The organism is Sporosarcina sp. E16_3 (genome assembly GCF_017347125.1).
In the GTDB taxonomy this organism is placed as follows: Bacteria; Bacillota; Bacilli; order Bacillales_A; family Planococcaceae; genus Sporosarcina.
This window is the reverse complement of sequence record NZ_JADPRX010000004.1, coordinates 57,672-115,342: the sequence shown is the minus strand read 5'-3', so window position 1 is coordinate 115,342 and position 57,671 is coordinate 57,672. Positions and strand designations below refer to the sequence as shown.

General features: G+C 42.5%; 61 protein-coding genes and 1 other annotated feature (2 of these 62 cut by a window edge). Of the genes, 54 read left to right on the top strand and 7 right to left on the bottom strand.

The window, feature by feature from the left end:
• From ctaD to I2483_RS05215, 5 genes are all read left to right on the top strand, one after another.
• Positions 1-340 carry the end of a cytochrome c oxidase subunit I gene (gene ctaD / locus I2483_RS05235; RefSeq protein WP_186669489.1) on the top strand. Its footprint begins 1,535 nt before the window's first position, so 340 of the gene's 1,875 nt are visible here — the last part of the coding sequence; the start codon falls outside the window, past its left edge; the stop codon is at positions 338-340.
• The gene (locus I2483_RS05230) at positions 340-966 is read left to right on the top strand and encodes a cytochrome c oxidase subunit 3 (RefSeq protein WP_186669491.1); all 627 of its coding nucleotides are present in this window, start codon (positions 340-342) and stop codon (positions 964-966) included. Before ctaD ends, I2483_RS05230 begins: the two co-directional genes overlap by 1 nt.
• A gap of 1 nt (position 967) precedes the next feature.
• The gene (locus tag I2483_RS05225) at positions 968-1,315 is read left to right on the top strand and encodes a cytochrome C oxidase subunit IV family protein (protein ID WP_207174210.1); all 348 of its coding nucleotides are present in this window, start codon (positions 968-970) and stop codon (positions 1,313-1,315) included.
• Positions 1,316-1,455: 140 nt separating this feature from the next.
• Positions 1,456-2,379, top strand: a complete 924-nt coding sequence (ctaG, locus tag I2483_RS05220; RefSeq protein WP_207174209.1) for a cytochrome c oxidase assembly factor CtaG — start codon at positions 1,456-1,458, stop codon at positions 2,377-2,379.
• A gap of 43 nt (positions 2,380-2,422) precedes the next feature.
• The gene (locus I2483_RS05215; RefSeq protein WP_207174208.1) at positions 2,423-2,884 is read left to right on the top strand and encodes a DUF420 domain-containing protein; all 462 of its coding nucleotides are present in this window, start codon (positions 2,423-2,425) and stop codon (positions 2,882-2,884) included.
• A 710-nt stretch (positions 2,885-3,594) separates the two neighbouring features.
• Here I2483_RS05215 and ytvI read toward each other — a convergent pair.
• Together ytvI and I2483_RS05205 are read right to left on the bottom strand one after the other, a co-directional pair.
• Positions 3,595-4,653, bottom strand: coding sequence for a sporulation integral membrane protein YtvI (gene ytvI, locus I2483_RS05210; RefSeq protein WP_255550273.1), 1,059 nt, complete (start codon positions 4,651-4,653; stop codon positions 3,595-3,597).
• Positions 4,654-4,799: 146 nt separating this feature from the next.
• A complete protein-coding gene (locus I2483_RS05205; protein WP_186669499.1) occupies positions 4,800-5,165 on the bottom strand; it encodes a YugN family protein in 366 nt (121 codons plus the stop codon).
• Between the two features lie 234 nt (positions 5,166-5,399).
• Here I2483_RS05205 and I2483_RS05200 point away from each other — a divergent pair, with 234 nt between their 5' ends.
• Positions 5,400-6,470: a CAP domain-containing protein gene (locus tag I2483_RS05200; protein WP_207174207.1), complete on the top strand. Its 1,071-nt coding sequence runs from the start codon at positions 5,400-5,402 to the stop codon at positions 6,468-6,470.
• Positions 6,471-6,483: 13 nt separating this feature from the next.
• On the opposite strand, the gene I2483_RS05195 is transcribed toward I2483_RS05200, so the two are convergent.
• Entirely contained in the window at positions 6,484-7,215 is a 732-nt protein-coding gene (locus I2483_RS05195; protein ID WP_207174206.1) for an amino acid kinase family protein, read from the bottom strand.
• Between the two features lie 110 nt (positions 7,216-7,325).
• Here I2483_RS05195 and I2483_RS05190 point away from each other — a divergent pair, with 110 nt between their 5' ends.
• Together I2483_RS05190 and I2483_RS05185 are read left to right on the top strand one after the other, a co-directional pair.
• Positions 7,326-8,765 (top strand): UDP-N-acetylmuramoyl-L-alanyl-D-glutamate--2,6-diaminopimelate ligase, encoded by a 1,440-nt coding sequence (locus I2483_RS05190; protein ID WP_207174205.1) that lies wholly within the window; start codon positions 7,326-7,328, stop codon positions 8,763-8,765.
• A 57-nt stretch (positions 8,766-8,822) separates the two neighbouring features.
• Positions 8,823-9,263 (top strand): YlbF/YmcA family competence regulator, encoded by a 441-nt coding sequence (locus I2483_RS05185; protein WP_255485306.1) that lies wholly within the window; start codon positions 8,823-8,825, stop codon positions 9,261-9,263.
• Positions 9,264-9,449: 186 nt separating this feature from the next.
• Here I2483_RS05185 and I2483_RS05180 read toward each other — a convergent pair whose 3' ends face one another.
• Entirely contained in the window at positions 9,450-10,361 is a 912-nt protein-coding gene (locus I2483_RS05180; protein ID WP_207174204.1) for a glycerophosphodiester phosphodiesterase family protein, read from the bottom strand.
• A 484-nt stretch (positions 10,362-10,845) separates the two neighbouring features.
• Here I2483_RS05180 and I2483_RS05175 point away from each other — a divergent pair, with 484 nt between their 5' ends.
• Positions 10,846-11,118, top strand: a complete 273-nt coding sequence (locus I2483_RS05175; protein WP_067211526.1) for a YlbG family protein — start codon at positions 10,846-10,848, stop codon at positions 11,116-11,118.
• A gap of 3 nt (positions 11,119-11,121) precedes the next feature.
• Here I2483_RS05175 and I2483_RS05170 read toward each other — a convergent pair whose 3' ends face one another.
• Positions 11,122-11,517: a DUF7147 family protein gene (locus tag I2483_RS05170; protein WP_207174203.1), complete on the bottom strand. Its 396-nt coding sequence runs from the start codon at positions 11,515-11,517 to the stop codon at positions 11,122-11,124.
• 95 nt (positions 11,518-11,612) lie between these two features.
• Here I2483_RS05170 and I2483_RS05165 point away from each other — a divergent pair, with 95 nt between their 5' ends.
• From I2483_RS05165 to coaD, 3 genes are read left to right on the top strand one after another with little or no spacing between them, the layout of a single operon-like run.
• The gene (locus tag I2483_RS05165; RefSeq protein ID WP_207174202.1) at positions 11,613-13,052 is read left to right on the top strand and encodes a hypothetical protein; all 1,440 of its coding nucleotides are present in this window, start codon (positions 11,613-11,615) and stop codon (positions 13,050-13,052) included.
• Entirely contained in the window at positions 13,049-13,597 is a 549-nt protein-coding gene (rsmD, locus tag I2483_RS05160) for a 16S rRNA (guanine(966)-N(2))-methyltransferase RsmD (protein ID WP_207174201.1), read from the top strand. The genes I2483_RS05165 and rsmD overlap by 4 nt, the downstream gene beginning before the upstream one ends.
• A gap of 10 nt (positions 13,598-13,607) precedes the next feature.
• On the top strand, positions 13,608-14,093 hold the full coding sequence (coaD, locus tag I2483_RS05155; protein ID WP_207174200.1) for a pantetheine-phosphate adenylyltransferase: 486 nt from the start codon (positions 13,608-13,610) through the stop codon (positions 14,091-14,093).
• 49 nt (positions 14,094-14,142) lie between these two features.
• Here the strand turns inward: coaD and I2483_RS05150 are convergent, their stop codons facing one another.
• Entirely contained in the window at positions 14,143-15,063 is a 921-nt protein-coding gene (locus I2483_RS05150; protein WP_207174199.1) for a hypothetical protein, read from the bottom strand.
• Positions 15,064-15,192: 129 nt separating this feature from the next.
• On the opposite strand from I2483_RS05150, the gene I2483_RS05145 reads away from it, so the two are divergent.
• Positions 15,193-16,239 carry a SepM family pheromone-processing serine protease gene (locus I2483_RS05145; RefSeq protein WP_207174198.1) on the top strand — a complete coding sequence of 349 codons (1,047 nt, stop codon included), beginning with the start codon at positions 15,193-15,195 and terminating at the stop codon, positions 16,237-16,239.
• Between the two features lie 156 nt (positions 16,240-16,395).
• Here I2483_RS05145 and I2483_RS05140 read toward each other — a convergent pair whose 3' ends face one another.
• Positions 16,396-17,625, bottom strand: a complete 1,230-nt coding sequence (locus tag I2483_RS05140; RefSeq protein ID WP_346267698.1) for a nucleotidyltransferase — start codon at positions 17,623-17,625, stop codon at positions 16,396-16,398.
• Between the two features lie 117 nt (positions 17,626-17,742).
• Here I2483_RS05140 and I2483_RS05135 point away from each other — a divergent pair, with 117 nt between their 5' ends.
• The 41 genes from I2483_RS05135 to I2483_RS04935 all read left to right on the top strand — a co-directional run.
• Complete coding sequence (locus I2483_RS05135; protein ID WP_186669529.1) at positions 17,743-18,276, top strand: YceD family protein; 534 nt, start codon at positions 17,743-17,745, stop codon at positions 18,274-18,276.
• A gap of 23 nt (positions 18,277-18,299) precedes the next feature.
• Positions 18,300-18,473 (top strand): 50S ribosomal protein L32, encoded by a 174-nt coding sequence (rpmF, locus tag I2483_RS05130; RefSeq protein WP_149580379.1) that lies wholly within the window; start codon positions 18,300-18,302, stop codon positions 18,471-18,473.
• A gap of 407 nt (positions 18,474-18,880) precedes the next feature.
• On the top strand, positions 18,881-19,639 hold the full coding sequence (locus tag I2483_RS05125; RefSeq protein ID WP_207174196.1) for an enoyl-CoA hydratase/isomerase family protein: 759 nt from the start codon (positions 18,881-18,883) through the stop codon (positions 19,637-19,639).
• A 192-nt stretch (positions 19,640-19,831) separates the two neighbouring features.
• On the top strand, positions 19,832-21,193 hold the full coding sequence (locus I2483_RS05120) for an acetyl-CoA carboxylase biotin carboxylase subunit (RefSeq protein WP_207174195.1): 1,362 nt from the start codon (positions 19,832-19,834) through the stop codon (positions 21,191-21,193).
• A complete protein-coding gene (locus tag I2483_RS05115) occupies positions 21,190-21,405 on the top strand; it encodes a biotin/lipoyl-containing protein (RefSeq protein WP_207174194.1) in 216 nt (71 codons plus the stop codon). Before I2483_RS05120 ends, I2483_RS05115 begins: the two co-directional genes overlap by 4 nt.
• Before the next feature lie 193 nt (positions 21,406-21,598).
• The gene (locus tag I2483_RS05110) at positions 21,599-23,149 is read left to right on the top strand and encodes an acyl-CoA carboxylase subunit beta (protein WP_207174193.1); all 1,551 of its coding nucleotides are present in this window, start codon (positions 21,599-21,601) and stop codon (positions 23,147-23,149) included.
• Between the two features lie 313 nt (positions 23,150-23,462).
• Positions 23,463-24,362 carry a 2-dehydropantoate 2-reductase gene (locus I2483_RS05105; RefSeq protein ID WP_207174192.1) on the top strand — a complete coding sequence of 300 codons (900 nt, stop codon included), beginning with the start codon at positions 23,463-23,465 and terminating at the stop codon, positions 24,360-24,362.
• On the top strand, positions 24,362-24,751 hold the full coding sequence (locus tag I2483_RS05100; protein WP_186671324.1) for a DUF3397 family protein: 390 nt from the start codon (positions 24,362-24,364) through the stop codon (positions 24,749-24,751). Before I2483_RS05105 ends, I2483_RS05100 begins: the two co-directional genes overlap by 1 nt.
• A gap of 95 nt (positions 24,752-24,846) precedes the next feature.
• Complete coding sequence (gene bshC, locus I2483_RS05095; protein ID WP_207174191.1) at positions 24,847-26,463, top strand: bacillithiol biosynthesis cysteine-adding enzyme BshC; 1,617 nt, start codon at positions 24,847-24,849, stop codon at positions 26,461-26,463.
• A gap of 192 nt (positions 26,464-26,655) precedes the next feature.
• Positions 26,656-27,087, top strand: a complete 432-nt coding sequence (mraZ, locus tag I2483_RS05090) for a division/cell wall cluster transcriptional repressor MraZ (RefSeq protein ID WP_207174190.1) — start codon at positions 26,656-26,658, stop codon at positions 27,085-27,087.
• 32 nt (positions 27,088-27,119) lie between these two features.
• The gene (rsmH, locus tag I2483_RS05085; protein ID WP_207174253.1) at positions 27,120-28,052 is read left to right on the top strand and encodes a 16S rRNA (cytosine(1402)-N(4))-methyltransferase RsmH; all 933 of its coding nucleotides are present in this window, start codon (positions 27,120-27,122) and stop codon (positions 28,050-28,052) included.
• Between the two features lie 16 nt (positions 28,053-28,068).
• On the top strand, positions 28,069-28,440 hold the full coding sequence (gene ftsL, locus I2483_RS05080; protein WP_207174189.1) for a cell division protein FtsL: 372 nt from the start codon (positions 28,069-28,071) through the stop codon (positions 28,438-28,440).
• Complete coding sequence (locus I2483_RS05075; RefSeq protein WP_255550271.1) at positions 28,437-30,638, top strand: penicillin-binding protein; 2,202 nt, start codon at positions 28,437-28,439, stop codon at positions 30,636-30,638. Before ftsL ends, I2483_RS05075 begins: the two co-directional genes overlap by 4 nt.
• A 57-nt stretch (positions 30,639-30,695) precedes the next feature.
• Positions 30,696-32,609 carry a penicillin-binding transpeptidase domain-containing protein gene (locus tag I2483_RS05070; RefSeq protein WP_481886316.1) on the top strand — a complete coding sequence of 638 codons (1,914 nt, stop codon included), beginning with the start codon at positions 30,696-30,698 and terminating at the stop codon, positions 32,607-32,609.
• Between the two features lie 70 nt (positions 32,610-32,679).
• Positions 32,680-33,651 (top strand): phospho-N-acetylmuramoyl-pentapeptide-transferase, encoded by a 972-nt coding sequence (gene mraY, locus I2483_RS05065; RefSeq protein ID WP_207174188.1) that lies wholly within the window; start codon positions 32,680-32,682, stop codon positions 33,649-33,651.
• Positions 33,652-35,001, top strand: a complete 1,350-nt coding sequence (gene murD, locus I2483_RS05060; protein WP_207174187.1) for a UDP-N-acetylmuramoyl-L-alanine--D-glutamate ligase — start codon at positions 33,652-33,654, stop codon at positions 34,999-35,001.
• A gap of 342 nt (positions 35,002-35,343) precedes the next feature.
• Positions 35,344-36,435: a putative lipid II flippase FtsW gene (ftsW, locus tag I2483_RS05055; protein WP_207174186.1), complete on the top strand. Its 1,092-nt coding sequence runs from the start codon at positions 35,344-35,346 to the stop codon at positions 36,433-36,435.
• A gap of 15 nt (positions 36,436-36,450) precedes the next feature.
• Positions 36,451-37,242 (top strand): cell division protein FtsQ/DivIB, encoded by a 792-nt coding sequence (locus I2483_RS05050; RefSeq protein WP_207174185.1) that lies wholly within the window; start codon positions 36,451-36,453, stop codon positions 37,240-37,242.
• The gene (locus I2483_RS05045; protein WP_207174184.1) at positions 37,223-37,945 is read left to right on the top strand and encodes a DUF881 domain-containing protein; all 723 of its coding nucleotides are present in this window, start codon (positions 37,223-37,225) and stop codon (positions 37,943-37,945) included. The genes I2483_RS05050 and I2483_RS05045 overlap by 20 nt, the downstream gene beginning before the upstream one ends.
• 24 nt (positions 37,946-37,969) lie before the next feature.
• Entirely contained in the window at positions 37,970-38,689 is a 720-nt protein-coding gene (locus I2483_RS05040; RefSeq protein ID WP_207174183.1) for a DUF881 domain-containing protein, read from the top strand.
• 3 nt (positions 38,690-38,692) lie between these two features.
• Positions 38,693-39,061 (top strand): small basic family protein, encoded by a 369-nt coding sequence (locus tag I2483_RS05035; RefSeq protein ID WP_186671313.1) that lies wholly within the window; start codon positions 38,693-38,695, stop codon positions 39,059-39,061.
• 97 nt (positions 39,062-39,158) lie between these two features.
• Positions 39,159-40,442, top strand: coding sequence for a cell division protein FtsA (gene ftsA, locus I2483_RS05030; RefSeq protein WP_207174182.1), 1,284 nt, complete (start codon positions 39,159-39,161; stop codon positions 40,440-40,442).
• 41 nt (positions 40,443-40,483) lie between these two features.
• Positions 40,484-41,659 carry a cell division protein FtsZ gene (gene ftsZ / locus I2483_RS05025; RefSeq protein ID WP_186671311.1) on the top strand — a complete coding sequence of 392 codons (1,176 nt, stop codon included), beginning with the start codon at positions 40,484-40,486 and terminating at the stop codon, positions 41,657-41,659.
• A gap of 274 nt (positions 41,660-41,933) precedes the next feature.
• Positions 41,934-42,788: a sigma-E processing peptidase SpoIIGA gene (locus I2483_RS05020; protein WP_207174181.1), complete on the top strand. Its 855-nt coding sequence runs from the start codon at positions 41,934-41,936 to the stop codon at positions 42,786-42,788.
• On the top strand, positions 42,778-43,488 hold the full coding sequence (gene sigE / locus I2483_RS05015) for an RNA polymerase sporulation sigma factor SigE (RefSeq protein ID WP_186671308.1): 711 nt from the start codon (positions 42,778-42,780) through the stop codon (positions 43,486-43,488). The genes I2483_RS05020 and sigE overlap by 11 nt, the downstream gene beginning before the upstream one ends.
• Positions 43,489-43,582: 94 nt before the next feature.
• Entirely contained in the window at positions 43,583-44,362 is a 780-nt protein-coding gene (sigG, locus tag I2483_RS05010) for an RNA polymerase sporulation sigma factor SigG (RefSeq protein WP_186671307.1), read from the top strand.
• Between the two features lie 82 nt (positions 44,363-44,444).
• Positions 44,445-44,690 carry a PRC-barrel domain-containing protein gene (locus I2483_RS05005; protein ID WP_067211451.1) on the top strand — a complete coding sequence of 82 codons (246 nt, stop codon included), beginning with the start codon at positions 44,445-44,447 and terminating at the stop codon, positions 44,688-44,690.
• Positions 44,691-44,759: 69 nt separating this feature from the next.
• Positions 44,760-45,452: a YggS family pyridoxal phosphate-dependent enzyme gene (locus I2483_RS05000; protein WP_207174180.1), complete on the top strand. Its 693-nt coding sequence runs from the start codon at positions 44,760-44,762 to the stop codon at positions 45,450-45,452.
• Complete coding sequence (locus I2483_RS04995) at positions 45,449-45,898, top strand: cell division protein SepF (RefSeq protein ID WP_186671305.1); 450 nt, start codon at positions 45,449-45,451, stop codon at positions 45,896-45,898. Before I2483_RS05000 ends, I2483_RS04995 begins: the two co-directional genes overlap by 4 nt.
• Before the next feature lie 26 nt (positions 45,899-45,924).
• Positions 45,925-46,200, top strand: coding sequence for a YggT family protein (locus tag I2483_RS04990; protein ID WP_207174179.1), 276 nt, complete (start codon positions 45,925-45,927; stop codon positions 46,198-46,200).
• 54 nt (positions 46,201-46,254) lie between these two features.
• Positions 46,255-47,031 carry a YlmH family RNA-binding protein gene (locus tag I2483_RS04985; RefSeq protein WP_207174178.1) on the top strand — a complete coding sequence of 259 codons (777 nt, stop codon included), beginning with the start codon at positions 46,255-46,257 and terminating at the stop codon, positions 47,029-47,031.
• Positions 47,032-47,121: 90 nt separating this feature from the next.
• Complete coding sequence (locus tag I2483_RS04980; protein WP_186671302.1) at positions 47,122-47,631, top strand: DivIVA domain-containing protein; 510 nt, start codon at positions 47,122-47,124, stop codon at positions 47,629-47,631.
• Positions 47,632-47,683: 52 nt separating this feature from the next.
• Positions 47,684-47,901: a binding site (T-box leader), on the top strand.
• 158 nt (positions 47,902-48,059) lie between these two features.
• Positions 48,060-50,822 (top strand): isoleucine--tRNA ligase, encoded by a 2,763-nt coding sequence (gene ileS, locus I2483_RS04975; protein WP_207174177.1) that lies wholly within the window; start codon positions 48,060-48,062, stop codon positions 50,820-50,822.
• 148 nt (positions 50,823-50,970) lie between these two features.
• Positions 50,971-51,444, top strand: a complete 474-nt coding sequence (gene lspA, locus I2483_RS04970) for a signal peptidase II (RefSeq protein ID WP_207174176.1) — start codon at positions 50,971-50,973, stop codon at positions 51,442-51,444.
• Positions 51,445-51,446: 2 nt separating this feature from the next.
• The gene (locus I2483_RS04965) at positions 51,447-52,388 is read left to right on the top strand and encodes an RluA family pseudouridine synthase (RefSeq protein ID WP_207174175.1); all 942 of its coding nucleotides are present in this window, start codon (positions 51,447-51,449) and stop codon (positions 52,386-52,388) included.
• Between the two features lie 247 nt (positions 52,389-52,635).
• Positions 52,636-53,178 (top strand): bifunctional pyr operon transcriptional regulator/uracil phosphoribosyltransferase PyrR, encoded by a 543-nt coding sequence (gene pyrR, locus I2483_RS04960; RefSeq protein ID WP_207174174.1) that lies wholly within the window; start codon positions 52,636-52,638, stop codon positions 53,176-53,178.
• A gap of 61 nt (positions 53,179-53,239) precedes the next feature.
• Entirely contained in the window at positions 53,240-54,526 is a 1,287-nt protein-coding gene (locus I2483_RS04955) for a uracil-xanthine permease family protein (RefSeq protein ID WP_207174173.1), read from the top strand.
• A 207-nt stretch (positions 54,527-54,733) separates the two neighbouring features.
• Positions 54,734-54,877: a hypothetical protein gene (locus I2483_RS04950; RefSeq protein WP_207174172.1), complete on the top strand. Its 144-nt coding sequence runs from the start codon at positions 54,734-54,736 to the stop codon at positions 54,875-54,877.
• 16 nt (positions 54,878-54,893) lie between these two features.
• Positions 54,894-55,772: an aspartate carbamoyltransferase catalytic subunit gene (locus I2483_RS04945; protein WP_207174171.1), complete on the top strand. Its 879-nt coding sequence runs from the start codon at positions 54,894-54,896 to the stop codon at positions 55,770-55,772.
• 1 nt (position 55,773) lies between these two features.
• Positions 55,774-57,051 carry a dihydroorotase gene (locus I2483_RS04940; protein WP_207174170.1) on the top strand — a complete coding sequence of 426 codons (1,278 nt, stop codon included), beginning with the start codon at positions 55,774-55,776 and terminating at the stop codon, positions 57,049-57,051.
• A protein-coding gene (locus tag I2483_RS04935; RefSeq protein WP_207174247.1) for a carbamoyl phosphate synthase small subunit crosses the window boundary here: on the top strand, positions 57,051-57,671 show its 5' portion. The gene runs 480 nt beyond the window's last position; only the first 621 of its 1,101 coding nucleotides appear in the window; it begins with the start codon at positions 57,051-57,053; the stop codon falls past the right edge of the window. The genes I2483_RS04940 and I2483_RS04935 overlap by 1 nt, the downstream gene beginning before the upstream one ends.

The following is a 57,671-nucleotide window of genomic DNA, read 5'->3' as shown; positions in this document are numbered from 1 at the left end:
CTATAACTTCGCACAGACACCACTTGTACGTGGTCTTGATACAGTGTACATCGAAAAAATGGAAGGTAATCTGTCGGGAATTACTCCGGCTGAACCTGTTCAAGATATTCATATGCCGAATGGTTCATTCATTCCATTCATGTTGAGCTTAGGTCTGTTCATTGCAGGATTTGGTGCAATGTTCCGCACTGAAGAACCATGGGGAATGGCAGTTCTTATTATTGGTCTTGTCTGGACTTTCGCTGCTATGGCAATGCGCTCATTGAAAGACGATCTTGGCTTCTATGTTAAGAAAGAAGACATCTTAAAAGATATGAAACGTAAAGGGGGACAAAAATAATGGATTTGAATAAAAAATTCACCCCTGAGACGTGGCCTGATCATCCGGAAAAAGCAACGTTAGAGGCAAAGAATAAATTTGTTGGATTCTGGCTGTTCCTAGGCGGAGAGACAATCTTGTTCGCAACGCTTTTTGCGACCTATCTTGCTTTAAAGAACAAAGGACCAAGTGGATTTAAGTTTTCAACACAAGAACTTTTTGAATTACCGCTTGTCTTCGTCATGACGTTGCTTTTATTAACATCATCTTTGACGAGTGTATATGCGATGTATCATTTGAAAAACTACAATTTCAAGAAAATGCAGCTATGGCTTGCCATTACTGCATTCCTTGGACTTGGTTTCCTTGCGCTTGAAGTGTATGAGTTTGTACACTATATACACTTAGGCTTCACGTACGACAACAGTGCATTCAGTTCTGCATTCTACACGCTTGTTGGGACGCACGGTTTCCACGTAGCAATCGGACTTGTCTGGATTACGCTACTCATCTTCCGTAACTCAAAGCGCGGCCTGAACTTGTATAACGCACCAAAGTACTACACATTCTCGTTATACTGGCACTTCATCGACGTTGTTTGGGTATTCATCTTCACTGTAGTCTACTTGATGGGAGTGATAGGTTAATATGGCGGACGTTCAAGTTTATAAAAAGTCACCAGCTGAATTTAACTTAGGGCAAAGACGCGCACGTAAGTCAATGCGCGGTCAGATTATGATGTTTTCGCTTATGATTTTCTTAACGATTATGTCGTTCTCGATGGTTATGGCTTATCAAGCTGACGTAATTGGATTTTCTAAATACTTGATTATCCCAACGCTAATGCTTTTTGCAGCCGTACAAGTTGGCCTACAATTGTATTACTTCATGCACATGAATGAAAAAGGGCATGGTATTCCACAAATGTTCATGTATACGGGAGCTATTCTTGCATTCACTGTTGTATTAACATTTACAACAATTATTTGGTGGTAATAGTAATAGTCGAAAAAGCCTATGGAAGATTTATTTCTCCATAGGCTTTTTCTTTTTTATCAATTGTCATCGTTCGTACATTGAGTTACACCGCTTTTAGTTTTATAATAAAGAAAGACTTTAAAAAGGGAGCGATGGCAATGCCTTTAAGTATATTTGGATTTCGAGCTTTGTGGAGTCCGTGGTTCTTACTAATTATCATACTTGGTATGGCTTTATATTTATTATTGACGATTAAAATGCGTCATCGATTTCAAGATACACATCCCGTTACTAAAAACCAAGTAATCTTATTCATGTCCGGAATGGTTCTGCTTTATGTTGTCAAAGGTTCACCAGTAGACTTGCTTGGTCATATTTTATTTTCAGTTCACATGGTGCAAATGGCGGTTCTATTGCTAATGTGTGCTCCATTGATCATGATGGGTATCCCTAACTGGATGTGGAAAAAGGTTTTTGATATTAAGATTCTTGACCGTATAATCACTTTCTTTACTAAACCGATTCTTAGCCTATTGGTATTCTGTGGTATGTTTTCCGTTTACCATATTCCACTTATTTTAGATAATGTGAAATTAAGTGCTCCATTGCATACGATTTTTACACTAACGTTATTTGTTGCAGCAGTGTTTTTCTGGTGGCCAATCATTAATACGTTGAAGGGGCAACCGAAGCTTCATGGCTTGAAAAAAATCGGCTATATTATATTAAGTGCAATTTTAATCACACCTGCGTGTTCCCTTATCATTTTTGTCGATGTACCTGTATATGAAACATACAAGTCTGGAGAAGCATGGTTACAGGCGATGGCACTTTGTGTACCGGCAAGTACACTTTCAGGATTGGCGGGCTTAGGCATTTCAGGTCCTGAATTATTTACCAATATGCCTACATTAGTTGATCAGCAACTAGGCGGAATTATCATGAAAGTTTTACAAGAAATCATTTATGTTGGTGTCCTTGGTAGTATTTTTATTAAATGGTATAGAGAAGAACAGGAAAATGCAGAAGAAATTACTGCTAACGCATTATTAGAACGTCAAAAAATGACATTGTATAGATAATAAGCTAAATACAGAGACGTTTTACCATCAGGGGGAATAATGAATGGATCTGCCCTTACTACCTACAATTAGTACATTTTTTATTATTCTTTCAGCTATACTAGTTGCAATAGGATGGTACTTAATCCACAAAAAGAAAATAGAAGCGCATAAGAAAACGATGCTGGCAGCCGCAGTAGCAGCAATTCTTTTTTTAATCATTTATGTGTCGAGAACTATATTGGTCGGTAACACGTCGTTTGGTGGACCGGATAATTTGAAAATCTATTATACGGTTTTCCTTATTTTTCATATAGTGCTTGCAACATCGGGTGCCGTATTTGGTGCTGTGACGATTAATGCGGGGCTGAAGAATAATTTGGTCAGGCATCGGAAGCTTGGTCCAATCACGAGTGTCATTTGGTTCTTCTCAGCAATAACAGGTCTTGCTGTTTATTTACTTCTTTATGTTTTTTATAAGGGTGGAGAAGTAACGTCAATGTTTAAAGCGATTATTGGTTTCTAACAATAAAAAACGCTCTCACATTTGTGAAAGCGTTTTTTGTCACGTCTGTTGATTTACTGAAAATAACCAGTACACAAACTGGGTGCTACATGTATAGTTGCATTTGGATTGAATGACTTCTACACATTTCTCCCGGTAATCGTATAGTGGTCCTTCATCCTTCGCGCTCTAAATGCATACGTACACGAAGTGCATTTGGAGCTTTTTGGGACGAAAGAAAAGCTGGCTTCTTACCTGGAGAAAAGCCGCCAAAGATGCAATTTTGGCGGCTGAAACTTTCTATATAGTTTTTTCTTTTTTTATTAAAGAAGTGTCACTTTCTATAAGGCATCATATGATTAGATGCATAAACTTTGCTGAAAGTAAGCAAGAAGCACATTATACAACGTGAAAGAGTGCCCGGAATTGCATCTTCGGGCACATACACTCTCAATAGAAAGTCATCTACTCTTTTCTTCCCAAACAACTGCATTTTTCACTTGAATAGTGTAGGAACGCGACAGGCAACTATTCGCAACAGGATTACTGAAAAAAGTGTGGCTAGAAGTGACGGAGTCACTTCTAGCCACACTAGGACCCCTCAGTAAATCTGTCATGAATAGTTTGCCGAAAGCAGAGCGGAAATATACCGGTGAAAATGGAGGTATTCAAGCCCTCCTCACTAGTGTTTTATGCAAGTAAATGGTTAATCAACAGACGTTTTTTTTGGTTTAAATCCTAAAATTTAACTTGATGATTCCGGCTTCACGGGCTGTAGTAAAGAGGATGACAACTAATGGTCCGATAAAAAATCCAAGGAAGCCAAATAGCTTGAGTCCTATAAACATGGCGATTAGTGTTGGGAGCGGTGATAAGCCAATTTGAGATCCCATCACTTTAGGTTCTACGGTTCGTCGTATAATCAGTAAGACAGCTGCTAGAATGGCCAATTGCGTCCCTGTTGCGACATCTCCAATGATTAACATATAAAGTGACCAGGGGGCTAAAATGATTATTGATCCCAAAATAGGAATAACGTCAATAATCCAAATGACAAGCGACATGACAATTGCATATTTAGGTATGATCAGTAAAAGACCGACAAAAGTGACCGCTAGGATGATTAAACTGACAAGTAGTTGCGCTTTCAAGAATCCGAAAATAACAGAATTGAGCCGTGTAATCATAAATCGAACTTTTTCTGCAGTTGACGTTGTTAAGTGTCTAAATAGCATTTTTTTTAATTCAGGCAATTCAAGCATAAATAAAAATAATGCAATGATGAAGACGATAAAACTGACAAGGAAGTTTGGAATTTCTGTCATAAGGGACATAATCTTTTCATAGCTTAGTAAATTAAGGATAGATTCACGAATGGATTCAAATACATTTCTAAATTCCTTTTGAACACCAATGACAATTTCTTCGGGCATTCCGGAAGTATATTGTAGAAGCTTACTTTGACTGGAAATCCACACACCTGACAATGAATTAAAATAGCCGGGTGCTGCTTGTGTAAGGTCAATAATTTTCCCAATCAATTGTGTAACTGTGAAATAAAGTAGGGACGTAATAATTGCTAGGATGAAAATAAAAACGGAGATAACTGATACTTTGCGATTCCATTTGAATTTCTTTTCAGTAAGCTTTACCAAGGGATCAATGATTAGCGCGGTAAGCAGCGCTAAAATGATTGGCAATGAAACGGGCAAGATAAAAACACTAGCCAAGATGATGAATATTAAAGTTAATGTTATAATTAAATTACGTTTTGTGAGCCATTTGGACAATGGGCATTCCTCCATATTTATTCGCTGTTTCAATTATAACCAACTGATCGCTGATTGAGTAGTAAAGCATGGCAGATGTTTTTTTTACTGCTAAAAGACTATAAAAAAACTGACGAACATTGAGTTCGCCAGTCTTCAGTAAAAAATTATTTTTTAAGGTTATAAGGTTCTAGTGCTGCACTTACTGCTTTCAATGTTGCCGCACAGTCCTTCAGTAAGCTTTCTGGGAAATGTTCCCCTTCGCCATACTCAACGCCGTGCGGATAATAATGCTTGCCGACAACCGGCTTTTTAAGGATCATAGTCGCATTGCGTGTATCAACATCGCCATCAGTTGTATAACTGAATACACGCAAATAATATGTACCTTCTTTAATCATATATTTCTTATCAAATGTTGCCCGTTCGTAGTCCCATTGACCTGCGCGGACAAGGTCGTGTTTTAACATAATTTCATCAAGTATTGATAAGTCGGTAACAATATTTTCAATTCCTGTATCTTCAATATACATAGTTTATATCCTCCTTATATATCGTCGAGCCAATTCCCTATACCTATTTATAATAGAACAAATCATCATCAGTTGCAATGACAACATTGTGTCAAGAAACATATGATTTAATAAATAAGACAAACCTCAACAATTTTAACAGTTTGACGAAGTATAATGAAAGAGGATATCTGTTATTAGTATTAACCCTAAAAGAACTGACTAAACTATATACTCAAGAAAGTAGGTCGAAAAATGAAAGCACTTTGGAAAATAATATTTCTACTCATCATCGTCCTATTGGTATTTTATATTATGGATGATCGAGTTAAAGAAAATAAACCGCTTGAGTCGCCTGTGAAACATGGGGCGGCCATCCCAGTGCCTGGAACTGGAGATGGATTACCTATACCGCAAGCTGCACGGCCAGAATCTGGCATATCCCTGCTTGTTGGTAAGAGTGTAGACAGTCTATTTGAACAGCTGGGTAAGCCAGACCGTATTGAGCCGTCGACCTATGGTTACGATTGGTGGATATATAATGAAGATCAGGAGTTAATGGTGGGCGTATGGGATGGGAAAGTGAACCAAGTTTATACTGCAGATTTACCCTCAAATATTGACCCTTTTGAGATTGGGCAGGATGTGCAAGACATCTATCGATTTACGATTGTTGAGTCAGAAGTGGCTGTACAAATCGGAGAAAGTATCTATACATTTACATTGAACAGTGATGACGTGAATAACAGGTTGCTTATTGAATATGAGAATGTCTATGCACAACTTTATATCGATGGTGTGGATGGGAAATTGGAAGCGATACGTTTCATTGACCCAATTACACTAATTCTACACCAACCCTATGACATGTCTTATATGGGTGAAATCGTCAGTGCTGAACGCCCATCGTCATCAATGCAGATGGAAGTGAACCGGGCAATGGAACGTCAAATTTTTGGGTTAACGAACCTTTATCGAAAAAATCATGAATTGAATGAACTTTTAAGCGATTACGATCTTGCTGTTGTGGCGCGAAAACATAGTGAAGATATGGCGCTTGAAAATTACTTTTCCCATGAATCCCCAGTGACCGGAAATCTTGCGGATAGGCTAAAAGAGGCGGGAATTGAACATCGTAAAGCACGTGAAAATATTGCATTCAACTATGTGGATGCAATAGAGGCGGTCCATGGTTGGCTTAATTCTCCCGCACACCGTGAAGTCCTGCTTCAAAAGGATGTCACACATCTTGGGACAGGTGCTTATGGGAAATATTATACACAGGTTATGATTCGCGAGATTGCTGAAGAAAAAAGGCAGCAATGAAGTTCATCGCTGCTCAAGGAATAATCCATGTTCCTGTCTCCGTACTGGCTACACCTCTTATATAAAGAGGTGTAGCCGTTTTTATTGCATGTAATGCGGCCCGTTTTTGAATGACAGGTCTTTCACAATCTAGAAGTGAAATGAAATCGTCCAACTTCAGTAGATCCAGTTTGCTGGGGTTCTCCACTTCGCGCGGATCATGACTCATAACGCCAGGTACGTCTTTAAAGAACTCAACGTGGGACGCTTGAAGTGCTCCAGCAAGTGCGATTGCAGATAAGTCGCTGCCACCTCTTCCAAGTGTCATGACATGCCCTTTGTTATCAATTCCTTGAAAGCCTGGAATAATGACACAACGGGTTAGTTTAAGGGTTTCAACAATAGTGACAGGGTTGATGTGGTCAATCGTAGCATCTCCAAATTCTCCAGAAGTCATTATACCAGCCTGGATGCCGTGCAGGACCGTGTTTGGGACGCCTGCCCGTGTTAGTTCAGCAGACATAACTGCTGCAGCGATGAGTTCACCACAAGACACTGCAAGGTCGCTTGCGGCTGCCGAAGATGAAAGAGCGTCCGTGAGCTGAAGAAGGCTGTCCGTGGAATAAGGATCTCCATAGCGACCAATGGCGGATACGACTACAACGACATCGCCAAACTCATTCAGTCCATCTTTTATATGGTTAATGCAATTCAATCTCATTTCTTCATTTTTCATTGCTACCCCACCGAATTTCTGGATGATCATAAGGCCCCCAACTTTCTTCGTGACGTTCATTGAATTCTTTTCATACGATAAAGTATGTTCGCTCTCAATATATTCATTTTCACAGAAAAATGTTCGGGAAGGGGAGAGTGGTGCTGTTTTTAACGGAGCTTATAAAAGACTGGCCTTGTACAGTCACTGGCGGGGAACTCAGGACTGTTGTCACGGGAATAACCGAAGATTCTTCACGGGTAAAGAAGGGAGGCGTGTTTGTAGCCAGGAAAGGTAATCTGAGCGATGGTGCAATGTATATTAAAAAAGCGATTGAACAAGGTGCTGCAGCAATTGTTATTGATAGAACGAATTTGACTGAAATACCGCCTGATGTTGTTGTTATTACGGTTTCGGATTGCACAAAATTCATGTCCCATGCAAGTGCACAATTAGTTGGTAATCCCGCGAAAAGAATGAAGGTGATTGCGGTGACTGGAACAAATGGAAAAACGACAGTCACACATTTCATCGGTCAATTATTGAGTAAACTTGGAAATAGGGCGGCTGTTATCGGTACGACGGGCATTTTTATCGATGGGGTTAAAATTGACTATGAATGCCCCAAAATGACAACATTACCAGCGGAATATCTTCATCCTTTATTAAAGAAATGTGTTGATGAAAATGTTAGCCATATTGTTCTTGAAGCATCTTCACTTGGATTGTCTTCGAATCGTCTAGATCATTGTGATATTGACATTGGAATATTATTGAATATTGGAACGGATCATTACGAAGAACATGGTGGAAAGCCTGCTTATATCAATGCGAAAAAGCGTTTAATTCAAATGGCAAAAACAATGATTGTTAACAATGACGATAAACAATGTGTGAAAATGGTTAAAAATGCAACTGTTCCACTGGTTTACTTTGGGATGAACCCGTCGGCTGACGTCCGAGTCCCAGAATTAAAAATGAATCCTGACATACTGGGTCATTATAATCGGATGAATACATTAGCGGCAATTAGCGCACTACTTGTCCTTGGCTATTACGTAGATGATATTTTGCTACACTGCGAACTGCTGCAGCTCCCAGAAGGTAGATTGCAGCAACTAGAGCGTGATGGTGTAAAAGTTTACGTAGATTATGCTCATACGCCAGATGCGCTCGAAGCGGTATTACAGACGTTGTCCAATTCATGTTATGGGAGACTGATTACAGTATTTGGTTGCGGCGGCCAACGAGATAAAGGAAAAAGAGCTGAGATGGGTAAACTTGCTGTTCTGTATTCTTCAAGTGTCATTGTGACATCAGATAATCCAAGAAACGAAGATCCTAAAGCAATTATTTCGGATATTATGGAAGGCTTCGGAGGAGAGTGTTCGGCGATTGAAGCTGAACTCGATCGGAAATATGCGATTCGGAAAGCGATTTTCTGCGCAGCGCCGGGTGATATCGTCCTTATTGCTGGGAAAGGTCACGAAAAATCGCAGCACACGGCTGATGGCCTACTACCATTTTCCGATTTCGAAGAGGCAGCACATGCTCTTTCTGAAAAAACGTTCTTGGATATTAAAGAAATAAATATGGAATAGGTGCATGTTTACCATCTCTTCTGTTATGATAAATGAATGATTGGAGGGGATCATTCTATGATGACAGACGAATGGATCACCATCATTGAAGATGCAGAAGACCTAACGGCAATGCTGCTTTCTTCTGAAGCGGTGGCTGAATACCGTAAAGCCCATGATGATGTCTATTCAGACACGGAACTTGTGAAATCAATTCAAGAGTTCACGGCAATGAAGGAACGTTATGAAGAAGTCCAACGATTCGGAAGATACCATCCGGATCATAATATAGTAATGAAAAGTATCCGCGTACAAAAACGTGAGCTTGATATGAACGAGCGGGTGGCAGCGCTTCGATTGGCTGAGAATGACGTTCAATATATATTTGACGAAATTGGTTCAATCATCGCTAAATCGGTTTCGGATGAAGTAAAGGTTCCGGCAGGCAGTGCATTCTTTTCCGACTCATCTTGTGGAGGCAGTTGCGGCACTGGCGGAGGCTGTTCGTGTTCGGCTTAAAAACAAAAGCGGAAGCGAGTGTTCGGACCCGAGCCTCTAGACGTGAAATTTCACCTTTCGCAGGTTATCCACAGTACGAGATTGTATGATTTCCTAAGCTAGCATAAAAGTGTAGGGAGTCTAGACGTTAAAAAAACAGGTTGCATCCGTGTCGGAAAGTCGACACGTGGTGCAACCTGTTTTTGTTTAATCGCCAACGTTTTCTTGCACGATTTTCATAGCAATAGTCGGTCTATCTGTGATAAAACCTGCCGCACCAACATGTAAAAGTTTAACGAACGACTCATTATCGTTCACACCTTCAAAATAAACGGGGATATTAATTTGGGTAAGAAACTTGATGAAACTTTCGGTGCCGAGAGAAAATACACCCAGTTTTTCTGGGATTTTGAACAAATCTGCACGTGGGCTATAGAGGTGACCGAACATACTAGTAAAAGAGGCATATGCTTTTTTCACTTCGTTATCACCCGCACCAGTAGCTACTTTGTTTTGTGCATACAAGTTGAATCTGTCGGTCTGTTCATCGAATGAACTTGTTACAGCGACACAGTCTTCAGCACCCAGCTCTTCGAGAAGTCTCCAAAGTTTGGAAGGCATCAAGCTTCCTTCGTATGTATCAGGAGAATCTTTCAGATTAATAGCAATTAGCATATGTGGAAATCTTTGTATCAGTTCACGAAGAGAAAGAATTTCTAGGTTCTTTCCTCGATAAGAATGATTTCCTTCCACATCTTCAAACTGATAACCTGCATCAGCCATTTTTAATTCGCTTAGGGTATAGTCTGCAACTCTTCCAGAGAAATCTGTTGTCCGGTCTGCAAATTCATCGTGGAAAACAATGATTTCTTCGTCTTTTGTTAAACGGATATCGACCGCAAAGCCATGTACGCCAAGTTCAGCCGATTTTGAAAATGCGGCTAGTGTATTCTCAGGGGCCTCAGCTAGTCCGCCGCGGTGGGCTAGAATGACTGGTTTATCGAAAGCGAGCGCTTTTTTACCTTCACGTGGTATCGGTTTTGAGACAACTTTTGAAGCTGCCCACGCGGCAACGCCTGCCGCACCTACTGTAAGGGCCACATTTGTTTTTCTACCCATTTAGATGCCTCCTCATGAATCAGCTCTATTTCCATCATTATAGGGCAAAAGATTAATGTTGTCAGCAATGTTCAGTGACTAGATCTAGGCACATTATGTCTAGCTACAGGAAGTGGCGTATTAGACCGCCTTCCTTATTGCTGATAAAGGCAATTAACACCTTTATGTTCAAGTCCTCCGGGAGGGATTGAACCGCATCCCTCCTACTTGTCGCATCTACTGGGCGCCTTCCGCTTTTCTTATTGTCCAGCTTCAGGCGTCAGCCCCTCGAGTCGCTTGGGCCTACAGGATGTAGGACATGCAGTCGTAGCCACAGGAAGTGGCGTTTTAGACTGCCTTCCTTCTTGAATATATAGGCAAAGAACGCCTTTTTCCTGGGGCCCTCCAGCGCTTGACTGGGCTACACGACGCCTTCCGCTTTTCTATTGTTGCAGGGCTTTTCAGTCCTATGGTATTGTATGGGTTAGGAAAAGAGGGGAAATCTATGATCGATCGTCAAGGTATTATTGTCTATCTTCATCATTTGAAACAAGCAAAATCATTTCGAAAATACGGTCATGTTCATTATATATCACGCACTATGAAGTATGTTGTCCTTTATTGCAATATGGAGGATGTTGATACGGTCATGGGGAAAATAGAACGTCTTCCATCTGTAAAAAAGGTTTTGCCATCATACCGCCCATTTGTGAAAACGGAATACGAAAATGCCAAACCGGATAAAGCGAAAGAATATGATTATAAAACCGGATTATAAGAATTATCTTAATGGGGGGAGCAGTTTGTTGATGCGCAAAATACCAATTGTGTATTGATAAAACAACTCTGTTTCTGCAAATACTGAAGAGTTTTTCAACTCGATAACAGCTGGCGTGCTCCCAACCTTTTCCGCTGTTTCCTCAAAGAGAAGCCTTCTTTTTGATTTAATGGTATTCTGCTGGATAATTCCTTCTCGGCAAATGTAAATAGGCATGAATTTACCGTCATTTGCAGGTTCGAATGCTGCTGCAAGTGACAGTGCATGACCTGATGGTGTTTCTGAGGATAAGATGAATGTCCTATGCAGGCGGTCGCTATTCGTCTTGATTAATTCACATAGTTCATAAACGTCACCATATCCTTCGCCGAGCTCTATGAATCGTTGGTTTAATATCATACATAACACTACCTTTCTGAATACGTAAATCTAGTTTCATCATACCATTGTGAACCCGAAGGCGCATTCATCAATTCATTCTAGGGGGGGAGGATTTGAAATTTATCGTAAGGACTATGATCCTTTTACTGATTGTAAATGGTCTTCTAATTTATATGCATTATTATCAAGCAGTAGGAGCAGATAGCAAGGGGCTTAGTGTTGCAACGTTCACGCAAGAGATTGAGGTAATAAATCGTCCCGACGCTCTTCATGTCCGCCAGCACTTTAGCGGCTTATCTGACGCGCGCCATGAAATTGTCTGGCCAAAAGCTAGCACCAATCGTACTTGTTATCTTGCGGACGCAACGTCCTGTAATCGATTGGACGAGAATTCGATAGCCTTTCTTGAAGGGGATAATGAACGCCAATCCATTTCGTATGAAATACCCAAAAAAGGGACTATGAAACAAACAGCTCTATTCAATGAATCGTTCGCTGTCCTACATGGCTCCTCTGCCTCATACACATTATTCCATATGACCGATGAAACAGGGATTGGTGGATTATGGGTCAATGGCTTGGAGCGAGTGGGTACTAAAAAAATGACGAACATCAATTATGCATTATTCCGTGGCAAGGGTGAGGTCAAGGATCTTTATTGGCAACGAAATAATTTGCCCGTACTCTATTCTGGGGATAGACTTTCGGTATTTGGTGAAAGCGACAATATTGAGCCACTTAGGGAAGTGGATAACACGCTTAAAACACTTGATGCCAACCATTCAACGATTGTAATTGATGATACACGTCCGGCTGTTAATGCTACCCGGTTTATCGTTGCCAAAAGTGTGGATGTAGATAAAGTATCTATCCGATTGCTAAGGGAAAGTATGTATGCACGTTTTATAATACCGGAAAACGAACGCATGACGGCCGAACTGGTAGCTTCGGTTCTAGGAGAAACGCCAATAGGACTCGGGAAATCACGTAAAGCTTATCAGGTGTTTACTGAAGCAATTACAGAAGATGAACTTGAACAATTTAAAAGTTTATTGAACGATATGACAGGGCAAGAAGTGAATGCATCTGTATTGGACGCGTTAGCCGGTGAGGTAACAGGCTTTAAGACATCGTACTTCACGAAAAATATCCATGCTGATACAGCCGCGCATCCGTTTTTAATCGAAGACCCACGAGAAATCAAGTTTGATGGTGTAAGTACCACAGATATCCGAATTATATTGAAGGATGGAAAGACCTTGTATCCAGCGAAGAAAATTTTGAACCTAGCGGGCTATACCATTACATCGAATGAGCGGTCCATTTACGTTGAAAATAGCATTAGGAAATTTAGATTTCCCAAGAAAGAACTCTTTTATGTCTACAATGAACAAAAATACAATGTCGTAACGATGCCATTTGAAGTGCTTGAAGGTGACTTTTATTTCGAAGAGAGTTGGTTTAAACGGTTGTTCCTATTAAGTATCGAGAAAACGGCAGATACGATTGATATCATTAGGATGTCAACATTAATAGAGGAGGTCGGCAAGTGAGAGTTGTTGCAGGAACTAGAAAAGGTATTCCCCTGAAATCTTTACAGGGGACAGATACACGACCAACATCGGATAAAGTGAAAGAGTCCGTATTCAATATTATAGGGCCATACTTTGACGGGGGAGTTGCAGTAGAATTGTTTGGTGGTAGTGGATCTCTTTCCCTCGAAGCTTTATCAAGAGGAATCGATGAGGCTTTCATATTTGAAAAAAATGTGAAAGCATGTGCGATTATTAAAGCGAACGCGGAAAAATGCCGATTTACGGAAGAATTACATATTCAACGTGCGGATGCTAGAAATGCTGTTAACGTTTTGAAGGTGCAAGGGAAGAAAGCTAAACTTCTTTTTATCGATCCGCCGTATGCGGAAACTGCATTTTATGATTTGGCGCAAGACTTTGTAGAAGCAGATCTTCTGACTGAAAACGCTGTCATCGTTTGTGAGCATGAAAAGCAATTGGAATTACCAGAAGCGTATGGTACCTATTACAAGATAAAAAGTTCGGTGTATGGAAATAGCGCTGTATCTATTTATGAGAAATGAGGTTTCAATAATGTCGAAAATTGCAGTTGTGCCCGGAAGTTTTGATCCGTTGACGAATGGACATCTAGATATTATCAAAAGGGCAGCGAGGGTTTTCGGTGACGTCAGAGTCGCCGTGATGAATAACTCCTCAAAAAACTCACTGTTTACAGTTGAAGAACGTGTGGCACTTATTGAAGAAGTGACGTCGATCTTTCCGAACGTGAAAGTGGAGTCGTCTTCTGGATTGCTTGTTGATTATGCGAAAAGTGTTGAGGCATCTGTAATTGTTCGTGGATTACGTGCTGTTTCTGATTTTGAATATGAAATGCAAATCACGTCCATGAACCGTTTTCTTGATGAGAGTATCGAGACATTTTTCATCATGACGAACAATCAGTATTCATTCCTTAGCTCCAGCATTGTCAAAGAAGTAGCGAAGTACGGCGGCGAAATTTCAGGACTTGTGCCAATTCAAGTTGAAAAGGCATTAAAAAAGAAATACCAAAATCGATGATTGTTAAATGGTTATGATGAAATTGACTATTCATCATAACCATTTTAGTTTAATAAATAAGGTAGAAGATTACCGGAACGACAATGACGCTCCAAATTCGTCCGATTACGTAAGGAGTCATTGAGATATTGCAGGCCTTTGCGATGACAAAAACTTGCATATGGATACTTAATCCGTTCATGGAAATGATTGCGGCGATAAGAAAAGGGAAAATTGGCATACCATAAAAGTGATCTGTTGCTGATTGAACACCTGACGTCATTTCGAAAATGGCTAAGGCAAATGTTTTGGAAATCCCCATCTCCACGGTAAATACTGAAGTAATGACTGTTGAAAGAACGGTTCCGAGCGAAGAAAAGAAAATGACGGTGGTAGCCACAAGAATTATGATTGTCGAACTTTCCTTGATCGCGTCAAGAAGCGGCATCCCTTTTACTTTCTTCGGAAGTTGTGAAAGGGGCATTTCTACATCGCTTCCGCGGTTCAAAAATACTAACGCTAGTAAAAAGAATAAAACATTCGCGATATGGATGGCTGCAAGCAACTTCCACCCTGAGCCTACATTTCCAAATAGTTCTGTTCCGACGAAGCCAATGATAAACATCGGCCCAGGTGCATGACATGCAGCTAGAAGTAGACCGCTTTGCTTTTGCGATAATTCACCGTTTTTCATCATTTCGGTTACGGTTACGGCACCGACCGGGAATCCGCCAAACGATCCAAGTACGTATGCTTTCAAAAAACGCTTCCACTTAGGTGCTTTCCGTGTGCGATTGGGCATTTTTAAAAGCCATTGTGTCAATATGATATATGGCAGTAAATAAGGAAGCAGTGCATGGATAAATAACTGTGCACCGGCTTCGGCCCCAGCATGTGCAATGCTTGGCTGTAAAATGAACAGAATGATAAGTCCCCAAATAACTGAAAGATTTATCATATGATAAAGGCGTGCATGCATTCCGTTGACCACGCACTCGGCTCCTTTCGATTTCCAAGCATGACGAAAAAATGAGTAGTAAATCTTTTGTCAGTCTTTTTTTGGTGCTACACTTATATATATGTAAAGAAAGTACAGGCTATTAACGGAGGTGTACCTAAAATGAGAAAGAAACGATTCGGTATGATAGGAGTTTTGCTTGTCATCATAGCCATTTTATTCGTTTACCCACTTGATTCTTATATATCAAAGCCGGGAGGGGCATATGACTTGGATCCACTCGTCGAAGTGGTTGGTGGAGATGACAATGATATTGGGACGTTCAGTCTTATGACGATTTCTGTTTCAAAAGCGACATCAGCTTCTTATGTTTTATCCAAATTTAGCGATAAGATGAAGCTTCTTCCTGCTGAAAATGTAAGAAGAGATGGAGAAAATGATAAGGAATATAATATCCGGCAGAAGAAACTTATGACTGGTTCACAGTTCAATGCGATTACAGTTGCTTTTGAAAAAGCGGGTATACCTGTTGATATCGAGTATGATGGTGTATTTGTCATGATGGTCCTCGAAGGTGGCGCGGCTGACGGTATCTTGGAACTTGGTGACAAGATTCGGGTGGTTGATGGTGTGAAGTTGGAAGAGTCAGGACAATTTTTTACACTTATTGGTGATAAAAAACTGGGAGATGAAGTAAAGATTTCGTTAGAAAGGGATGGCAAGAAGCTCGATGTCACGCTTGTCTTGAAAGAGATACCTGATAGTGATGGACGTGCAGGACTCGGCGTACGTTTTGAAGAGGATCGGACACTCACGACCGATCCGGAAGTTGATTTCAAAACATCGAATATAGGTGGACCGTCTGCGGGACTGATGTTCACGCTTGAAATTATGAACAAGTTGCTTGATGAAGACCTCACGAAAGGATATAACATTGCTGGAACTGGAGAAATGTTGGAGGATGGAACCGTCGGAAGAATTGGGGGAGCGGATTTTAAAGTGATTGCAGCATCCCGCCAAGACGTGGAAATATTCTTTGCACCAGCAGACGATTTGCCTGATGAAGTAAGGGCGGCGAATCCTGGAATACTGACTAATTACGAAGAAGCTGTAAACATGGCAGAGAAAATCGGCACGAAAATGAAAATTGTACCGGTGAAAACTATAGATGATGCACTTGATTATTTAGCGACGTTGGAAGAGAAGTAAATCTTCATGTCCTTTATGCTCCTAGAGATTGTTTGGTGTGTTCTTTGATACCCGGTGTGCAGTGCCAGCTGCTGCCACAATTTGAAGGGCACAAATGGTGTCAGTAACTGGCACAATGCATTTTTCTCCATGCTCCTAGTGATTGTTTTTGTATCTTTACTTAACGATTATAGGATGCGTATTATAATCGACACCGATACGGGAACTAGAAGTCCCATTTCCGATTCCCAGCGCGTACATATCCGCTGCGTGGATATCGAAATCAAGTGAAGGATTTGAGAAGGCGGCTGCTTTGCTAACAAGAGGAAGCTTCAGCCTTTTTTTATGTTCATTCAAATATAATCTTCCGGCAGCTGTCATTCCAAGTAATCGTAGATAGGAGGGAGTTTTCATAGTGCTCCGTATATCGTACGTAAAACCGGTGAAAATATGAGTAAGCATGCGCTGAAGTCGAGTCCAAGTGTACCTTTTTGATTTCACATCCTTCATGAAGCCTTCAAACGTACCGTTATTAGCTGCTGCACGGTACAACAGATTTTCAATTCCTTCTGTTACGTCTGCAATCATAGCGAGACGGTTAGGCCCTTCCCGTAAAATTGTGAAACGGAGCTGGGGATAGAAAGTTGGCCAGTTTCCGAATGATTGATTTTCAGCTTGCCAGTCGTGTAGAATTTCGTGTGCTGTACCGGGCATGAAATCTATAATTGCCCCGAGCGTATCTGATTCGAAAAAGGATTTTCGGATACCAGTTGCACTCGCAATCGGGTTACCCGCTACAGCGTCGTCATGGTACTGGGCGACAATACGCGGAATTGTGACAGCTTTCATTTTGGAGCCAATATCCCTTGTGGCCTCTATATAATGAAAACCTAAAATATTGTTCGGTTTTGAGAGGTCAGCTAACGGTCCTTCGATTTTTAAGGAATTGGCAGCCATGATATAAGCCTCATTTAACGCTTTCGGATAACTGAGTCCACGGCTGACAGCATCTTTCACAGTTTGTTCATAATTGCCGCCAGCTTGTTGTATTAGGCGAAGACTTCTTTCGAAAGGTTCAACTTCACCATCTTCGCTGCCGAAGCAGAAAGAACTGCACTGAGCAGCGTCCAGTAGCTGAATAGCGCCTCGGGCGAAGTTTGGTGCATTAGATGTCGCAAATGCATAAGGGAGCTCCAAAACGATGTCCACGCCGTTTTTTAAGGCCATTTTCGCACGGGCCCATTTATCAACAAAGGCAGGTTCCCCTCGTTGAAGGAAATTACCGCTCATAACGGCAATCACAATATCTGATCCAGTCAATACTTTTGCTTGTTTTGCATGGTGAAGATGTCCGTTATGAAACGGGTTATATTCAACGATAATTCCTGAAGCTTTCAAATTCGTCACTCCTTTGCTACAATGAATATTAATTATACCTATGCGGTTGAAGAAGTGACAAGAAAATATCTTGACATCCCTTTTCGCCCATTATATAATCAACATTGTTGTCTTGAGGTGATAGACATGAAATGGTCAATCCATCAATTGCAGAGATACAGACAAGGTGCGATGCCGCTTGACGAAGCTGTCGACCTTGAATCCGTGAAAAAACGGAATCCGGAAATCCGGAATATTACGCCTGTCCGAGTGACCGGAAGTTGTACAATCGGCTCCAAGAAATTGATATGCCGATTCCGGCTTGAAGGTACGATGACATTGCCTTGTTCTCGAACATGGGAAGACGTTGAATTACCATTCTCAATCGAAGCTGACGAACAGTTCAGCTGGGATGAAGAGGTTCTCGCAGCAGATGATGAAATTCATCCTGTTGTGGGTGAGGTAGTCGACCTGACCCCTGTATTTGAGGAGCTCGTCCTCCTTGAAGTGCCGCTTCAAATTTATGGTGAAAGTGCCAAAGATATGCAAGAGGCAGAAGGAAAAGGCTGGTCATATGCGACTGACGAGGTGTACAATGCCAGGCTCCGAAAGGAACTGGAAACGAAAGTGGATCCTAGATTTGCCGATTTGGCAAAACTCTTTGAATCCAAGGACGAATAGGCGAACGTAAGGAGGTGCCCCAGATGGCTGTACCAAAAAGAAGAACATCCAAAACAGTTAAAAACAAGCGCCGTACGCATTATAAATTGCAAGTACCGGGAATGACTACTTGTACTAACTGTGGCGAAATCAAATTGGCTCACCACATTTGTAAATCATGTGGAAATTACAAAGGAAAAGAAGTTGTAGGCGAATAAGTAAGATTTGCCTACGAAGGCTACCGTGAGACCATGGCTCACGGTGGCCTTTTTTCTATACCCAGAAAAGCGGAGACGACCGCTTAGATGCGACAGGCATTGGGAAAACTTTAATTCCTTCATGCACCTGGAGATTGTTTAGTGTGTTCTTTTGTAGCCGGAGTGTGGTACCAGCTGCTGCCACAATTCGAAGTGCACGAATGGTGTCAGTAACTGGTACAATGCATTTTTTCCATCCTACCGGTGATTGATTTTCAATGTAGACTGAGCGTAGGCGCCTTAAAGGGGTAGCCGAAGCCGTAAGACTGACGGCGAAGCTGTCTGGCTTATGGCGGGAGGCATCGCCTAGAGCCGAAGCGGATTGAAAGGAATCTATATTTAGAATTTTATACAATGGGGGAATCGACATGTCTTACAACATTGCAATCGAAAATGGAATTGCTACATTTACAATCAACCGTCCTGAAATGCGCAACGCCATCAACTATGCTGTCATGGATGGGCTCGAACAATTTCTAAATCGTATTGAAAATAATGAAGATGTCGCATATGCCGTTATTACAGGTGCGGGAGATCGGGCATTCTGTTCGGGTGGAGACTTATCTGAATTCCATACCTTGCGTACAGCCGATGAGGCCTATCCAATGCTAAGTAAAATGGCAGGCCTATTATATAGGGTTGCCACACTGCCGATGCCCGTCATTGCGGTCGTCAATGGTGCTGCTGTAGGTGGTGGTTGTGAAATTGCTACATCTTGCGATTACAGGGTCATGTCATCCACTGCGAAGGCTGGTTTCATTCAAGGGACACTTGCCATTACCACGGGGTGGGGCGGCGCTACGCTGCTGTTTGAAAAAGATGGCAAGCATGACCGTGTGTTACGTCTACTTTCTGAAGCCGAGGTGTATACGGCTGATCAAATGCTTGAAACGGGTTGGGCAACAGAGATTTATGAGGGCACTGCTGAAGAAGGACTTCAACGGTTTCTTGCCAAAATGTCTGCTCATCATCCGACTGTCCATCGGGCGTATAAAACGATTGCTATCCGGAAATGGACGGCTGATTTTATTCGTGACCGAATGATTGAAGAATCACGACAATGCTCAATTCTTTGGGGAAGTGATGCACACCATGAAGCGGTGGCAAATTTTTTGTCGAAAAAATAAAATTTCGCACTAACCGCTGTACATGTCTTATGCATGTGCGGCGGTTTTTATGTGGTATTGAAAAATAACTTTTGACTAGTCGAAATGGCATGAAAAGATGTTTTTTTCAGACAAAGGTTGAAATCGCTTTCATCCATCGTATAAACTAGAGGGGGATGGAGAAATACACAACAAATTGTTTGGGGGATTAATATGGATAAAATACTGATTGCGAATCGTGGGGAAATCGCTCTTAGAATCATAAAGACTTGTAAGCGCCTTGGTATTGCTACTGTCGCTGTCTATTCGGAAGCGGATGCGGACATGCCGTTCGTGAAAGAAGCGGACGAGGCGTTCTTGCTAGGACCTGCACAAGTTCAACAATCCTATTTAAAAGCGGACGATATAATTGAAATTGCGGTTCGTGCCGGTGTGGGCGGTATTCATCCGGGCTATGGGCTTCTATCAGAAAATGCGGAGTTTGTACGTAAAGTACAAGCTGCGGGTATCCGATTCATCGGACCTGATGCGGACACAATTGATAAGATGGGTGACAAGATCGGTTCACGTGTGACGATGAAAGCAGCAGGGGTGCCGGTCGTGCCTGGAACTGACGAAGGAATTGCATCTTTGGAAGACGCCATACGTGAAGCGGCTGAAATCGGTTATCCGATTATGCTAAAAGCGAGTGCTGGTGGTGGTGGAATTGGTATGGTTCGTTGTGAAGATGAGCAAGCGCTCAGTCAACATTTTCAATCAGTAAAGACTCGTGCGAAAGCGTATTTTGGAGATGATGTTGTTTACTTGGAAAAATTCGTAGCAAATGCACGCCATATCGAAGTGCAGATTTTTGGAGACAACTTCGGGAATGTTGTCCATTTGTTTGAACGTAATTGTTCCGTACAACGACGCAACCAAAAAGTGATTGAGGAATCACCATCTCCGCATTTGCCAGACGAAGCACGTCATTGTCTTTATAAAGCGGCTGTCGATGCAGCGAAAGCGGTTTCTTATAAAAATGCAGGAACAGTAGAATTCATTGTCGATGAAAATAATGAACTGTACTTTTTGGAAATGAATACTAGACTTCAAGTTGAACATCCGGTGACCGAAGAAGTGACTGGATTTGACCTTGTCGAATGGCAGCTTGAAATTGCGAAAGGCAATAAACTTCCAGTGATTGATCAAACCAAAATCAAATCAACTGGACATGCCATCGAATTCCGTATTTATGCGGAAGATCCGATCAAATTCTTGCCATCACCGGGGACAATTAAAAAACTTGATTGGGGAGATACTTCGGGAATCCGTATTGACTCAGGATATGTTGAGGGTGGAAAAGTGACGCCTTTCTATGATCCACTCATCTCGAAAGTAATCGTTCACGCAACAACACGGGAAGAAGCAATTCGGAAATCGGAAAACTTCCTTTCGAAAGTAGAAATTGAAGGCCTGAAAACGAATATACCTTTCTTCAATAACTTCCTGAAATCTGAGGAATTCCGTACAGGCGACTATTCGACAGCGGTTTTAACCACATGGAGCGCACAACAAAAGGAGGAAACAACAAAATGACAGCATTAAAAGCAACTATGGCAGGTACAGTATTTACAGTGAACGCAGCAGTAGGGGAAGAAGTAACGGCGGGACAAGTTATCATCGTACTCGAATCGATGAAAATGGAAATTCCAATTGAAGCGGAAACGGCTGGGAAAGTAGCAGCGATCAATGTACAAGTCGGCGATTTCGTTAACGAAGAAGACGTTCTAGCTACAATCGAAGCCTAGAAAAGCGCAAGCGCCTTGGTAGGCCCGAAAAGCGCTGGAAGGCCTAAAGATAAAGGCGCTTTTTGCCTTTAACTTTAGGACTGAAGCGACTCGAGGGACTAGGCGCTGGAGCTGGACAATAGAAAAGCGCAGGGCACCTGGAGTTGGACAAAAGGGAAATGCGTAGAAATGGTTGACGAAAGGGGTTTTTAAAATGACTAAAGCAACAGAACAGACGGCTTATAATGAAAAACTGGAAGCGAAACTGCAGGAGGTTTTTGCAGGAGGCCATCCCAAATACCATGAAAAGTTGAAAGAGCAGAACAAACTTTTCGTTCGTGATCGATTGGAACTTCTTTTCGATGAAGGGGAATATACAGAAGACGGCAGGTTTGCCAATTGTGAAGCAGGGGATTTACCTGCGGATGGTGTCGTAACGGCGATGGGGAAAGTGAACGGCCAGACAGTTTGCGTTATGGCGAATGATTCAACGGTGAAGGCAGGGTCATGGGGAGCCCGTACGGTTGAGAAAATTATTCGTATCCAGGAAATTGCTGAGAAGAACCGTGTACCAATGCTCTATCTTGTCGATTCAGCGGGAGCTCGTATAACAGATCAGCTTGATATGTTCCCTAACCGTCGCGGTGCAGGGAAGATATTCCACAACCAAGTGAGATTATCGGGTTTCATCCCTCAAATTTGTGTTCTTTTCGGTCCTTCCGCTGCAGGTGGCGCGTACATACCCGCATTTTGCGACATCGTAATTATGGTAGAGGGCAATGCGTCGATGTATTTAGGTTCACCGCGTATGGCCGAAAAAGTAATCGGTGAAAAAGTAACGTTGGAAGAAATGGGCGGCGCCCGCATGCATTGTTCAGTGAGTGGGTGCGGCGACGTGCTTGCGGCGAATGAAGAGGAAGCGATTGCGGAAGCGCGTCGTTATCTAGCATTTTTCCCTGCAAACTTTACAGAAAAACCTGCTGTAAATGAAACGGTGGAGGCGAAAGTTGGTCGGACGCTTGAAGCAATCATTCCGGAAAACCAAAACGCGCCATTTGATATGTACGAAGCGATTGATGCATTGATTGATGAAGGTAGTTACTTTGACGTTAAGAAATTGTTTGCTGGCGAAATTATTACTGGTTTGGCTAGAATCGAAGGACAACCGGTCGGTATCATTGCCAATCAACCAAAAGTAAAAGGTGGAGTCTTGTTTGTGGATTCTGCAGACAAAGCAACAAAATTCATTACTCTTTGTGATGCATTTTCCATTCCGCTGCTGTTCCTCGCTGACGTTCCAGGATTTATGATAGGAACGAAAGTTGAACGTGCTGGAATTATCCGCCACGGTGCGAAATTGATTATGGCGATGAGTTCAGCAACTGTGCCAAAAATCTCAGTGATTGTTCGTAAAGCTTATGGAGCGGGTCTGTACGCAATGGCTGGTCCGGCGTTTGAACCAGATGTCTGTATCGCGTTACCGACTGCTCAAATTGCGGTTATGGGACCTGAAGCGGCTGTAAATGCGGTCTATTCGAATAAAATCGAAGCGATTGAGGATCCAAAAGAGCGGATTGCATTCGTTCAGGAGAAACATAAGGAATATAAAGAAGAAATAAATATTTATAAGATGGCCTCTGAACTGATTATTGATGAAATTGTAGCGCCGTCAAGCTTAAGAGGTGTGCTCGCAGATAGATACCGATTCTACAGTACAAAAGATGTTCCGCAACCACCAAGAAAACATCCAGTATATCCTGTATAATCAAACAAAGAACAAAAAAGGGTCCACTGGCATTCAGGTGGGCCTTTTCAATTAAAGAAAAACAAGTATAATTTTTTGAAACGGAACAGTGTCTAGCTTCAGGCGCCACCCAGTTGGGTCATAAGTCGTTTTGCTGTGGTGGCTGAAGTGCGCCTCCTCGTGCCTACAGGAAGTAGGTATGCAGTGGGGAGGGATTGAACTACATCCCTCCTTGTTGCGCCAGGACGTCGCGTACTTAGACTGCTTTCCAATTCACTTATGCCTGTAGGGGCTGAACGGCGCCTTGTGCTTTTCTCAGAAAGGAGGGAAATATGTGGGGGTAATCATTGCAGGTGCAGGTTCAATTGGACTCCTGATGGGGTCGTTCTTGTCGGAAGCTGGAATGGACGTAACGTTCTACGTAAAGAGAGAAGAACAAGCTGAACTAATTCGGGCGAAAGGAATTCAACGCATTAATCAAGACAAAACGACAGACGTATTGCGTGTGCATGCGACGACGGATATCCGAAATCTATCGGGTGCAGCGCTTTGGGTTGTGGCGGTCAAATATGCAGGTCTCCGTGACCTCCTTTCAGAAATGCAGGAGACACATATCGTCAATCCTGTTCTGTTCGTTCAGAATGGCATTGGACATTTGGAACTGGTGAAAAACTGTGAATTTCCGCATGTTGCATTTGCGACTGTCGAGCATGGAGCGCGTCGGGTAGATGACCGTACTGTTTCGCATAAAGGGGTTGGGTTGGTAACAATCGCAACCGCCCGTGGTGACGACAGACTATTCGATTTGGTTGGACGGGCACATTCGGACAACTTTCCAGTTAAACGTCATTCAGATGCGGAACAGATCCTGCTACGCAAAGTATTGATTAATTGCATGATTAATCCATTAACAGCTATTCTTAAGGTGGAAAATGGGGAATTGCTGACAAATGATTATTGCCTAACCCTTTTCAAAGCTTTGTATGAAGAGCTGCTAGGTGCGTTCCCAGAAATGCGGTTGATTCTTTCATATGAAGACGTAGCGGATGTCTGTAGAAAAACTGCATGCAACCAATCGTCGATGCTAGTGGATCGTTTAGCTGGGCGGCCGATGGAAATCGAGACAATTGTCACTGCCGTTATCCGCAAAGCGAATGGACGTAACAAGTCTTTACCGTTTCTTGCGACATATGAACAGATGCTGTTTGCCGTTGAGTGGAAAGGGGCAAATTGATGAATGAAGTGATTGCTACATTTCTAGGAATAATCATTTTGTTTCCGTTCTTTGTTACGATTGCCTTCATGGTTGTTATGCGAAAGATGGGCAAAGCTCCGGCATCTATCCTCGGGCTTGCGGCGGACATCACGACTCCGTTGCTATTTCTAGCGGTCTATGTCGTATCACAGGTGGTATTCGGACAAGAAATATGGATTTACATAATAGGGATTGCAATCATCATAGCGATTGTCTACGCCTTCATTGAACGCAACAAAGTGAAGGAATTCCAAATTGCCCGGCTCCTGCGGAAAACATGGCGATTTTACTTTCTCGTTTTATTGGCCGCCTATATCATTCTTCTAATCACTGGGCTGGTAATGAAAATCGTAGAGTATGTAACATAGGTATCCGTGTATATTGTGTAGGCGTATATTTTTCAATCCTGTAGCTTGAAATGTTATACTCTGTTCATACCGATAGTTACAAAGGGGCATGAATAATGGAATTAGAATCATTAGTATTACAAGAAAAAAATAAAGTGATGCAATCGTATAATAACGATAAAGAATTTCTACATACTTTTTTTGATTATGAAAATGAAGAAAGTTCTTATCCCGATAGGCTAAAGGAACTTGCAGGTCGTACGTTTGAAAGGCGTCAGCTTGCAGAAACAATCCGTTCATTCATGGAGCCATTTGGAATATCAGCGAATGCTACTACGCATATTGAAGAACTTGCTGAAAATGCAGTTGCCGTAGTTGGAGGGCAGCAAGCGGGTATTTTAACGGGACCCCTATACTCTGTACACAAAGCGATATCTGTTATCCTGCTTGCGAAAAGACAGAGGGAGAAACTAGGTGTACCTGTTGTCCCTGTGTTTTGGGTTGCAGGTGAGGATCATGATTTGAATGAAATTAATCATGTCTATACGGAAATGGAAGGCCGCGGGGCGAAACATCAATACCGTGGAAATTTCGTACTGAAGCTGATGGCATCCGATGCGGAGTATGACAAACAAGTGATGGCATCGTTAGTGAAAGAAGTTTTTGGCAAGTATGGTGAAACGGCATATACAAAAGACTTGTTGGATGAAGTCCTTGGTGCGGTGGAGCAGGAAGAGTCGTTTACACAGTTTTTCGTTAGTCTCATGAACGGTCTTTTCAAAGAAGAAGGTCTATTATTCATCGATTCAGCATTCATACAGTTACGGGAGCTCGAAAAACCCTATTTTGTTCATTTAATTGAAGAAGCTGAGCACCTTGCTGAAGTAATTTCAAACAAGGAAGAACTGTTTGCAGAAAAAGGGTTTGGTACTCCTATTGATGCTGAAATGGATGCGGCGAATCTCTTCTACATTCATGACACGGGTCGAGTTCTGCTTTCAAGAAAAGATGATTTTTTCGTCAATGAAAGTTCAGGTCTCCGGTTTTCAAAAGCCGAGATACTGAGAATCGCTAACGAAGAACCTTGGCTATTAAGCAATAACGTCGCGACAAGACCGCTGATGCAGGACATGGTCTTCCCGGTACTTGCATTCGTTGGAGGACCTGGAGAAATTGCTTATTGGGCAGTCTTGAAAGAGGCGTTCCATCATCTAGATATGAAAATGCCAATTATTGTACCAAGGATGTCAATGACATTGGTAACACCACAAGTTAAGCATGCATTGGACGGGAAAAACTTTACGATGGATGACGTCATGTCGGGAGCAGTAGTCACTGCGCGGGAGCAATTCATAACCGGGTTACAGGATGAACGTTTTGATTCGGTTGTGGATGAAACGGAAAAGATATTGGGCCAGCAGTATGAAAAAATTGCTAAATTTGCAGAGCAGCAAGGACCTATGATGCAAGAGTTGCTCGAAAAAAATCTTCGTTTCCACACAAAACAGTTGGATTATCTTAAAGGTAAAGCAGAAGAAGCAGTATTGTTGAAGCATGACGCGGAACTTCGCACATTCGGCATACTGGAAGGGGAATTGTTGCCTGAGGGCGTGTTGCAAGAACGACTTTACACGCCGTACACCTATTTGAATAGTTATGGACCAACCCTCATCCAGGATCTTCTAGGATTACCATTTGAAATGGACGGGACCCACAAAATCATCTATTTATAAGCGGTGAACTAGAAAGACACTTTTGCAAGCACAGTTTGTGCTGCGGGGGTGTCTTTCTTTAAATTCAGAAAAATCTCACTGAAACAAGTACTATTGACACATTTTCACGTGAAAATAGCATAAATGTTAACAAACCGGTGGAGGAATGTGGGGGGATGTGGTACATTAATTTCATATAGTGGGGTGAAGAGTATGTTCATGGGCGAATATCAGCATACTGTCGATATAAAAGGTCGCTTGATTGTTCCTTCGAAATTTCGGGAACATTTAGGTGAGGGCTTTGTATTGACTCGCGGCCTGGACAACTGTCTCTTCGGTTATCCGATGGATGAATGGAAACGTCTCGAGGAAAAGCTTAAGGCTTTACCCGTGACGAAAAAAGATGCTCGTGCATTTGCAAGGTTTTTCTTTTCTGGAGCAACGGAAGTTGAACTGGACAAGCAAGGTCGCATTAATATTCCGGCATCATTGCTCCAATATGCAAAGGTTGAAAAAGAGTGTGTCGTAATTGGAGTTTCAGGCCGTATTGAAATCTGGTCTAAAGCATTGTGGGATGCCTATTATGATGAATCTGAACAATCGTTCAATGAAATCGCAGAAAATATTATCGACTTTGATTTTTAACTAAAATGAATTTGTGAAAGTGGGCGGTTCCAATTTTTAACCATACAACTGTTTTACTTTATGAAGCCGTCGAAGGCTTAAATATAAAAAATGATGGCATATATGTTGATTGCACTTTAGGTGGAGCCGGTCACAGCGTAGAAATAGCTAAGAAATTATCACCTGAAGGAAGACTTATCTGCTTCGATCAAGATATTACGGCAATTGAAGTGGCGAAAGAAAGATTGAAGGATTATCTTCCTCAAATAACATTTGTCCATTCAAATTTCAGAAACTTGAAATCTGAATTGGCGAAAATAGGGATTTCAACGGTGGATGGCATTCTTTATGACTTAGGTGTCTCATCACCTCAACTAGACACAGCCGAACGTGGATTCAGCTATAATTTGGACGCGCCACTTGATATGCGTATGGATACGGATGCGCTATTAACTGCGTATGATGTTGTTAATGATTGGTCGTATGAAGACTTGGTCCGCATCTTTTTCCGTTATGGCGAAGAAAAATTCTCGAAAAGAGTAGCGCGTAAAGTTGAAGAAGCAAGACAGCAATCCCCAATCCAAACCACTGCCGAACTTGCTGAACTGATCAAGCAAAGCATCCCGGCGGCAACAAGACGGACGGGCGGACATCCCGCGAAAAGGGTGTTCCAAGCAATCCGTATCGCTGTGAACGATGAACTTGGCGCGGCTGAGGATTCTTTAACGGATGCGATTACAGTACTTAACCCTGGAGGACGTATTAGCGTCATCACGTTCCATTCATTAGAAGACAGATTGTGTAAAACCATTTTCAAAGAAGCGTCTTCTTTACCGGATCTTCCACCGAATTTACCCGTAATACCGGAAGGCATGGAACCAATACTGAAATTAGTAACAAGAAAACCGATAATACCAAGCGAAAAAGAGATAGAAGAGAATAAGCGGGCAAGATCCGCTAAGCTCAGAATTGTAGAAAAGAAATGAAAGGGGAAATTTGTGAATGGCATTAGAACAGAGAAAATTCCAAACGTCATATATTCGTGAAATTGAAACGCCAGTAGTTCCAAGAAAACAGCCTGAAGTACGGCCTTCTCGTAAAGTCTTTTCTGTCGGGGAGAAATTCCTGTTCGTGCTGTTTGCAACAATTCTTGTCCTCTTCTCAACAATGATTCTACATACACAGGCTCAAATTAATGATACAAACAGGGAAGTGCAATTGCTTGGAAAGGATGTTTCAGAAACAACAAAACAAAATATGGAATTGTCCATCCTAGTGAAAGAAAAATCTACATATGATCGCATATGGAAGAAAGCGAAGGAACTTGGCTTGAATCCAAACGAGAACAACGTAAAGGTTGTGTCTGGACAATGAAAAAAAAGTTTCGATTCCAATGGGGAGCCTTTCTGATGTTTTTGGTATACGGAGGGCTCTTTTTCCTTTTGTTTGGACGAATAGTATTCATTCAAGCAACGGGACAAGCGGAAGGAAAAGTGATGGCGACGCTTGCTGAGTCGAAATACGCGAGAGAATCGGAATTGAAAGCGGATCGGGGAACGATTGTTGATCGAAACGGAGAGCTTATTGCCTCCGATACGTTGAGTTACCGGCTCATTGCCGTATTGAGTGAAAAAGCAAGCAAAGATTCTAAAAAACCATTGCATATCACTGATATTAATAAAACGGCTGAAGTGCTTGCTAACTATATTCCACTTAAAAAAGATGCAATTGTATCCCGCCTGACGAATGTGAAAGCAGATACATATCAAGTTGAATTCGGAAAGGCTGGCCGTGATATTAGTCACGAAACTGTTTTGGCGATTAAAAAGCAGGAACTGCCTGGACTTCTTTTCATTGAAGACCAAACTAGATATTATCCCAATGGTGTTTTTGCGTCGTATTTAGTCGGATTTGCTATGAAGGAAGAAGATAGTGAAAAAAATATAACTACTGTTGGGAAAATGGGTTTGGAGAAAACATATAATAAAGAGTTAAATGGCACTGATGGCAAAGTTAACTTTAAGTCGGATAACTTTGGCTTCAAGTTGCCGAAAGCAGAAGAAGCAATTGTCGCAGCCAAAGACGGCTATGAAATTCAGTTGACACTCGACAAGACCATTCAAAATTTCATGGAAGATGCGATGAATCGTGTTGAAAGTGAGTATTCACCAAAAAAAATACTGGCTGTCGTAGTGGATCCGAAGACTGGGAAAATACTAGCAATGAGTCAGCGTCCTGCATTTAATCCATCTACCCGTGAAGGTCTTACGGAGAACTGGTTAAATCAGGCCGTTGAAACGACAATCGAACCGGGCTCTACAACTAAAATGTTTACAGTAGCTGCGGCAATTGAAGAAAAAAAGTGGGTTCCGACTGACTTCTATAAATCGGGTCAGTACACACTTTATGATCGAACAATCCGCGATCATAATATTACTGGCTGGGGTTATATTTCGTTCCTAGAAGGTTTCCAAAGGTCTTCGAACGTGTCGATGGCTTATTTACTGGAACGAATGGGTGATAAAACATATATTGAGTATTTACGGAAGTTCGGATTTGGAGAAAAGACTGGAATTGATTTGCCGAATGAAGCACCGGGAAAAGTTCTGGATACGTATCCAATCGAACGATTGACAACTGCATTTGGTCAAGGTTCAACGGTTACGTTAATGCAGATGGTTCAAGCGGCAACAGCGATTGCCAATGATGGTGTTATGATGAAACCGTATGTGATCGATAAAATTACTGATCCGAATACAGAAAAAGTCATACAGGATCAGAAGCCTGAGGAAAATGGAAGTCCGATTTCTGCTAAAACAGCAAAAGAAGTAAGGGAATTACTTGCTTCAACAGTTACGTCTGAATATGGGACTGGTAAAAAGTTTGCACTTAATGGCTATACAGTAGGCGGTAAAACGGGTACTGCTGAAATTCCGAATCCTTCAGGAAGAGGCTATCTAGCTGGACACGGGAATTATTTGTATTCATTTCTCGGTATGGCACCAGCAGAAAATCCTCAGTTACTAACATATGTACTTGTACAGCAACCGAAACTGAAAGTAGGAGAAATCGGTTCTGATCCGGTATCGAAACTATTCACCTCTATTATGGATAATAGTTTGCGCTATATGAACATTGTTCCCAGTGGAGAAGATATAGTTGAGCCAACTGTTATTGGTGACTATACTGGAAAAGATTCGGCTGAAGCAATCGTTAAATTGCAAAAAGATGGCTTTGTCCCTGAAATCATTGGTGAGGGTGGAAAAATCGATATACAATATCCGTATGCCGGTACGAAACTCGCGGAAGGGTCAGTCGTCCTGTTGCAGACAAAAGGTGTCACCGCATTGCCTGACTTCACTGGATGGTCAAAAAAAATGGTGCTTTCGTATAAACTGTTATCCGGGCTTGATTTACGGCTTAACGGAGATGGCTATGTAACTGAGCAAAGCCTTTCAAAAGGGGCTGTAATCGGACTAGAAGATCCAGTTGTTATTAAGTTGCAGTCGCCATCTGAGATCCATAAACCTATAGAAGAAGAAGCTGAAGAAAAGAGTGTTGTAGGTGGATAACGAATAGCCGTCCGTGTCACATCATACGTTGATAGAAAAACGAGAGGTGTGTAACCGCTGCGAACGTTTATACAATTGCAATCTAAAAAAAGGTTACGAGCAGTATTTGTCATATTTTTAATCTGTTTAGGAATGGTCGTTGCAAAGCTATTCCATGTACAAATTATTAAACATGAATGGCTGAAAGAACGCGCGGAAGCGAACTGGGATCGTGAAATCCCATTCGGAGGAGTACGCGGGGACATTGTAGACCGCAATGGGGGCCTAATTGTCGGCAACAGGCTAGCGCCGACCTTATATTTTATGCCGTCCCAAAATCATGAAATAAAAAGTTCAGCAATGGCAATGGCATCCATTCTTGGCGTTAATGCAGCCGATTTGGAAGCAAAAATGTCTGAAAAAGCATATATGGTAAAACTGGCGCCTGAAGGGAAAAATATAACAAAAGAGCAGGCAGATGAAATAGCCCTTCTGCAAATAGATGGATTGTATACTGGCGTTGATTTTGCAAGGCATTATCCAAACGGGGAGCTACTATCTAGGTTGGTTGGCTTTACGGGTTATGATGGGAATGGATTGGCAGGTATTGAATACGCATATGATGAAATCCTACAAGGAACGGGTGACAAGATTCGTTTGTACACGGATGCTAAAGGAATTCCGCTTCCGCATGTGGATGATGGTTTTAAGACAGGGACAAAGGGCGCAAACGTAGAATTGACAATTGATTTACGAATGCAGGAAATTGTTGAGCGTGAAATGTTGCAGGCGATGGAAAAGTATGATGCCACTCAAGCGCTTGCCATTGTCATGAACCCTAAAACAGGTGAATTGCTTTCGATTGCCTCCGCACCGACATTTCATCCAGCGGAATATCAAAATGTAGATCCAAGTATTTATAATCGGAATTTACCTGTTTGGATGACTTTCGAGCCGGGTTCGACATTCAAAATTTTAACGCTAGCCGCGGGACTTGAAGAAAAAGTTATTGATCTTAATAAAGAGCATTTTTACGATCCAGGTTATGTAATGATTGCAAAAGCGAGATTACGCTGTTGGAAAAGAGAAGGCCATAAGGATCAGACATTTCTAGAAGTCGTTGAAAATTCATGCAATCCTGGATTTGTTGAAATTGGCCAGCGATTAGGGCCGGAAAAGTTAAGTAAATACATCAAGGACTTCGGTTTTGGAGAATCAACGGGATCAGGAATTGCAGGCGAATCAAAAGGAATTCTTTTTTCCGAAAAAAACTTTGGTCCTGTCGAACAAGCGACAACCGCATTTGGTCAAGGTATCTCGGTGACGCCGATTCAACAAGTTCAAGCTGTTGCCGCGGCGATAAATGGTGGTTATCTGTATCGTCCGTATATCGTGAAGGAAATTACAGATGATAAGGGAAAGACTCTTCAATCATTTGGTCCGGAAATGCAACGACAGGTAATCAGTGAGGAAACATCCAAGCAAGTTAGGGAAGCGCTAGAATCGGTAGTTGCAAATGGTTCCGGCCGTAATGCGTTCACAGATGGACTGCGTGTTGGTGGAAAGACTGGAACTGCACAGAAAGTTGTCGATGGTGTTTATAAAGACGGTGATTATATCGTTTCGTTTATCGGATTTGCACCAGCGGATGATCCTGAACTTCTCGTCTATATCGCGATTGATAGTCCGAAAAACTCCATTCAGTTCGGGGGCGTCATAGCAGCTCCTATAGTAGGTCGAATCATTGAAGAAATCGCCCCGCTAGCCGGCATTACGGGCAGGGAAGGGCAAATCGAAAAGGAATACAGATGGGGTGACCCAATAACTCATCGAGTTCCCAATCTTACGGGAATGACAAAAGGAAAAATCGCTAGTCAATTGTATACGTATCGTATTGAGTGGCACGGTTCTGGGGAACAAGTTAAATACCAGTTACCCCTCGCTGAAACATTAATCACGGTTGATGATGTTATTCACGTTTACACTGAGTAACCAATTAAATGCAAAGTCTGATGTAGCTCAAATAAGTGGCTACATCAGAAGGTAGAAGGAGAAAAAGTTTATGACACTTGTCACCACATTGACGGCCATTGCGGTCGCGTTTACCATTTCACTATTATTGGGATTTGTTATTATTCCAGCCCTTAGAAGATTGAAGTTTGGGCAGAGTATCCGGGAGGAAGGCCCCAAAACTCACCAGAAAAAGGCTGGTACACCTACGATGGGCGGGCTTATTTTCATAGGTTCAATTATCATTTCGACGCTCGCCCTTTCATACATATATGACGTGCTGACGACACAGACGATTGTCTTGTTGCTCGTTTTTGTAGGTTTTGGCATCATCGGTTTTCTAGATGATTTTATAATCGTCGTTTTGAAAAGGAATCTTGGGCTCACGTCTATTCAAAAGCTGATTGGCCAAATTATCGTTGCAGTGGCTGCATTCTTCCTTTTGAAGTTAGGACCGTTTGATACTGCAGTGCAAATTCCTTTCACTGAATTTGAAATTGAGCTGGGTGTATTCTATGTTGCATTCCTTATTTTTTGGCTTGTTGGATTTTCCAATGCAGTGAATTTATCGGATGGACTAGATGGCCTTGTTGCTGGGACATCGTCTATTGCTTTTGCTGCATTTGGCGTGCATGCCCTTATATATGGCCAACATGATATTGCAGTCTTTTCTTTTGTTGTTACAGGAGCAATGCTTGGCTTTTTGGTTTTCAATGTCAAACCGGCTAAGGTATTTATGGGGGATACGGGATCCTTGGCACTAGGTGGGGCACTTGCAATGATTTCAATTTTAATTAAACAGGAATTCCTACTTGTCATCATTGGAATTGTATACGTCATTGAAACGCTTTCTGTTATTATCCAAGTGATTAGTTTCAAGACGACTGGTAAACGGGTGTTTAAAATGAGTCCGATTCACCATCATTTTGAATTATCGGGTTGGTCCGAATGGAAAATTGTACTTGTTTTTTGGGGAGTCGCTTTTTTGGCGGCAATAGTCCCTGTCTTGCTGGAGGTGATGTAAGTGAAAAACGCCAATCAGTTTAATGGAATGAATATCCTTGTTCTTGGTCTAGCGAAAAGTGGCTGTGCTGCATCATCACTATTGCATGCAGCTGGTGCTCATGTAACGGTAAATGATGCATCACCAGAAGCGGGTAATGAAGAGGCGGAAGGGCTTCGCTTGAAAGGAATCCGAGTTATATGTGGCGGTCATCCTGCAGATATTCTTGACGAGGGATATGATATCGTTGTGAAAAATCCAGGAATCCCTTACAGTAATTCGGTGGTTGTGGAAGCAATTAGCAAAGGTATTCCGGTGTGGACAGAAATTGAACTTGCTTCCAGAATAAGTGAAGCACCAATTGTGGGAATTACAGGTTCGAACGGTAAAACGACAACAACAACCCTGCTGTACCATATGCTTAATATCGGCAGTAAGCAGCCGCTTATTGCGGGTAACATTGGGACGGTCTCTTGTACTGTTGCCGAAAAAGCTACGAAAGAAAATATCATCGTCCTAGAGGCATCGTCCTTTCAACTAATGGGGATAGATACATTCCGTCCGAAAATAGCTATCTGGACGAATTTGTACGATGCACATCTTGATTATCATGGAACTTCTGAAGCGTATGCGGTGGCAAAGTATAGCATCACGAAAAATCAAACGGCAGAAGATTACTTTATCTACAACGATGATCAGCCGGAACTTAAGAAGTATGTAGCTCGCTCAACCGCTGCGAAAGTGCCTTTTTCTTTGACTGGAATGAAAGAAAATGGAATATCAGCTGATGACAAGCAAATATACTGGAATGGGCAACCTTATGTATTGAGATCCGTCATCAAGTTACCGGGACAGCACAATCTTGAAAATATTCTTGCTGCAACCGCGGCTGCAATCCTCTTAGGGTGTGAAAAAAATGCAATCGAAAGCGTGCTAAGTTCCTTTACCGGTGTACGTCATCGGATGCAATACGTTAAGGAATTAAATGGCCGGAAGTTTTACAATGATTCAAAGGCAACGAATACGCTAGCTACGAAAAGTGCATTAGCCGCATTCGATGTGCCAACTATTCTTATTGCGGGCGGATTGAATCGAGGACAGTCATTTGAAGAGTTACGATCTTATATGGGCGATGTAAAAGCAGTTGTCGCTGTAGGAGAAACTGCAAGGGAGTTTTCGGAATTTGCAGCGTCATGCGGTGTAGAAATAATCATAACTGCCGCGGATGTGAAGGATGCTGTGCGGAAAGCCTACCCACTTACTGTTGCAGGGGATATTATCTTGCTTTCACCCGCCTGCGCCAGTTGGGATCAGTACCCAAGTTTCGAGGCTCGGGGCGATCAGTTTATCGAAGCGGTTATGGAACTGTAAGAGTTAATGGGTGTCTTTAGCTCCTAGAGATTGTTCAGTGTGTGCTTAGGTACCAAGTGTGTAGCAGCTGCTGCCTATCAGTTCCGGCTGCTACCACAATTTGGAGGGCACAAATTGTGTCAGTTACTGTTACAATGTACTTTTCTTCATGCTACTTGTGACTGTTTTATATGTGTAAACAGAATGAAGGCGCCTTACAAGGGGCAGCCGGACCCTAAGATTAGCGGCTAAAAGCTGCCTGGCTTAGGGTGGCAGGCATCTCCGAGCGCCGCAGCGAATTCAATGGGGTTCTGTATTTCAACTTATATAGTCATTTACATGATCCAGCAAATTTGCGGAAGGATGCGTTCACTGGAAGCTAAGTTGAAAACGTCATTTATCGTTTCTGCCGTAGCCCTATCATTCATCGGATTGGCTTTTGTCCATTCCGCTGGTTCGTATTGGGGAGCGGTCCATTATGCTGACTCCTCGCCGTTCATCGTGAAACAAGCAATTTATATGGCAGTGTCAATCGGCATTGCTCTTGTAATTATGAAAAGTCCTCTGACATCGAGTCCGAAGACATGGACGTTTGTTTATTGGATGACAATCCTGTTACTCGTTGCTGTGCTTATTCCGGGGATTGGCGCAGTGAGGAATGGATCTCAAAGCTGGATCGCACTTGGCCCATTTAGTATTCAACCTGCCGAGTTCGTCAAAGTTGCACTTATTGGGAAGCTGGCATGCAGTATGGACAAAATTCATGGAAAAGGAATATTTCGGTTTGGCCACTTCGGATTGATCTTGTTACCTGCTGCCCTTATCATGCTGCAACCGGATCTTGGTTCTGCCGTTATTATGATTGTCTCAGCGTTCGTTATTCTGTTCATTGCAGGCTACCCACTAAAGTTTTTCGCATTTCTTGGTTTTGCTGGTATAGGTGCCTTTGTAGCGCTGATTGCCGCGGCGCCTTACAGGTTGGATCGTATCAAATCGTATATCGACCCATGGAGTGACCCACTTGGTAAGGGCTTCCAAGGAATTCAGTCGTTGTTTGCGATTGCGCCTGGAGGATTGGTTGGTCATGGTTACGGCAATAGCCGCCAAAAGTATCTCTATTTGCCTGAACCGCAAAATGACTTCATTTTTTCGATTATCGCGGAAGAATCGGGATTCATTGGGGCGACGTTGGTGTTGTTGCTATTTGCCGTTTTGTTGGCTTCAACTTTCGGAATCGCAATCAGAACGAAAGGACGGCATGCATTTCTGATGGTTGCAGGCATGGGTTCGATGATCATTTTTCAAACGTTCTTGAATGTCGGCGTTGTATCAGGGCTTTTGCCCGTAACAGGTGTCACTTTGCCTTTTATAAGCTATGGAGGCTCATCATTGATGACGACGTGGATTGCGGCTGGGACCATCATGCATTTTACAGTGGGTAGAAAATCTAGTTGATAGAGGAGGGGCAAAATGGACAAAGTCATTGACATTGAAGAGCGAATTCCATCCTTGCGGGAAAAGCGTCGCAGAAAAACGAATAAAAAATTCCTGTTCATGTTGACTGTGTTTGGTGTTGCGCTCCTAGCTATCCTTTATTTTCAATCCCCACTGAGTAAGCTAGAGATGATTAAGGTTAGCGGTGCGGTTCTCCACGAGCAGGCATTTTATGAGGAAAAAAGTGGTTTAACAATTGACAACTCTCTTTGGAGCTTCAGTACCGATGACATCGAAGAGTCGATGGAGAAAATCGAAGGCGTACAAAAGGTGTCAGTGTCACGAAAATGGTTTAGGAGTATTGAAATCGAAATTACCGAATGGAAGACGGTTGCCTACCTAGAAGACGGGGGACAGTATAGCTTACTGTTAGAAAGTGGAGAAACGTTTCCAACCGGCATGTTGTTACCCGAGGCTGAATCGCCTGTCTTGAATAATTTCAAGAATACCGAAACGCGAAAGCGGATAACAGCACAGTTGCTGAAAATGGACGACACTGTCTATCACTTGATTTCAGAAGTTATTGTTACAGGGGATGAAAAGGATTCGGATAGTATTACAGTCTATATGGACGATGGTTTCGAGGTCCGCGCATTCATCTCAACGTTTGCTGAAAAAATGGCTTATTATCCGGATATAACAGCACAATTGAACAGCTATGAAAAAGGTGTAATTGACATGGAAGTCGGGACGTTTTTCACTCCTTTTAGTAAAGTATATGGTCTAATAGGGGAGGAGGAGGAGCCGATTGACGAAGAAGGTGAATGATGCATACAAAAAGAGGGGAAGAAGTATTCTTTTTTCGGTTGTATTTCTTGTACTGGGCTTTATCCTCGCGTTTTCATATCGAACCCTTGGTATAAACCAGGAGACCGATAGTACTGGATCGCCAGCATTTAACAAGGAAGAGGATTACCGGGAAGGGTTAATCCGTCAGCAGGAACGGAATAAGGAACTGACTGATGAAATCGCCGCCAAGCAGGAAGAGATACGTGAGTATGAACGTTCTTTCTCCATGGGGGAGAAAGATCATGCCAGTCTCGTTGATGAGGCTAAAGATCTCCGCTTGCTGCTTGGTGTAATCCCTGCTATCGGACAAGGTGTTAAGGTTACTTTGAAAGACGCCGACTACGATCCTGTTGAACAGAATCCGAACGATTATATTGTTCATGAAAGTCATATTCTTCGGGTCGTCAACGAATTAAGGATTTCCGGAGCGCAAGGATTAGCGATAAATGGACATCGAATCACATCAAATTCTTATATAAAATGCACAGGGCCAGTCATTACGGTTGATGGAAGAACTTATCCGGCACCATTTGTTATAGAAGCGATTGGTGATATGAACGTTCTTTCTTCGGCATTACATTTAAAAGGTGGTGTGATCGATAGCCTTATTCGGGATAATATCGTCGTTACTACAGAACAGTCAAAGGAAATCAGGCTGTCAGCTTTGCGCAATGAGAGTTGAGTAATGGTGTAGGGGGTTGGACGGATGAGAAAAACAATACACTGGAGATTTACACTGATTTTGCTCCTCGTCGGGTTTATGACAGCCGTTCAATTTAATTCGATGAAAAACCCGGAAGAACGAGATACGAGGGACATTTGGGCAATCCGTCAAGCCCTAGCAAGCGAGAAGCAATTCCATTCTGAATTGCTTTCTGAAATTCGTGAGTTGGACAAGACAGTACTTACATACAAATCGATAAATATAGAAAACACGGGGAGAGCTCTAACCCAAACAGTGGACAAGCTTTATCGGCAAGCGGGTGTTACTGACGTTGAAGGACCGGGTATTATTATCAAAGTTCGGCCATCTGCTGAAAGTGTGGCCTTGGGTTTGCCAATCACTGGAATATCCCCAGATTTACTTACCCGTTTTGTCAATGAGTTAAATCGTTTTAAAAGCCTCGTCTTCGAAATTGATGGCAAAAGATATACGATATTGAGCTCCATCAGAGATATTAATGGAATGACGACTGTAAATGGGTTGAATGTTTCAACACCGCCCTTTTCCATGAAAATCATTTCCCCGACCCTTGCAGAAAGCGAGAAAGTATACAATTATTTAGTAGCCTCGGCGATTCACGATGACTTTTATCTGGATGATTTAATCCTTGAAGTTGGGGAACCAGAAATGGCGGTGGAAATCCGCGGTTATCCAGAAAGGTTGGAAAATCAATTTTTAAAGGAATTGCCGAAAGGGGAATGACTTATGTGGTTACCATTACTTGGTCTTGTACTCGGAATTTCGCTGGGTCTATTATCAGATATTCAAATTCCACAGGTGTATGACAATTACTTATCGATTGCTGTACTCGCTGCTCTTGATACGCTATTTGGTGGTATCAGGGCTCATTTGCAGCAAGTATACGATGATAAGGTGTTTGTATCTGGATTCTTCTTCAACATAGCACTGGCGGCCGCACTGGCGTTTTTAGGGGTGCATCTAGGAGTCGATTTATATCTTGCGGCAATTTTCGCATTTGGTGTCAGGCTATTCCAAAACATAGCCGTAATTAGAAGGATACTGCTTGTAAAATGGACAGAGCGGGGGAAAGTTTCCAACACAAATGTACATTAATGAAGGGGTTTGAATAAGAGATGTCGAAAATATTTAGACAATGCACTCCCAATGCAATAGAATGGGAGTTAAGAGTTGATTTAGGAGGTGCCAGTAATTGAGCCAATCAAAATTATATGTATCACTTGATATAGGTTCTTCGTCGGTTAAGGTGTTAGTAGGTGAAGTGGATGGCGGATCCTTGCACGTTATCGGAGTTGGCAATGTTCAATCTGCGGGAATCCGGAAAGGGACAATCATCGATATTGATGCAACTGTCCAATCTATCCGAAAAGCGGTTGAACAGGCTGAGAGAATGATAGGGATGCAAATCCGTGAAGTCATTCTGGGCATTCCTGCAAATGGCGTTTTGTTACAGGACGTCAAAGGGGTTGTAGCAGTTAACTCGGAGAATCGTGAAATTACTGATGACGACCTCGATCGGGTTATGAAATCAGCACAAGTAATGTCTGTTCCACCTGATCGGGAAATCGTTAATATCATTCCGAAACAATTCATCGTTGACGATTATGATGAAATAACGGATCCTCGGGGAATGATAGGTGTCCGGCTTGAAATGGACGGAACGCTAATAACTACATCAAAAACACTTATTCATAATATACTACGCTGCGTAGAACGGGCAGGTCTTGTAATCCAAGAAATTTATTTGCAACCGCTTGCTGCGGGTACGTTTGCTTTGACGAATGATGAAAAGAATCACGGCAGTGCATTTATCGATATTGGAGGAGGTTCTACCACAGTCTCCATATTTGGTGAAAACCGATTCATGGCTACAGCGGTGATACCGGTAGGTGGGGATCATATTACAAAAGATCTTTCAATTATATTGAAAACGCCAACTGAACAGGCAAGAAAAATTAAGCATCAGTATGGACATGCGTTCTCAGATGATGCATCGGATGATGAATTGTTTGAAGTACCCGTCATCGGTGCTGATTCAAAAGATCAATACAGCCAAAGATACATATCGGAAATTATCGGTGTTCGGCTTGAAGAACTTTTTGATCTTGTTCTGGAAGAGTTGTACCGCATGGGCGTACATGATTTACCAGGCGGAGTCGTATTGACCGGTGGCATAACGAAGATGGATGGTATCTTACAACTAGCGAGACATGTGTTGAAAACTAGGGTCCGTATCCATACACCGGAGTATATCGGGGTTAGAGAACCGATGTATGCAACTGCGGTAGGACTAATACGCTATGCACATATGCAAGATTCTTATTTTGGTCATGTCCCAGATTCACCGACAGTTTCGGCTTCCGATAATCATACGCCGGCTCCGGTTAACAAGAAAAAGTCAGTAGACCGGAACAAAGAAAAGAAACCTGGTATTTTAGATAAAGCAAAGAAAGTCTTTGACAATTTCTTCGAATGAGTCAATGAACAACTGTATGAAATGGACTAGGAGGAGAGACGATGCTAGAATTTGATACGAATGTTGACGCGTTAGCAGTCATCAAAGTAATTGGTGTAGGCGGTGGCGGTAATAATGCTGTAAATAGAATGATTGAACATGGTGTGCAAGGTGTGGAATTTATCGCGGTGAATACGGATGCACAGGCATTAAATCTTTCAACTGCTGAAGTGAAATTACAGATTGGTGGTAAATTGACACGCGGACTTGGAGCGGGTGCGAATCCGGAAGTAGGTAAAAAAGCTGCGGAAGAAAGCAGAGAACAAATCGAAGAAGCATTGCGTGGATCTGATATGGTATTTGTTACTGCAGGCATGGGCGGTGGAACAGGTACTGGGGCTGCTCCGGTCATCGCGCAAATTGCGAAAGATCTAGGTGCATTGACAGTAGGTGTTGTGACAAGACCGTTCACTTTTGAAGGGCGGAAACGTCAGACACAGGCAATCGGTGGTATAACATCTATGAAAGAATCTGTGGATACACTTATCGTAATTCCTAATGATAAATTACTTGAAATTGTAGATAAAAATACGCCGATGCTAGAAGCATTCCGTGAAGCTGATAATGTACTTCGTCAAGGGGTTCAAGGTATTTCCGACTTGATCGCAGTCCCTGGACTTATCAACTTGGACTTTGCTGACGTTAAGACAATCATGTCCAATAAAGGCTCTGCCCTGATGGGGATTGGGATGTCTACGGGAGAAAATCGTGCAGCTGAAGCGGCGAAAAAAGCCATTTCAAGCCCACTGCTCGAAACGTCAATCGACGGTGCAAAAGGTGTGCTTATGAATATCACAGGTGGTTCAAACTTGAGTCTATTCGAAGTACAGGAAGCCGCAGATATCGTTGCTTCAGCTTCAGATGAAGATGTGAATATGATCTTCGGTTCTGTCATTAATGACAACTTGAAGGATGAAATTATCGTAACAGTCATTGCAACAGGCTTCAGTGAAGAACAGCTTACCGTAGCACGTCCTGCAAGAAGCCCTGGCTTCGGTGCAAGTCGTACACAAACGACGCGTGAGCAGCAACCGTCAACACAACAGCCACCAACGCGGGAGCGTAGCAGAGAGGAAGCGCCACAGTTCCAACAACCGGAACCAACACGCCAACCTCAAAGTAGTCAACAAGATGATACGCTCGATATTCCGACGTTTTTACGCAATCGTCGTCGTTAATAATGAAAGACCAAAAGCTTTCCAAAAAGTGCAATTGCACTTTTTGGAAAGCTTTTTTACGTTTGGTTTGGTATGAAGTGGATTAGGCGATGTCTGATTATCGTTGGCCGCCCGATCATATAACCCAGCAAACCGAACATAACTCCTCATTTTTACCAACAGTTCACCCCGAATCTGAAATCGAATCCTGTCGATTTCTTTTTTTTGCCTGCCCCTAGTTCCGACAAACATTTTACGGCATAGGTGCTATCGTTGTTGTCAGGGAGGGCGGCTTATGTATGGGGAACTCATTGTCGGAGTGAATATGCTGTTCAATTATGCAATTCTTTCATTCGCCAACAAAGTTGGAAACGTACAAGCCGCCCGCGGACGTCTATTGTTCGCCTCTTTTGCGGGTGCGGTGCCTGTCGTTATCTTTCCATCATCGGTGAGTGTTGTGGTTTTATCTTTTATTTGCATGACCGTATGCGCTTTTGGAAAGGCTTTTGAGCTGTGGAAAAAGTCTGCGACAATGGTTTTGATAGGGGCGGTATTTGCTGGTGGTTTACTAACGGCTTTTCAATATCGCGTCCATATGTCCAGTTCATCTTTTGCAGTTCTTGCCTATGCAGTTGTCGCATACGTCTCTCTTTATTTCATGAGAAAAAAGTGGCTTGATGTCAGAACTGCACGTCATGTATCCGCGCTTCGGGCGTCTTCCGTACTCTCTATTTGGGATGCAGATGTTGAGGTTGATGTTTTCATCGATTCGGGGAACGGTTGCACGGAGCCATTATCAGGTTCACCTGTCCATTTTGTATCGTTAAAGGCGCTGGAAAAACATATACCGGAAGATTTGATGAAGCCTTTGCTTGCTTGGAATCCTCAGGGGACACCTTCAATGTCGGAGTTTCCTGCTGGCTATCACAAACAAATACGGCTGATTCGATTAATGACGGTACAAGGTCAATCCTGGGCAGTTGGTTTTCGATTCAAGCGATGGATTTTAGGGGGAGGTAACGCGTTGGAACCAGGTTATATTGTAGTGACAAAGAATGACCGCCGTTATCCGGACGGCGCGGGAGCTATCTTGCATGTATCCGCAATGGAGTCATTAAATGGGGAGAGGGGAACTGCTTATGCTGTATAAATTTAGAAAATGGATGTCGATAATCACCAGCTTTTTTAAACGAAAAAGCGGCACATACTATATCGGAGGCCATGAATCCCTTCCAAAGCCATTGACCCGGGAAGAAGAAGCAATAACAATCGCAGCATTTATGAACGGCGATATGAACGCGCGTGACAGGTTAATTGAAAAAAATCTTCGTCTTGTTGTTTACATTGCGCGTCGTTTTGATAACACGAATACACATATTGAAGATCTTATCAGCATAGGTGCTATTGGACTTATAAAGGCAATCGAAACTTTTAAGACCGACAAAAACATCAAGTTAGCCACTTACGCATCCCGCTGTATTGAAAATGAGATTCTGATGCATCTTCGAAAAACAAACAAGACACGATCCGAAATTTCTTTTGATGAACCGTTAAATTCAGATGCGGACGGGAATGAATTACTGTTATCGGATATTCTTGGTACAGATGAGCATATTATCATCGATGATGTCGAAAGAAAAATCGAGCGTCAGCATATGATTGAAGCGATTACGAGTCTCGATGAACGAGAGCGCTACATTATGGAATGCCGTTTCGGTTTGACGGGACAAGAGGAAATGACACAAAAAGAAGTGGCAGAACTGCTTGGAATTTCTCAATCCTATATTTCACGGCTCGAAAAGAAAATTATCTCGGAACTGCGTGAAAGCTTGAATCATCCGATTGCATAATGGGTGAAATTGGCGATGCTGATTCCCGCATATTCTGGACGACTGCGGACAGACTATCTTGTACAGTCATCTACAGAATGCGGAGGAAAAGCGAATGGTACGTACAAGAGTTGAAATTTGTGGAATCGATACGTCCGAATTGCCGTTACTCACAAACGACGTGATGAAAGCAACGTTTATCAGGTTGCAGAGCGGAGATCATGCAGCAAGGGAAGAGCTCGTCATTGGCAATTTGCGACTCGTCCTCAGTCTGGTACAAAGATTTGCATACAGGGGGGAACAAGCGGATGATTTATTTCAAGTCGGATGTATCGGCTTACTTAAATCAATAGACAATTTCGATTTGAAACATAATGTCAGATTTTCAACATACGCAGTCCCGATGATTATTGGGGAAATTAAAAGACATCTACGTGATCATCATTCAATACGGGTATCGAGATCACTTCGAGATACCGCTTATAAGGCAATTAGAGCGAAAGAGCAGTTCATTAACGATAATCAAAAAGAACCGCGAATTTCGGATTTGTCTGAAGTGACAGGTATACCTGCCGACGATATTCTCTTTGCACTTGATGCAATTCAAGATCCTATGTCTCTTCATGAGCCAATGAATGGTGATGGCGGTGATCCAGTGTTCATGATGGATCAGATACAGGACAAAACGGTTTCAGAAGAACGATGGCTGACGTATGTATCTGTAAAAGATACTGTATCTAGTATGGATGAAAGGCAGCAAGCAATTCTTTCAAAACGGTTTTATTTGGGACAAACGCAGACTGAGATAGCCAAGGAATTAGGCATTTCACAAGCCCAAATTTCAAGACTGGAAAAAAGTGCTGTTAAAACCATTCGTGATGGAATGGAACAATAATGATAAATCTAACGCAATGCGCTAACTGCATTGCGTTTTTTCTTGCGCCTGTGTGCATATATTCATTGTAAGGAGGGATTTTATGAGGTTTTCAGAAATACAAAAAAAAGAAGTTATCGACGCTACTAAGGGGACATTCCTAGGATTCGTCCAGGATGCAACGATTGATACTGTAACTGGAAAAGTTGAATCCTTGCATGTCGGCGGTGGAGAACGAAACAGTTTTTTTGATACAAAAGACAAGGATACGAAAAAAGTCAATCTTAAAGAGATTACAACAATCGGTAAAGATATTGTGCTTGTGGGTAAAAAGAATGCAGAAAAATGATTTATTATTGATATGTTCAGCCTAGGTTGGTACAATGAAGTGAAAGATTGAGGAAAAGTAGTGATAAAAATGGAAAATCTACAACAACGAATACAAAAAATCGAACAAGATATACAAGCAACTTGTGACCGCGTAGGTCGAAACAGATCTGAAGTTACGGTCGTTGCTGTTACGAAGGAAGTTTCGGCAGCAAGAACATCTGCAGTGCTGGAAGAAAATATCCTACATCTTGGCGAAAATCGTCCTGAAGGCCTTCTAGGGAAACAGGAAATGATACAAAGTGGTGCGATTTGGCATTTCATCGGTAATGTTCAAAGCAGAAAAGTGAAAGAAATCATCAATCAAATTGACTATTTACATTCAATTGATCGAATGAGTTTGGTGAAAGAAATCCATAAGCGCGCCAATCATGTTGTTAATTGTTTCATTCAAGTGAATGTTTCCGGTGAATCAAGTAAATCAGGTGTAACACCAGCTGAACTTGATAGATTTATTGAAGAAGTAGCGCCTTATGATAAAGTTCGAATTATAGGTTTAATGACAATGGCTCCATTCATTAAGGATATGGATGAGATTCGTTCTGTATTCCGGTCATTAAGGGAACTTCGAGACGGTATCTCAGCGAAAAGTTTACCACATGCGCCTTGTACTCAATTGTCCATGGGAATGTCAAATGATTTCATTATCGCTATTGAAGAAGGTGCAACCCATGTAAGAATCGGGACTGCACTTGTCGGAGCAGAAAGCGAGGGAGACGTATGAGCATTAAAAACAAGTTTGAGAAATGGTTTTACTTGGACGATGAAGAAAAAGAAGTACAAGAACAGCCACGCCGGGAAGAACAGCGTCCTGTGCAGGAACAGCCGCGCGGCAGGGCACCAATGAGGAAGCAAGTAGCAGGCGAACCACAACAATCAGCAACGGTTGTCAGTTTGCAAAGTGTTCAGAAGTCTTCCAAAGTCATACTAATTGAGCCGCGAGTCTATGCGGAGGCACAAGATATTTCTGAGCACTTGAAAAATAAACGGGCAGTTGTTGTGAATTTACAGCGAATTGAACGTGATCAAGGAATTCGAATTGTCGATTTCCTAAGCGGTACTGTTTATGCGCTTGGTGGAGATATTCAGCGAATTGGAACGGATATTTTCCTTTGTGTACCAGAAAATGTGGAGGTTGCTGGTGCAATCTCCGATTATTTCGAACGATAGAATCTGAATGAGGTGTACCAAACAGAATGGAAAATATTTTAGGGTTACTTTATCAAGGTATATCAGGAGCAATCTCTATATACTCAATACTTCTTATTATTTATATACTAATGTCATGGATACCTGCTTCACGTGAGACTAAGTTTGGTATAATGCTTGGGAAGATTACCGAACCTTATTTAGGGTTTTTCAGAAAATTTATCCCACCACTTGGAATGATTGATATATCACCGATCGTTGGCATATTTGCGTTGAGGTTTATTTCTGATGGTGTTACAGCAATATTTAGAATGCTTTTATAAAATGATTATGTTGTCCTCACTTATGTGAGGATTTTTCTATAAGGAGCCGATGAAATGGAAACAATACTGCAGCATTTCAGAAAAGATGAACAGCCTTTCATTGAAATGGCAATTGGCTGGATACGTGAAGTGGAGGATACTTATTCTCCCAAACTAACGGGATTTCTGGATCCTAGGCAACAGCGCATTGTAGAATCGCTTGCGGGCAGTTCGATGCTGCTAGTCGGATTGTATGGCGCTTTTCCAGCTGCGGAAAGACGAAGAGTACTTATTTATCCAGATTATTATGTGCCAGAACCAGCAGATTATCGGATAGCCATGTTTGATGTTAAATATGCTTCTAAGTTTTTGAAACTTGATCACAAGGACATCCTAGGCTCGATGATGTCTTTAGGTATCGACCGTTCGAAATTCGGGGACATCCGGGTGCTAGATGATGAAGTCCAGTTTGCAGTTGCTGATGAGTTAAAGGATTATATGACGGCTAATTTTTTATCGATTGGAAAAGCAAAAGTGACGGTTGAAGAAAGTAAACGTCCGGAAGACTGGATTGTTACGACGGATACATGGACAGAGGAGCTGCATATCGTTAGTTCATTACGACTTGATGTAGTAACCGCAGCATTAGTCACTATTCCACGCCAAAAAGCGGCATCACTGGTACACGGTGAAAAAGTGAAAGTAAACTGGGCTGTTAGGGATCAGCCAGCATTCGAACTTCAAGAATCAGATATGATATCAATTAGAGGTTCGGGTCGTTTTAAAGTGATTGCGATTGAAGGAAGAACGCGTAAAGATAAAATTCGGCTCATTGTTGGGAAATTAGAATGATTGTTCAGATAATAGTTTGAAAAAGAACTGTTATCTGATGTCTTAACATGTATAATAGAGAATGAATAAGTTAAAGGGGAGATGCTTCAAATGGCTTTATCACCACTTGATATACATAATAAAGAATTTGCTAATAAGTTCCGTGGGTATGATGAAGATGAAGTAAATGAGTTTTTGGAACAAATCATGAAAGACTTTGAAAATGTTCTGGAAGAAAATAAAGCATTGAAAAGTAGTTTGAAACAATCGGAAGATCAGGTCTCCCATTTTAACTCAATCGAGCAAACGCTGCAAAAATCGATTCTTATCGCACAGGAAGCTGCAGAGGACGTTCGTCGTAACTCTATGAAAGAATCGAAATTGATTGTTAAGGAAGCAGAAAAAAACGCGGACAGAATTGTCAATGAGGCACTTTCCCGTGCACGTAGAATTTCTGTTGAAATCGAAGATCTTAAGAAGCAGTCGAAGGTTTTCCGTACACGTTTCAAAATGCTTATTGAAGCACAGCTTGATCTGATTCAGTCAGATGATTGGGACGTTTTGCTTGAGTATGAAATCGATGCGGAGCGTTTAGAAATGGCAGCCGACCTGGATTCATAAGGAAACTTGACTTTGGTCTTAATTCACACATATACTTATAGGCATATATTTAGAACAGGCGTTGAAAGAGAAAGTACCTTCCAAATCTATGAGCAGCGAGCCGGGGGCGGTGGAAGCCCGGTCAATGGATTGGAAATGAAAATCACTCTTGAGCCGGATTACGGAATGATTTACGTGATCCCGGAAACACCCCGTTATGGTGTCTGAGTGGTAGCAAATTCGTTTGCTGCAAGTAGGGTGGTAACGCGAGAATAATTCTTCGTCCCTTTTAAGGGGCGGGGATTTTTTTGTTTTTGCCTGTGCCAAAAGGATGTAGGTATGCAGTCATCGCGACAGGACGTCGCGTACTAAGACTGCCTTCCTTTTCACTTATGCCTGTCGGGGCTGGACGGCGCCTTATGCTTTTCAATTATAAAGGAGGAAAAAACATGGAGTACAAAGATACATTACTTATGCCGAAAACAGAATTTCCAATGCGAGGTAACTTACCTAACAAAGAGCCGTTACTGCAAGAAAAATGGGCAGAGATGGACATTTATAAAAAAGTGCAGGAACGAACTGCGGGTCGCCCGTTCTTCGTCTTACACGATGGTCCTCCATATGCGAATGGTGATCTTCATATGGGTCATGCCATGAACAAAGTATTGAAAGATATGATTGTCCGCCATAAATCAATGACAGGCTTCCACGCGCCATACGTTCCAGGCTGGGATACGCACGGACTGCCGATTGAACAGGCATTAGTAAACAAAGGCGTAAAAAGAAAAGAATTGTCAGTAGCGGAATTCCGTAAAATGTGTGAGGAATATGCGCTTGGTCAAATTGACAATCAGCGTAGCCAGTTCAAACGGATTGGTGTAAGGGGCGATTGGGATAATCCGTATATCACGCTAAAACCGGCTTTTGAGGCGCGTCAAATTCAAGTATTTGGTGAGATGGCTAAAAAAGGATATATCTATAAAGGGTTGAAACCGGTTTATTGGTCACCATCTAGTGAATCTGCACTTGCTGAAGCAGAAATCGAATATCAAGATAAGAAATCAGCATCAATTTATGTTAGTTTCCCTGTGAAAGATGGACTGGGCGTTATTGACGAAGATGTTAACTTCTTAATCTGGACGACGACTCCTTGGACGATTCCTGCAAACCTTGGGATTTCTGTCCATCCGGAATTCACATATGTCATTGTTAAAGCTTTAGAAGAGAAATTCCTGATTGCCAAAGATCTTCTCACATTTGTTGCAGAAGAAATTGGATGGGAAGACTATTCCGTCGAGCGGGAACTGAAAGGTTCTGAACTTGACCGTGTCGTTGCTAAGCATCCATTGTATGACCGTGATTCGCTTGTCATGCTTGGTGATCACGTTACAGCTGAAGCGGGTACTGGATGTGTCCATACAGCTCCAGGTCACGGGGAAGATGACTTCTACGTGTCTAAATCTTATGGCATTGATGCCCTTTCTCCTATCGATGACCGCGGTGTCATGACTGATGAAGCACCAGGCTTTGAAGGTCTATTTTATGAAGATGCAAATAAAGCAGTTACTGAGGCGCTTGATAAAGTGAATGCACTTAAGAAACTATCATTTATCACGCACTCGTATCCACATGACTGGCGCACGAAAAAACCGGTTATTTACCGCGCGACTGCACAATGGTTCGCTTCAATTGAATCGTTCCGCCCGGAATTGCTTGAAGCAATCAAAAACACGAAATTCACACCTTCTTGGGGTGAAACGAGACTGTATAATATGGTTCGCGATCGCGGTGACTGGTGTATTTCTCGTCAGCGTGTATGGGGAGTTCCGATTCCAGTATTTTACGCTGAAAACGGTGAACCAATCATTACAGATGAAACGATTGCCAACGTATCGGAACTGTTCCGTGAAAACGGGTCAAATGTCTGGTTCGAGCGAGAAGCAAAAGATTTACTGCCAGAAGGCTTCACGCACGAAGGAAGCCCGAACGGAGAGTTTACAAAAGAGACGGACATCATGGACGTCTGGTTCGATTCAGGCTCGACGCACCAAGGTGTGCTAGTAGAACGGGACGATCTTGTTTACCCGGCTGACTTATATCTTGAAGGATCTGACCAATACCGTGGATGGTTTAACTCATCTCTTACGACAAGTGTTGCCATCAATGGCCATGCGCCTTATAAAGGTGTGCTAAGTCATGGCTTCACTCTTGACGGCGAAGGACGTAAAATGAGTAAATCTATCGGTAATGTCATCATCCCTGCAAAGGTAATGAACCAACTTGGTGCAGATATTCTTCGTCTATGGGTATCGTCTGTTGATTATACAGCGGACGTACGAGTTTCTGATTCTAACTTCAAGCAAGTTTCTGAAGTGTATAGAAAAATTCGTAACACACTTCGTTTCCTGCACGGTAATACATCAGACTTTAATCCAGCTACGGATGCTGTGGCGTTTGAAAATCTTCGTACAGTCGACAAATTCGTCTATGTGAAATTACAGGACTTAATCAAAGAAGTGCGCAATGCCTATGAAAACTATGAGTTCGCTACTGTTTACCATGCGGTGAATAATTTCTGTACAGGTGAATTGAGCTCGTTCTACCTAGATATCGCGAAAGATGTTGTCTATATCGAAGGTGCAGACCATCCACATCGCCGTGCGATGCAAACAGTTATGTATGAAACGTTGATTGCGTTGTTGAAATTGTTAACACCGATTGTGCCACACACGACAGATGAAATGTGGGCATTTATCGAGCATAAAACTGAAGAAAGTATTCAGCTAACAGATATGCCTGAAGCACAAGATCTAGGAGCAGAAGCACAGGCGTTGCGTGAGCGTTTCGCTACATTGATGCTTGTTCGTGATGACGTTCTGAAGGCACTTGAAGAAGCGCGTAATGGTAAAGTTATCGGGAAATCGCTTGAAGCGAAAGTAACAGTTGCTGTCCCTGAAAACCTGAAAGATGTATTCGCAGCGGATGATATTGACTTCGCACAATTCTTCATCGTATCGAAGTTTGCTGAAGGAGATATCGCTAACATGCCGGAAGGTACTTTGAAACTGGACGCTGTAAGTGTTCTTGTTGAAAATGCAGATGGCGAAAAATGTGAGCGTTGCTGGACGATTTCTGAAACAATCGGATCAGACGAAACACATCCTACACTATGTACGCGTTGTGCAGATGTTGTGAAAGTTCATTATTCGTAATACTGTCAAACGCTAAGTCGCTGCTGCTGTCTTTATATAAGACTGGCAGCAGTGGCTTTTTTATATTACTCATTTAGCGTTGAAACGCGCTCATACAGGTGTCGATGTGGTAAAATGGAACGTAATCTGTCGGACGGGGGTATTTGGATTGTTCATTTATTACGGATTGGCGGCATTCGTCATTATTTTGGATCAGTTTACGAAATGGCTAGTCGTTAAAAATATGGAACTTGGCGAAAAAATTAGCATTGCAGATCCTTATTTAGGGCTTCTTTCTCACCGTAACAAGGGAGCGGCTTGGGGCATGCTTGAAGGACAAATGTGGTTATTTTATATCGTCACAGTTGTCGTTGCAATAGGTATTATCTATTTCTTCCATAAAGAAGCGAAAGGGCAACCGCTCTTTGGACTCAGTTTAATGTTTCTTCTTGGTGGTGCGATTGGTAATTTTATCGATCGTCTGTGGCGCAAGGAAGTTGTCGATTTTGTCGATGTCACAATCCCGGTTATCAACTACGATTTTCCAATCTTTAATGTTGCAGATGCAGCATTGACGGTCGGTGTGATTATGATCATCATCCATATTATTTTGGATGAAAAAAAGAATAAGAAAAAGGTGTAGTAATGGATAAAATTGAAATTGAAATAACTGAAATTGAAATAACTGAAGAACACAAAGGAAGCCGTATAGACAAAGCATTGTCGGCGTTCAATCCTGAATGGTCACGTACACAAATTCAAACATGGCTGAAAAATGGCCTTGTTCTTGTCGGCGGTATTACAGTTAAACCGAATTATAAAGTTAGACTGGGAGATACAGTGACGGTGGAAGAACCTGAACTGGAAGAACTTGACGTTGTTGCGGAAGAACTAGATCTCGATATCGTCTATGAAGATAAAGACGTACTCGTTGTCAATAAAGCACGCGGTATGGTTGTTCATCCTGCGCCAGGTCATCCATCAGGAACGCTAGTCAACGGCCTTATGCACCATTGCACGGACCTTTCTGGCATTAATGGTGTAGTTCGTCCTGGGATTGTCCATCGTATTGATAAAGATACGTCCGGGCTTTTGATGGTCGCGAAAAATGATAAGGCGCATGTGTCGTTAGTAGAACAACTTGTTAACAGGTCTGTAACGCGCGTTTACACTGCACTTGTCCATGGCCATATTCCACACGATAATGGAACAATTGACGCACCAATCGGCCGTGATTCACGGGAACGCCAAAATATGGCAATTGTTGATAAAGGAAGGCATGCGGTAACGCATTTCAAAGTACTAGAACGGTTCGGCGATTACACACTTGTTGAATGTAGATTAGAAACAGGTAGAACACATCAGATTCGCGTGCACATGAAATATATTGGTTTTCCACTTGTTGGAGATCCGAAATATGGACCGAAAAAAACACTCGAATTTAACGGACAAGTATTGCATGCAGGAACGCTTGGTTTTGATCATCCTGTGACAGGTGAGTACTTAGAATTCAGCAGCCCTCTACCTGAAGATTTTATAGAGTTGGTCGATAAAGTTAGGAAAAGCGTTGACAAAACAGAAGAGTAGAATATATACTGAATGAAGCAATTGAATAGCGATACCTTTAAAATCAGTCCAGAGAGGCTGGGAAGGTTGCACGGAAGTACAGTCAAACTGCTGCGCGCAGTTTCTATGTACATTTATTTCTGCACGTATACCCTCCCGCCATCCAAGGCCGGGAGGTTTTTTTTATGGAGAATATCCAACCCCACCGGTTCCTGGAAGGCATTTGACCGAAAGACCGAAGTAGACAAGGAAAATGGAGGATGTTGAAATGACAGAAAAAGCAAATATTCTTGATGAGCAGGCAATTGGCAGGGCAGTTACACGAATTGCACACGAAATAATTGAACGCAACAAAGGAATTGACGAGTGCATTCTAGTTGGCATCAAAACACGCGGCGCTTACTTAGCGAACAGGCTTGCTGAAAAAATTGAACTTATCGAAGGGAAGCCGATTAAAGCCGGTGAACTTGATATCACACTGTATCGGGATGACCTTATGCTAAAACACGGTATCAACGAACCTTTAGTCCAGCAGGTAGACATCAAGCATGATGTGACAGATATGAAAGTCATTTTGGTAGACGACGTTCTCTATACTGGCAGAACAGTTCGAGCGGCGATGGATGCAGTTATGGATCTTGGAAGACCAGCATCAATCCAACTAGCGGTCCTTGTTGACCGGGGTCACCGTGAATTACCAATACGACCAGACTTCGTAGGGAAAAACATCCCGACATCAAGCGATGAACAGGTCGTTGTGAGTGTAGTAGAAACGGATGGCAAAGATGGTGTGTCAATTCATTCAAAATAAAAGTGTAAGTCACCTGAAGGCTAGAAACAAAATAAAGTAATCCGCACGGGGGGTATGGGCAATGGATGAAAAAGTATTAGATGTACATGAAAAACCAGCACCAACCAGGTGGATTATCCTCAGTTTACAACATATGTTTGCCATGTTCGGAGCAACAATATTAGTTCCTCAACTCGTCGGGTTAAGTCCAGCAATCGCCCTTCTGACAAGCGGGATTGCAACAATCGTCTTTATTCTTGTAACACGATTTCAAGTGCCAGCGTACTTAGGCTCATCTTTCGCTTTCATCATTCCGATACAAGTCGCGACCGAAACAGGTGGAATTGGCAGCGCCATGATTGGAAGCATGTTTGTGGCACTTGTCTACGGGATCATTTCATTACTCATTTGGAAAACGGGCTACAATTGGATTATGAAAGTATTGCCTCCGATTGTTGTAGCGCCTGTCATCATCGTAATTGGACTGGCACTTTCACCAACTGCAATCAGTATGGCAAGTACAATTCAATTCGGAGATGACAGGGTATACAACCTGCTTCATTTCTCAGCAGCACTTGTCACGTTGGCGGCTGCTATTGTCTGCCTCATGTTTTTCAAAGGAATCATCAGCCTAATGCCAATACTAATCGGCATCAGCGTCGGCTACATTTACTCGGCTTTCATTGGAATATTGGATTTTACAAAAGTTGTGGAAGCAAAGTGGTTTGAATTTCCTGAAATGCTAATTCCAGGTGTGGATTATGATTTCGTCATTACACCTACGCTCCTGTTTCTTATGGTGCCAATTGCGATTGTCACTATATCGGAGCATATCGGCCATCAACTCGTCCTTGGACGAATCGTTGGAAGAGATTACATAAAAAATCCGGGATTGAACCGCTCTTTACTTGGTGATGGACTTGGAACACTCATAAGTGGTCTTGTAGGTGGGCCACCTAAGACGACATACGGTGAAAATATCGGTGTACTTGCGCTTACTCGTGTTTACAGTGTCTATGTCATTTTAGGAGCTGCCATTTTCGCCATAGCCTTCTCTTTCTTAGGAAAAGTGATGGCATTGATTGCGACGATTCCGACGGCAGTGCTCGGCGGGGTTTCGATACTCTTGTTTGGAATTATCGCTTCATCTGGTTTACGCATGCTCGTGGATCACAAAATAGATTTTGGCAACCAGCGTAATCTAGTAATTGCCTCAGTCATTCTAGTCATCGGAATTGGTGGTGCGAGCTTCAAATTTAGCGATACATTCCAAATAGAAGGTATGGCACTAGCAGCAATTATCGGTGTGATACTCAACCTGGTTCTGCCAGGAAGAACAAATGAAAGCCTAGTTGATGAAAAAGAATAGAAAACCTTTTAACACTGTTCCGAGAGTCAGGGAAAGGTTCGTTTGACACCCATTCTACACAATAAGTGTAGGGTATTGGTTTGTCATACTTAACGAGCCTTTCCGTCTATCGGAAAGGCTCGTTTTTCAATATATAAGACAGTATAAGTTTAACAACACGGAACAGTGTCTAGCTTCAGGCGCCAGCCGCTCGGAGGCCCGCAGGATGTGGGTCACGTAGCCATTGCCGCAGGACGCGGCGTACTTAGGCTAGGTTCCTTGAAAGCAATCCAGCTATGTGGCAAAGAACGCCACGTCGCTGGATCGACTTATGCCTGTCGCGTCTGGGCGGCGCCTTCCGCTTTTCAATAAAAGGAGGACAAACCAGATGCAGCATCTTGTCTCGATGAAACACCTGACTGAAGAAGAAATCATGATAATCCTTGATCGGGCTGATACATTCAAAAAGTTCGGAGTCCGGGAATTGCCCGGGAAATATAGTGTCAGCAATTTGTTTTTCGAACCAAGCACACGTACAAAAATGAGTTTTGAAATGGCGGAACGGAAACTCGGACTTGATGTATTGCCATTCGAATCTAGCTTCTCCAGCACGTTAAAAGGAGAGACCATTTACGACACAGTAAAAACACTCGAAGCAATCGGTGTAGATGCACTTGTTATCCGTCATCCCGAAGATGGTTACTATGAGCAGTTGATAGGGAGAACGTCAGTTTCTATCATTAACGGAGGAGACGGTTCAGGTCAGCATCCAACGCAATCACTGCTGGATTTATTCACAATAAAAGAAGAGTTTGGTTCATTTAAAGGACTGAATGTACTTATAGCAGGGGATATTACACATAGTCGTGTAGCCCGATCCAATGCAGATGCGCTGACGACACTTGGCGCAAATGTGACCTTCCTTTGTCCGGCAGAATGGGCAGGCGAATTCGACAGTGTGGATTCGTGGGATGAAGTGATTAAAAGTAATGATGTGGTCATGCTACTTAGGGTTCAACATGAAAGACATGAGGTAGAAAGTACTTTTGCAGGTGAAAGTTATCACGAACGATATGGTCTAACAGAAGCCCGCGAGCAGCTGATGAAGGAGAATGCAATCATCATGCATCCCGGACCATTCAACCGAGGCGTTGAAATTGCAGATTCGTTAATCGAATGTTCAAAGTCGCGAATTTTTAAACAAATGGAAAATGGTGTATACATACGGATGGCCGTATTGGAATCAGTATTGAAAGGGAGGAATTGACATGCAGAAACTTATTCAAGGGGTTCAGATTCTTAACGGTGATGGGGAACTTGTTACAACAGACGTAAAAGTAACGGGTGATAAAATTACAGAAATCGGTCATCAGCTTACAGTGGAAAACGCAGAAATAATCGAGGGCAAGGGACTTTTACTAGCGCCGGGCTTCATCGATGTCCACGTTCACTTACGCGAACCGGGTGGCGAGCATAAAGAGACAATCGAAAGCGGAACACTTGCAGCAGCAAAAGGCGGTTACACGACAATCTGTGCAATGCCAAATACACGACCTGTACCGGATACAAAAGAAAATCTGACACTCGTCAATGACTTAATCGCACAGAAATCCCTAATCCGTGTCCTTCCATACGCATCTATTACAATTCGGGAAGCCGGCAAAGAACGGACGAATCTTGCAGAACTAAAAGAACACGGCGCATTCGCGTTCACAGACGATGGTGTCGGTGTACAACAGGCAGGCATGATGTACGAAGCGATGCAGGATGCAGCTGAAATCGGTATGCCGATTGTTGCACACTGTGAAGATAATACGCTTATTTATGGCGGCGCGATGCACGAAGGCAAACGTAATAAAGAACTAGGTCTTCCAGGAATACCTTCTATAGCAGAATCAGTCCATATCGCTCGAGATATTTTACTGGCTGAAGCGGCTGGCGCTCATTACCATGTTTGTCACGTCAGCACAAAAGAGTCGGTTCGGGTTATCCGCGACGCGAAAAAAGCAGGGGTGCACGTGACTGCTGAAGTAAGTCCGCATCACCTTCTCCTTTCGGAAGAGGATATTCCTGGCGATGATGCAGATTGGAAGATGAATCCGCCACTTCGTGGAACAGAAGATCTTGCAGCACTGCGTGAAGGCTTGCTTGACGGCACACTGGATTTCATCGCAACAGATCACGCTCCGCACAGTGCAGAAGAAAAAGCGGTCGGTTTTGCAAAAGCGCCATTCGGTATTACTGGTTTTGAAACAGCATTCCCCCTTCTTTATACGAACTTCGTAAAAAAAGGAACATGGACATTGCAACAGCTTATCGATTGGATGACGAAAAAGCCGGCTGATGTATTCGGCTTACCATACGGTAAAATTGAAGTTGGAGCCACTGCGGATTTAGTGTTACTTGATTTGAACAAAGAAGCAAAAATAGATCGCACAACATTTGTATCCAAAGGTAAGAACACACCATTTGACGGTTTGACATGCACAGGCTGGCCAGTTAAAACGATTTTCGGTGGAAAAGTAGTTTGGGAGGATGGACAATGATGAAAAAAAGAATGCTTATTTTAGAAGACGGAACAATTTTTGAAGGAATCGCTTTTGGTTCTGATGAGGCTTCAATCGGTGAAACAGTATTCACAACAGGTATGACAGGCTATCAAGAAACCATTTCAAATCCTTCGGGAGCTGGACAAATCATTGTGATGACCTACCCGCTAATTGGTAACTATGGTATTAACCGGGACGATTACGAATCAATAGAACCGGCAGCGAGCGGAGTAGTGGTTCGTGAACTAGCAGACGAACCATCAAACTTCCGTAGCGGCATGACGCTTTGCGAACTGTTGACGATGAAGGGTATTCCTGGAATTCAAGGAATCGATACGCGTAAATTAACACGGCTGCTGCGCGACAAAGGTGCGCTAAAAGGGATTCTTACTGCTGCAGGAGAAGAAGTAAATGTACAAGAAACAGTTGCACATGTCGCTTCTTACAACTTACCGACAGATCTTGTTGCACGCGTTTCGACACAAAAACCTTATCCTAGCCCAGGTCGCGGAGAGCGAATTATCCTGATCGATTATGGTTTGAAACATGGTATTTTACGCGAATTAAATGACAGAGATTGCGACGTTATCGTTGTTCCATATAACACATCGACGAAA

Bases quoted from the DNA above. Each gene is read 5' to 3' on its own strand.
- I2483_RS05230 (WP_186669491.1), top strand. From the start codon at position 340: ATGGATTTGAATAAAAAATTCACCCCTGAGACGTGGCCTGATCATCCG.
- I2483_RS05225 (WP_207174210.1), top strand. From the start codon at position 968: ATGGCGGACGTTCAAGTTTATAAAAAGTCACCAGCTGAATTTAACTTA.
- ctaG (WP_207174209.1), top strand. From the start codon at position 1,456: ATGCCTTTAAGTATATTTGGATTTCGAGCTTTGTGGAGTCCGTGGTTC.
- I2483_RS05215 (WP_207174208.1), top strand. From the start codon at position 2,423: ATGGATCTGCCCTTACTACCTACAATTAGTACATTTTTTATTATTCTT.
- I2483_RS05205 (WP_186669499.1), bottom strand. From the start codon at position 5,165: ATGTATATTGAAGATACAGGAATTGAAAATATTGTTACCGACTTATCA.
- I2483_RS05200 (WP_207174207.1), top strand. From the start codon at position 5,400: ATGAAAGCACTTTGGAAAATAATATTTCTACTCATCATCGTCCTATTG.
- I2483_RS05195 (WP_207174206.1), bottom strand. From the start codon at position 7,215: ATGATCATCCAGAAATTCGGTGGGGTAGCAATGAAAAATGAAGAAATG.
- I2483_RS05185 (WP_255485306.1), top strand. From the start codon at position 8,823: ATGATGACAGACGAATGGATCACCATCATTGAAGATGCAGAAGACCTA.
- I2483_RS05180 (WP_207174204.1), bottom strand. From the start codon at position 10,361: ATGGGTAGAAAAACAAATGTGGCCCTTACAGTAGGTGCGGCAGGCGTT.
- I2483_RS05175 (WP_067211526.1), top strand. From the start codon at position 10,846: ATGATCGATCGTCAAGGTATTATTGTCTATCTTCATCATTTGAAACAA.
- I2483_RS05170 (WP_207174203.1), bottom strand. From the start codon at position 11,517: ATGATATTAAACCAACGATTCATAGAGCTCGGCGAAGGATATGGTGAC.
- coaD (WP_207174200.1), top strand. From the start codon at position 13,608: ATGTCGAAAATTGCAGTTGTGCCCGGAAGTTTTGATCCGTTGACGAAT.
- I2483_RS05145 (WP_207174198.1), top strand. From the start codon at position 15,193: ATGAGAAAGAAACGATTCGGTATGATAGGAGTTTTGCTTGTCATCATA.
- I2483_RS05135 (WP_186669529.1), top strand. From the start codon at position 17,743: ATGAAATGGTCAATCCATCAATTGCAGAGATACAGACAAGGTGCGATG.
- rpmF (WP_149580379.1), top strand. From the start codon at position 18,300: ATGGCTGTACCAAAAAGAAGAACATCCAAAACAGTTAAAAACAAGCGC.
- I2483_RS05125 (WP_207174196.1), top strand. From the start codon at position 18,881: ATGTCTTACAACATTGCAATCGAAAATGGAATTGCTACATTTACAATC.
- I2483_RS05120 (WP_207174195.1), top strand. From the start codon at position 19,832: ATGGATAAAATACTGATTGCGAATCGTGGGGAAATCGCTCTTAGAATC.
- I2483_RS05115 (WP_207174194.1), top strand. From the start codon at position 21,190: ATGACAGCATTAAAAGCAACTATGGCAGGTACAGTATTTACAGTGAAC.
- I2483_RS05110 (WP_207174193.1), top strand. From the start codon at position 21,599: ATGACTAAAGCAACAGAACAGACGGCTTATAATGAAAAACTGGAAGCG.
- I2483_RS05100 (WP_186671324.1), top strand. From the start codon at position 24,362: ATGAATGAAGTGATTGCTACATTTCTAGGAATAATCATTTTGTTTCCG.
- bshC (WP_207174191.1), top strand. From the start codon at position 24,847: ATGGAATTAGAATCATTAGTATTACAAGAAAAAAATAAAGTGATGCAA.
- mraZ (WP_207174190.1), top strand. From the start codon at position 26,656: ATGTTCATGGGCGAATATCAGCATACTGTCGATATAAAAGGTCGCTTG.
- ftsL (WP_207174189.1), top strand. From the start codon at position 28,069: ATGGCATTAGAACAGAGAAAATTCCAAACGTCATATATTCGTGAAATT.
- I2483_RS05075 (WP_255550271.1), top strand. From the start codon at position 28,437: ATGAAAAAAAAGTTTCGATTCCAATGGGGAGCCTTTCTGATGTTTTTG.
- mraY (WP_207174188.1), top strand. From the start codon at position 32,680: ATGACACTTGTCACCACATTGACGGCCATTGCGGTCGCGTTTACCATT.
- ftsW (WP_207174186.1), top strand. From the start codon at position 35,344: ATGCGTTCACTGGAAGCTAAGTTGAAAACGTCATTTATCGTTTCTGCC.
- I2483_RS05050 (WP_207174185.1), top strand. From the start codon at position 36,451: ATGGACAAAGTCATTGACATTGAAGAGCGAATTCCATCCTTGCGGGAA.
- I2483_RS05040 (WP_207174183.1), top strand. From the start codon at position 37,970: ATGAGAAAAACAATACACTGGAGATTTACACTGATTTTGCTCCTCGTC.
- I2483_RS05035 (WP_186671313.1), top strand. From the start codon at position 38,693: ATGTGGTTACCATTACTTGGTCTTGTACTCGGAATTTCGCTGGGTCTA.
- ftsZ (WP_186671311.1), top strand. From the start codon at position 40,484: ATGCTAGAATTTGATACGAATGTTGACGCGTTAGCAGTCATCAAAGTA.
- I2483_RS05020 (WP_207174181.1), top strand. From the start codon at position 41,934: ATGTATGGGGAACTCATTGTCGGAGTGAATATGCTGTTCAATTATGCA.
- sigE (WP_186671308.1), top strand. From the start codon at position 42,778: ATGCTGTATAAATTTAGAAAATGGATGTCGATAATCACCAGCTTTTTT.
- sigG (WP_186671307.1), top strand. From the start codon at position 43,583: ATGGTACGTACAAGAGTTGAAATTTGTGGAATCGATACGTCCGAATTG.
- I2483_RS05005 (WP_067211451.1), top strand. From the start codon at position 44,445: ATGAGGTTTTCAGAAATACAAAAAAAAGAAGTTATCGACGCTACTAAG.
- I2483_RS05000 (WP_207174180.1), top strand. From the start codon at position 44,760: ATGGAAAATCTACAACAACGAATACAAAAAATCGAACAAGATATACAA.
- I2483_RS04995 (WP_186671305.1), top strand. From the start codon at position 45,449: ATGAGCATTAAAAACAAGTTTGAGAAATGGTTTTACTTGGACGATGAA.
- I2483_RS04990 (WP_207174179.1), top strand. From the start codon at position 45,925: ATGGAAAATATTTTAGGGTTACTTTATCAAGGTATATCAGGAGCAATC.
- I2483_RS04985 (WP_207174178.1), top strand. From the start codon at position 46,255: ATGGAAACAATACTGCAGCATTTCAGAAAAGATGAACAGCCTTTCATT.
- I2483_RS04980 (WP_186671302.1), top strand. From the start codon at position 47,122: ATGGCTTTATCACCACTTGATATACATAATAAAGAATTTGCTAATAAG.
- ileS (WP_207174177.1), top strand. From the start codon at position 48,060: ATGGAGTACAAAGATACATTACTTATGCCGAAAACAGAATTTCCAATG.
- I2483_RS04965 (WP_207174175.1), top strand. From the start codon at position 51,447: ATGGATAAAATTGAAATTGAAATAACTGAAATTGAAATAACTGAAGAA.
- pyrR (WP_207174174.1), top strand. From the start codon at position 52,636: ATGACAGAAAAAGCAAATATTCTTGATGAGCAGGCAATTGGCAGGGCA.
- I2483_RS04955 (WP_207174173.1), top strand. From the start codon at position 53,240: ATGGATGAAAAAGTATTAGATGTACATGAAAAACCAGCACCAACCAGG.
- I2483_RS04945 (WP_207174171.1), top strand. From the start codon at position 54,894: ATGCAGCATCTTGTCTCGATGAAACACCTGACTGAAGAAGAAATCATG.
- I2483_RS04940 (WP_207174170.1), top strand. From the start codon at position 55,774: ATGCAGAAACTTATTCAAGGGGTTCAGATTCTTAACGGTGATGGGGAA.